This window comes from Rhodovulum sp. YNF3179, from assembly GCF_050586465.1.
Lineage (GTDB): Bacteria > Pseudomonadota > Alphaproteobacteria > Rhodobacterales > Rhodobacteraceae > CAJXYS01.
In genome coordinates, this window is the sequence record NZ_JBOCEG010000001.1 from 216822 (window position 1) to 271692 (window position 54871).

Consider the following 54871-nt stretch of genomic DNA (forward strand, 5'->3'; position numbering starts at 1 on the left):
TGTCTTGTATTGCCCGGCCAGCAGGTGGAAGGCCGGGATCAGCGCGGCACTGCGGCGCACCTCGTTGGTCTGGGGCGGCTGATCGAGCCAGGCGAGCAGGCGGGAGGCGTGCCGCGCCATGCTGTCCGCCAGGATCGCGCGCAAGCTCGCGTCGTCGACCGTGCGATCCCGGGGCGGGTAGACCGCCGCCAGGTCGGGCGCGGTCCCGTCGAGCACGAGCGCGTGCAGCGCGCCCGCCAGCCGGAGCGGAACCGAGTCGCCATGCGGTCCCGTATCGCCCGGCCAATCGAGGATCCGCGCGCCGAGCGCGGTGTCGCGGTCGAGCATCTCGCAGAGCAGGCCGAGCAGTCGCGCCATGAAGGGCGAGCCGAGCCGGGCACAGGCCGCGGCCTGGCTGCGGAACGCCCGCCGCGGGGTCACCGGAAACGGTCGACGAGCTTCTGCAGGGGCGAGCGGGCGTCGCTTTCCGGTTCCGGCGCGGGCGCCGGGTCCGGCCTGGACGCCGGGGCGGCGGGTCCGGCCTTGCCGCCGCCGTCGCCCGAGCTGCGGGCCGGCGCGGTTTGCAGCGCCACCGCGTTCATGAAGCGCCCGCCATCGCCCGCGGCCAGCGCCGCGGCGCCGTCGCTGATGCCGCGGAGCAGATCGTCCAGCCAGTCCCTGTCGGCCTTTGCAAAATCGTTCAGGACATAGGCCGAAACGGCATCCTTGTGCCCCGGATGCCCGATACCGAGCCGCACGCGGGCGTAATCCGCGCCGATATGCTGATGGATCGAGCGCAGGCCATTATGGCCGGCATGTCCACCGCCCTGCTTGACGCGTGCCTTGCCCGGCGCAAGGTCCAGCTCGTCGTGAAAGACGACGACGTCCCCGGGGGCGAGCTTGAAGAAACGCAGTGCCTCGCCCACCGACTGGCCGGAGCGGTTCATGAAGGTCTCGGGCTTCAGCAGCACGACCTTCTCGCCGCCGAGCCGCCCCTCGGTCACCTGGCCCTGGAACTTCGAGCGCCACGGCGCGAAGCCGTGATCCTCGGCGATCCGGTCCACGGCCATGAAGCCGATATTATGCCGGTTGCCCGCGTATTTCGGCCCCGGATTGCCGAGCCCCACGAAGAGTCGCACGCTAATGTCCTCGGTCGTCGTCGCGTTCTGATGGGCAGAGGATATTGGCGCGGTACCGGGGATGCAACGTGCCCGGGGCGCGGTCTGCCGTCCGGCGGTCGCCGTCCCGGACGGCGTCGCGACGAAAAAGGGCGCGGGGCTTTCGCGCCCGCGCCCTCGATCCGGTTCGGAAAGGCGGGACTCAGTCCTCGCTCTCTTCCTCGGCCTCCGGCTTCTCTTCGCCGATCACCTCGGTTTCCGGCGTCTCCTCTTCGCCCTCTTCGGCCTCGTCGGACTTCAGGCCCGACGGCGCGGAGATGTTGGCGATGACGAAGTCGCGGTCGGTGATCATCGGACGGGTGCCCTGCGGCAGGTCGATCATCGAGATCGTGACCGTGTCACCGATGTCGAGACCGTTGAGGTCCGCGACCAGCTTTTCCGGGATGTCGCCGGCGGTCACTTTCAGCTCGACTTCCTGGCGCACCACGGTCAGCACGCCGCCACGCTTGAGGCCGGGGCACTCTTCCTCGCCCACGAATTCGACCGGGATGAAGAGGTTGATGCGCGAGGTGCGGCGCAGCCGCATCAGGTCGACATGGGTCGGCAGGTCCTTGACCACGTCGCGCTGCACGTTGCGGGCGATCACGCGGACGTCTTCTTCGCCGTCGACCTTCAGGTTGAAGAGGGTCGAAAGGAAGCGTCCGGCCTTCAGCCGCTTGAACAGCTCGTTGTATTTGATGTTGATCGGCAGCGGATCTGCGCCACCACCATAAACGACACCCGGTACGAGACCCTCACGGCGGGCTTGACGAGCGGCCCCCTTGCCTGTCCCCGTCCGTACCGTGGCGTTCAGATCTGGGATCTGTCCAGCCATCTTGGCACTCCTGATAAATTTTCGAACAACGGACATCCTCCAAGGGTGCATGCCCGCATGAAGCGCAGCGTATAGGGCAGATTCGACGGCTTGGAAAGGGGAAAACGCGCGCCGTCGGGCAGCACCGCGCCGGTGCCGGCGATCGGGTGGGGCCGCGTGCCCGGGGCGGTCGGGCGTCAGGCCCAGCGGCCGGTGAAGTCGTGCGGGATCAGAAGGTTGTCGCGTCCCATGTCGGCGATCTGCCGTTCACCGCAAAGCGCCATCGAGGTGTCCAGTTCCTTGTGGATCACCTCGAGCGCCCGGGTGACGCCGGCCTCGCCCATCGCGCCGAGCCCATAGACGAAGGCGCGTCCGATGTAGGTGCCGCGCGCGCCCATGGCGACGGCCTTCAGCACGTCCTGGCCCGAGCGGATGCCGCCGTCCATGTGAACCTCGACATCGTCGCCGACCGCGTCGAGGATCGGCTGCAGCATCCGGATCGACGAGAGCGCCCCGTCGAGCTGCCGGCCGCCGTGGTTCGAGACGATGATCGCCGCGGCGCCGGTCTTCGCGGCCATCTTCGCATCCTCGGGGTCGAGGACGCCTTTCAGGATCACCTTGCCGTCCCACATGTCCATGATCCGTTCGACCTTCTTCCAGTCGAGTTGCGGGTCGAACTGCTCGGCCGTCCAGGACATCAGCGACGAGGTGTCCGAGACACCCTTGGCATGGCCGACGATATTGCCGAACTTGCGGCGCTTCGTGCCCAGCATGCCGAGACCCCAGCGCCATTTCGTGGCCAGGTCCAGCATGGTCGGGATGGTCAGCTTCGGCGGGGCCGAGAGGCCGTTCTTGAGATCCTTGTGCCGCTGGCCGAGGATCTGCAGGTCGAGTGTCAGCACCAGCGTGTCGCATCCCGCGTCCCTGGCGCGGCGCAGGATGTCGCGCAGGAAATCCTCGTCCTTCATCACGTAGAGCTGGAACCAGAACGGGGTGTCCGTGTGCTCGGCCACGTCCTCGATCGAGCAGATCGACATGGTCGACAGCGTGAAGGGCACGCCGAATTTCTCGGCCGCGCGGGCGGCCTTGATCTCGCCGTCGGCGTGCTGCATGCCCGTCAGCCCGACCGGCGCCAGCGCCACCGGCATGGAGACCTCCCGCCCGGCCATCGTCGTCGCGGTCGAGCGCCCCGACATGTCGACCGCCACCTTCTGGCGCAGCCGGATCTCCGAGAAATCCGAGATGTTGTCGCGGAAGGTCTGCTCGGTCCAGCTGCCCGACTCGGTGTAGTCGTAGAACATCTTGGGCGCGCGCCGGGCATACAGGCGGTGCAGGTCGTCGATGCTGGTAATGACGGGCATGGGGCGATCCTTCGGCGGTATTGGTCAAATTGCATTACCAATCCGGCCCGGACCTGGCAATGTGCATTTCGGCGCGGTGCTTGCGACCGGGCCCGCGGTGCGGTCCACTGGAGGCGCCTTTCGGGAGGGTCGGCGCATGGAAATCCTGTTCTACGGCGTGACCGCCAGCCTGCTGGCCGGGCTTATGACCGGGGTCGGCGCCCTGCCCGTGCTTTTCGGGCGGTCGATGTCCCGGGGATGGAACGACACGCTGCTCGGGTTCGCGGCCGGGGTCATGCTCGCGGCCTCGTTCTTCTCGCTGATCCTGCCGGGGATCGAGGCGGGCGAAACCCAGCATGGCAGCATCCGGGTGGCCGCGCTGATCTCGGGCGGCGGGATCGTGCTGGGGGTGCTGGCGGTGGCGGCGCTCAACGAACTGGTCCCGCACGAGCATTTCCTGCTGGGCCGCGAGGGTGCCGAGGTCGAGGTGCTGGCGAAGATCTGGCTGTTCGTTTTCGCCATCACGATCCACAACTTTCCCGAGGGCCTGGCCGTCGGCGTGGGCTTTGGCGGCGGGAACGTCGCCAACGGCATTTCGCTGGCCACCGGGATCGGGCTGCAAAACGCGCCCGAGGGGCTTGCCGTGGCCGTCGCGCTGCGCGGCCAGGGCTACAGCCGGCGCCATGCCTTTACCGTGGCCACCCTGACCGGCCTGGTCGAGCCGCTGGGCGGGCTCGTGGGCGCGGGTGCCGTCACCCTGTCAGAGCCGCTGCTGCCCTGGGCGCTGGCCTTTGCCGCCGGCGCGATGATCTATGTCATCAGTCACGAGATCATCCCCGAAACCCACCGCCACGGCCACCAGAACAAGGCCACGGCCGGGCTGACCGTGGGGCTGGTCCTGATGCTGATGCTCGACGTGACGCTTGGCTGAGCCGGGTCAGGCGCGGTGCGCGCCGTCGGCAAGGCCGCGGACGAAATCCAGGATCTCGCCCACCGGGCGCTGCTCCTCGATCTGCTTGACGATGGCCGATCCGACCACCGCGCCGTCGGCCACGCCGGCGATCGCCTCGGCGGCCGCCGGGGTCTTGATGCCGAAGCCGACGATCAGCGGCAGGTCGGTCTGCGACTTGATCCGCGCGACCTCGGGGCCGACATCCGCCGCCTGCGCCTCGGCCGATCCGGTGATGCCCGTGATCGAGACGTAGTAGACGAAGCCGCTCGTGTTCTGCAGCACCTTGGGCAGGCGCCTGTCGTCGGTCGTCGGCGTCGCCAGACGGATGAAGTTGAGCCCCGCATTCTGCGCCGGGATGCAGAGTTCCGCGTCTTCCTCGGGGGGCAGGTCGACCACGATCAGCCCGTCGATCCCCGCGTCGCGCGCGTCGTCCAGGAACTGCGCGACGCCGTGATTGTAGATCGGGTTGTAATATCCCATCATCACGATCGGGGTCGTCGCGTCCTCCTTCCGGAAGCTTCGCGCCATCTCGAGGGTCTTCCTGAGCGTCTGCCCGGCCTCGAGCGCGCGCTGCCCGGCCAGCTGGATCGTCGGGCCGTCGGCCATCGGGTCGGTGAAAGGCATGCCCAGTTCGATGATGTCGACGCCCGCGCCCGGCAGGCCCCTCACCAGTTCCAGCGAGGTGTCATAGTCCGGGTCCCCGGCCATGATGTAGGCCACGAAGGCTTTCTTCCCTTCGGCCTTCAGCCGCGCGAACGTGTCGTCGATCCTGGTCATGTCCCGTCCCTCGTGCCCGATCTCCCCCGCGGTTTGCGACAGTGCGCGCGGAAAATCAATGGCCGCCTTGACGCGGGGCGCGCCCGCACCCTACATGCCCGCGGATCGAAAGCGAGGATGCGAGCATGGGCTTCAAGACCGGGATCGTCGGGCTGCCGAACGTGGGCAAGTCGACATTGTTCAATGCGCTGACCCGGACGGCGGCCGCGCAGGCGGAAAACTTTCCCTTCTGCACGATCGAGCCCAATGTCGGCGAGGTCGCCGTGCCCGACCCGCGGCTCGAGAAGCTGGCCGAAATCGCGCAGTCGCGCCAGGTCATCCCGACGCGGCTGACCTTCGTCGACATCGCCGGGCTGGTGAAGGGCGCCAGCAAGGGCGAGGGGCTCGGCAACCAGTTTCTCGCCAATATCCGCGAGGTCGATGCCATCGCCCATGTGCTGCGCTGCTTCGAGGAAGAGGACGTTACCCATGTCGAGGGCCGCGTCGACCCGATCGCCGATGCCGAGGTGATCGAGACCGAGCTGATGCTGGCCGACATGGACTCCATCGAGAAGCGGCTCCAGGGGCTCGTGCGCAAGCTCAAGGGCGGCGACAAGGAGGCCCAGCAGCAGGACCGGCTGCTGCGCGCCGCGCTGGCGGCGCTGGAAGAGGGCCGCCCGGCCCGCACCGTCGAGGTGGCGCAGGAAGACGCCAAGGCCTGGGCGATGCTGCAACTGCTGACGTCGAAACCGATCCTGTATGTCTGCAACGTCGAGGAAAGCGCGGCCGGGACCGGCAACGCCCATTCCGACCGCGTCGCGGAAAAGGCCGCGGCCGAAGGTGCGGCGCATGTGGTGATCTCCGCCAGGATCGAGGAGGAGATCAGCCAGCTCGACGCCGAGGACGCCGAGATGTTCATGGAGGAGCTCGGGCTGAAAGAGGCCGGGCTCGACCGGATGATCCGCGCCGGCTACGACCTGCTGGGGCTGCAGACCTATTTCACCGTCGGCCCCAAGGAGGCGCGCGCCTGGACCATCTCGCGGGGCACCCGCGCGCCGCAGGCCGCCGGCGTGATCCACGGGGATTTCGAACGCGGCTTCATCCGTGCCGAGACCATCGCCTATGACGATTTCGTCGCCTGTGGCGGCGAGCAGGGCGCCAAGGAAGCCGGCAAGATGCGCGTCGAGGGCAAGACCTATGTCGTTCAGGACGGCGACGTGATGCATTTCCTCTTCAACGCCTGACGCGGCGCGTCCGCGCAGGGGCGTTGGTGCGCCGGCCGCCATGGGTTAGGGTCGCCCCATGCGCACGCTGTTCGCCCCCCGCGCCGAAAACGCCTACAGCCGGGCCGAACGGCTCAGCGATGCCGGCATCCACGTCGCCGGGCTGGTCGCCGTGGCGGTCGGCGTGCCGGCGCTGGTGATGCTTGCCGTGGTGCTGCGCGGGGACCTGCCGGCGGTGCTGGGTGCCGCGGTTTACGGGGCGACCCTGTTCGCGATGATCCTCTGCTCGGCGCTCTATCACATGGTGCCCAGGCCCGGCTGGAAAGGCGTGCTGCGCCGGCTCGATCACTCGGCCATCTACTGGAAGATCGCCGGCACCTACACGCCCTTTACGGTGCTTTCCGGGCAGGGTGCCGGGCTGCTGGCGGCGCTGTGGGGGGCTGCGGCCTTCGGCACGGCGCTGCGGGTCTTTGCCGCCGGGCGGTACCGCTGGCTCGCGCTCTCGCTCTATCTGGCGATGGGCTGGGCCGGGCTGGTGGCGGGCTGGCCGATGCTCGGGACCCTCTCGGGGCCGGTGCTGGCGCTGATCGTGACGGGGGGCGTGCTCTACACCGTGGGGGTGGTCTTCTTTCTGCTGGAAAGCCTGCCGTTTCACAATACGATCTGGCACGGTTTCGTCCTCGCGGCCAGCCTGCTTTTCTTCGCGGCGGTGAACCTGCATCTTGTCGAGACCGCGACCTGATCCCGGCGGCCCTTGACGCCCCGGCGCGGCTGTGGTCCGCAGCCTTCCGAAGTCATCCGAGGAGCCGCGCATGCTGATACGACCCGTGGGAACCGGCGAACGCGTCCCCGGCCCGCTGCTGGCGCTGGTCGGCGCCATCGTGGTGATCGAACTGGCGCTCTCGGCCGCGGATCGGGGGCTTTTCGGCGGGATCGACTGGCGGCGCGCGGCGCTGGTCTACGGCGCCTTCTGGGAGCCGCTGCTCGATGGCCGGCTGCGTCCGGCCTTTGCCCTGCAACCCTACACGATGTTCCTGAGCCATGCCTTCCTTCATGGCGGACTGCTTCATGTCGCGATGAACGGGGTGATCCTGCTGTCGCTCGGCAAGTTCGTGGCCGAGCAGACCGGGGTCTGGCCGCTGATGCTGCTGCTCGCGGCGGCGGCGGTCGGCGGCGGCGTCGGCTTCGGGCTGCTGGCCGAGGCCGACGCGCCGATGATCGGGGCCTCGGGCGCGGTTTTCGGATTGCTCGGGCTCTGGCAATACTGGGAGGCGACGGCGCGCCGGCGCATGGGGCTGACGCTCGCGCCGGTGCTGCAGACCCTGGCCGGCCTCGTGGTGCTGAACGTGCTGATCGCGATCCTGGTGCAGGGGGCGCTGGCCTGGCAGGCGCACCTGGGCGGCTTCGTCGCGGGGGCGGCGCTGGGCCCGGTGATGACCGGCTTCGCCCGGCGCCACCGCGGCGGATGAGCGCGGCGCCGGGCCGGGCGCGCCCTTGCCGCCGGGCCCTGTCATCTTGAAGCCTGCTCCGCAGGCCCGTCGGCGACTTCGATAGGGGGAACCCGCATGATCGGACTGGAACTCGTCATCGGTCTCGCGCTGCTGCTCGGCGGCGGCGAAGCGCTGGTCCGGGGCAGCGTCGCGGCGGCAACGCGGCTCGGGGTGTCCAAGCTGGTGATCGGGCTGACGCTCGTCGGGTTCGGGACCTCGATGCCGGAACTGGTGGCGAGCCTGCGGGCGGCGCTGGCCGGGTCCCCGGGGGTCGCCATGGGCAATGTCGTCGGCAGCAACATCGCCAACGTCCTGCTGATCCTTGGCCTTGCCGCCGTGATCCTGCCGATCGCCGTCGACCGACGGGCGCTCCGCCGGGACGGGGCGGTGCTGCTGGCGGCCAGCGCGGCCATGACCGCCCTTGTGCTCGTCGGCACCATCGGGCGCGCGGCGGGCGGCGCCTTTCTCGGCGCGCTCGTGGTCTACACCGTGGCGACCTATCTTCTCGAACGCCGCCGCGCCAGCCCGGTGACCGATCTCTATGCCGCCGAAGCCGATGAATTCGCCGAGCGGCCGATCTCGATGGGGCTGGCGATCGTCCTCACGCTGGGCGGCATCGCGGGCGTGATCATCGGCGCGGACCTGTTGGTCGGGTCCGCCATCGCGATCGCGAGTGCGGCGGGGGTGTCCGAGGCGGTGATCGGGCTGACGCTGGTCGCGGTCGGCACCTCGCTGCCGGAACTCGTCACCTCGGTGCTCGCGGCGGTGCGCAGGCACGGGGACGTGGCCTTCGGCAACGTGATCGGCAGCAACATCTTCAACCTGCTTGGCATCGCGGGGACGACGGCCCTGGTCTCGCCGCTCACCGTCCCGGCCCAGATCGCGCGTTTCGACGTCTGGATCATGCTCGGCGCGGCGGTGGCGCTGACCGTGTTCGCGGTCACCGCGGCGCGCATCAGCCGGACCGAGGGGATGGTTCTTCTTGCGGGCTATGCGCTTTACCTGGCCGTGCAGATCGTCCCCGGTCTGCGCGCGCCGCTTGGGCTGGCCGCGCTCTGACGCTCAGCCAAGCTGGGCGTATACCAGCACCCAGGCCGAGAGGATGATGGCCGCGACGAGGAAGTAACCGCCGTTCCAGCGCAGCCCCACATGCCGGGCGCTCACCTTGCCGAAGGACCCGATCAGCAGCGTGGTCGCGGTGAAGGGCGAGGTGACGCCGCTCAGCGCCCAGCCGGCCGTGATCGCGACGATGATCGCCGTGGGGGCCACGCCAAGCGCCGCGGCCGACGGGATCAGCGGCGCGGCAAGCGTCACCGCGAGGATCGGGTTCATGCCCAGCTGGCCGGCCAGCGGGATGATCCAGACGAACGAGACCAGCAGCATCCAGGGGGGCACCGCCGAGAGATCGACGCCCGCGGCGGTCATCAACGGCTGCAAAAGCGGCGCGCCGACGGTGCCGATGTAACCGGCCATCATCAACAGCACGATCTCGCCGCGGAAGCCTGGAAGCTCGACGAAAACGTAATCGGCCAGGCGTTTCCGGAACCCGGGGCCGGCATGCGCGCCGCGGGTCTGCAGGACCAGCCACCCGGCCGCCATCAGCGGCACGATCAGGATGACGAGTCCCACCACCCGGATGCCCGTGGCCAGGTGCAGCGTCACGATGCTGCCCACGAGGATCGCCAGCAGGATCGCCAGCGGCGCCATGCGGTCCCAGCCGCCCTCGGGGCGGACAGCCGGGGGCCGGGGCCCCGAGAGCCTCGGTTTGAAGATCGAGTCGAGCGCCCATCCGGTCCCGGCCATCAGCACCGAGGTCACGAGACCGGGGATCAGCGCACCGCCCCAGCTTGCGCCGGGGATCAGCGCCGTCGAGATCGCGACCGCGAAGGACAGCGGCGACCAGGGCAGTGTCGATGTGAACGCCCTCTGGATCGCCAGCAGCATGCGCCGCGTGCGGTGACGGCGGATTTCCGGGTCGGCTTCCTCGGCGGCGCTCGCGGTGGCGAGGCTGCCGAGCAGCGCGATGGCCCCGTAATTCAGCACCAGCGCGAACATCTGCCCGCCGACCGTCAGCGCAAGGTAGCGCCGGCCCGGAGGCTGCTGGGCGAGGAAACGACCGGCCCGCCGGATCGCCGGCGCGGGTTCGGCCGCGCTGCGCAGGGTGGCAAGCGCGGTGAAGAACGCCCCGATGAAGGCGGCGGTATGGAGGCCGCGCAGCGCCACCGACTCCCAGCCGGGGTCGCGCACCGCAAGGGCCACCGTCATCGCCACCGCCACGGCCACGAAGGCGGACCGGCCGGGCCGGACCTGCACCGTGAGAAGGGCGGTGACGAGGATCACCAGCGCCGGCAACGCCGGGCGCGCGATCGCGGCCGCGCCCCATTCGACCAGCACCATGACGGCGGTGGTCAGGACGAGGAGCGCGCCGGTCGCCTTGTCGAGAGGGGTCGCGGGCGTCATGCCCGCGAAGGTATGGCCCCGAATGCGCGGAACATGCAAGGCGAAGCCGGCCGCGGCCGCGGCGGCGCTACGGATTGCCGATCTTGGTCCCCGTCGCGGCGCCGCGCGGCGCGCCTCTGTCTTGGCCATCCCGTCGGGGTGGCGAAAGGGTGGGCGCCGCAGCCTTTCGGATCAAACGAGCAGCAGGCGCGGCTCGGCCATCAGGGCCGCGTAGCGGCTGAGGAAGCGCGCCGCGTCCGCGCCGTTGATCACCCGGTGATCGTAGCTCAGGTCCAGCGGGACCATGGGCACCGGGCGGGGCGTGTCGCCGTCCCAGGCGGTGACGGTCTCGGTCCGCGTGATGCCCAGGATCGCGACCTCGGGCGGGTTCACTATGGGGGTGAAGGCGGTGCCGCCGATCCCGCCCAGGTTGGTGATCGTCATCGAGGCGCCGCCCATCTCGTCGGGGGCGATCTTGCGGGCCTGTGCGCGCCCGGCGAGATCGGTGATCTCGGCGGCGATGGTCCAGATGCCCTTGGCGTCCGCGTCTCGGATGACCGGCACCATCAGCCCGTGGGGCGTGTCCACGGCGATGCCGATATGCACGTAGTCCTTCAGGATCAGGGTCTCGCCATCGGCCGAGAGCGAGGCGTTGAACCTCGGAAAGTCCCGCAGGCAGCGCGCCAGGACCGCGACATGGAAGGCCAGCGCGGTCAGCTTCACGCCCCGCGCGCCGGCCTCGCCCCGGAGCGACTTGCGCAGCGCCTCGACGGCCGAGACGTCGGCGCGATCGTGATGCGTGACCGCGGGGATCAGCGCCTGCGCCGCGGCCAGGTTCTGCGCCGCGACCCGGGCGAAGCGGCTCATCGGTTCTTCGGTCACGGGGCCATAGGCGGCGTGGTCCACCTCCCAGTAGGAGCGGTCGCCGGCCGGGGCGGCCCCGGCGGCCGGGGCGGCCCCATCGAGATCCTCGCGCGCGATGGTCTCGCGGCCGAGTTTCCGCGCGAGGTCGTCGAGATCGACGCCCTGCTCGAGCGCGCGCTTGCGGACCGAGGGGCTGGCGATGACGTCGGACATGGGAGCCTCCTTACCAGCTGGCCGAGATGTACTGGGTTTCCATGAATTCCAGCATGCCCTCGTGCCCGCCCTCGCGGCCGAGCCCGGATTGCTTGGTGCCGCCGAAGGGCGCGGCCGGGTCGCTGACGAGCCCGCGGTTCAGGCCGACCATGCCGTAATCCAGCCGCTCGCAGACCTGGAGGCCGCGCTTCATGTCCTCGGTAAAGACATAGGCCACGAGCCCGTACTCGGTGTCGTTGGCGCGGCGGATGACGTCCTCCTGGTCGGTGAAGGACTGGATCGCCGCGACCGGGCCGAAGATCTCGTCATGGACGCATTCGGCGGTTTCTGGCACGCCAGAGAGCACCGTCGGCGGGTAGAAGAACCCGGTGCCGTCGGGCAGCTGCCCGCCGCATTCGATCTTCGCGCCCTTGGCGACCGCGTCCTCGACGAAATGAGCGACCTTGTCACGGGTCTCGGCGTTGACGAGCGGGCCCACATCGACCGACGGGTCGGTGCCGTCGCCCAGCTTGAGCTTGCCCATCTCCTCGGCCAGGCGGCGGGTGAAGGCCTCCGCGATATCCGCGTGGACGTAGATCCGGTTCGCCGCGGTGCAGGCCTCGCCGAGATTGCGCATCTTGGCGAGCATCGTGCCCTCCACCGCCGTCTCGATATCGGCGTCCTCGAACACCACGCAGGGCGCGTTGCCGCCCAGTTCCATCGCCGGCTTCAGCACCTGGTCGGCGGCGGAATGCAAGAGCTTGCGGCCCACCCCGGTCGAGCCGGTGAAGCTGACCACGCGCACGCGCGGGTCATGCAGCATGTGATCGACCAGCGCACCCGTGCGCTTCGAGGGCAGCACGTTGACCAGCCCGCTGGGCACGCCGGCCTCTTCCAGCAGCGGCATCAGCGCCAGCATGGTCAGCGGCGTTTCGGAGGCGGGCTTGATCACCACGCCGCAGCCCGCCGCCAGCGCCGGCGCGATCTTGCGGGTGCCCATCGCCGCCGGGTAGTTCCAGGGCGTCACCAGAACGGCCAGCCCGGCGGGCTTGTGCTGGACCATGATCCGCGCGCCGGAGGCCGGCGCATGGGTGATCAGCCCGTCGGCGCGGACGGCTTCCTCGGCGAACCAGCGGAAGAACTCGGCGGCATAGGCCGCCTCGCCCCTGGCATCCACGCCCGCCTTGCCGTTTTCCAGCGTGATAAGCTTGGCGAAATGGTCGAGCCTGGCGGTCATCAGCTCCCAGGCCTTGCGCAGCACCTCCGAGCGCTGGCGCGGGGTGCGCGCGGCCCAGTCGGCCATCGCGGCCTCGGCCGCGTCGAGCGCGGCGTCGGCATCGGCGATCTCGGCGGAGGCGACGGAGGCCAGAACCTCCTCGGTCGCGGGGTTCAGCACGTCGAACCGCGTCCCCTCGGCGCCGGGTTTCCACTGGCCGTTGATATAGAGATCGGTGAAGTCCATCGGGGAGTCCTTCATCTGTCAGAGCAGGTGGCGGAGCGGCTGCTCCATCCGGCCTGCGAATTCGGTGAGAAGCGTGATCGCCCGGCCGGGCGCAAGCTGCCCCGGCCCGCATTCGAGGGTGATCGAGAGCCCGTCGCCGGCGCGCGTGAGCGTCAGGACCGGGGCGGGTTCGGCCCCCATCGCGACGCTTGCGATGGCGCTCTGGCGCAGGTCGCGCAGCACCAGGTCCGGCGCCGGGGCGTCGGGGTCGTGCGCCGCCCGGCCAAGCGCGGGCCGGTCGGGATCGGCATAGCGCCGCTCGGTTCCGAACCGCGCCACCGCGACGGTCAGCGGGCCCTCTGCGCCGCTGCGGCGCAGGCTGGCGGCGCCGAGGCCTGCCAGAAGGGCCATGTCGTCGGCCAGGCCGGCGCCCTCGGCCGCCCAGGCGGCGAAATCCGCGAAGCCGTCCGCGGCGGTTTCCGCAACCAGCCGCTGCGCGGCCGCCGCGGTGCCGGGCGCCGCGGCCGCCTGCGCGGCAGGCATGCCGCGAAGCGTGTCGAGATCGCGGACATGATAGGGCTGCGGATGGCCTGCCTCGGCCAGCCGGGCGAGGTCGAGGCCCTCTTCCAGCGCCAGCCGACGCGCCTTGGGCGAGGCGAGGATGCGCCCGCCGGTCCCGGCCGGGGCCGCCGGGGCCGGGCGTGCCGGTGTCTCCGCGTCCGGTGCGGGGGCGGGCGCGGCGGCGGGGGATGCCGCGGCCGGGGCGGGGGCGCCAGCCGCGGCGTCCGCCCGGCTGCGCGCGACGGGGGCGTCGGGTTTCCCGGCCGCGATGATGGCCACGCTTTCGCCCACGGGCACCTCTTCGCCCGCCGCGGCCAGCGTCGCGGCGAGATAGCCGTCATGGCCGGCGGGCACCTCCATCGTGCTCTTGTCGGTCTCGACCTCGAAGAGCACGTCGTCGGCCGCGACCGCGTCGCCGGGTGCTTTCTGCCAGCTGACGATCAGCCCGCTGTCCTGGGCCATGCCGAGCGCCGGCATGATGACGGATTGCCCGTCAGGCAGGGCATCGCCCGCGCCATCTTCCGCGGTTTCCGCCGCCGGCGCACCGTCTGCCGCGGGCGGGCCGCTGTCCTCGGCCGTGTCGGAGATCCGCGCGATCACGCGGCCCACCGGCACGTCGTCGCCGGCCGCGGCCGCGACGTCCGTCAGGAAGCCGCCGCCCTGGGCCTCGACCTCCATCGTGGCCTTGTCGGTCTCGACCTCGAAGAGCGCGTCGCCCTCCGTGACCGGGTCGCCCGCCGATTTCAGCCAGCGCACGATCACGCCGCTGTCCTGCGCCATGCCGAGCGCCGGCATGATCACCTCATGCGGCATGGATCATCTCCCCGGCGCAGAGCTTGCGCGCGTTCTCGACCACGGCCTCGGGCGTCGGCACGGTCAGGTCCTCGAGCGCAGGCGAAAACGGCACCGGCACGTCCATCGCGCCCATCCGCAGGACCGGCGCGTCGAGGTGGTAGAAGGCCTTCTCCGTCAGGCGGCTCGCGATCTCGGCGGTGACGCCGTAGCTCTGGTGGCCCTCGTCGATGACGATGGCGCGCGAGGTCTTCTTCACGCTGTCCAGCAGTGTCGCCTCGTCCAGCGGCACGATGGTGCGCGGGTCGATCACCTCGGCCTCGATGCCCTCGGCGGCGAGCGTCTCGGCGGCCTTCTCGGCCACCTGCACCATCGAGGAGGTCGCGATCAGCGTGATGTCGCCGCCCTCGCGCTTGACGTTGGCCTCGCCGAAGGGGATCAGGAATTCCCCTTCGGGCACGGGGGCCTTGTCCTGGTACATCAGCTTGTCCTCGAAGATGACGACCGGGTTGTTATCGCGGATCGCCGTCTTCATCAGGCCCTTGGCCTCGTAGGCCGAGGAGGGCAGCGCCACCTTCAGCCCCGGGATATGCGCCACGAGCGCCTGCAGCGACTGCGAGTGCTGCGCGGCCGAGCGGCGCGTCGCGCCGAGATTCGTGCGCAGCACCATCGGCACCTTGAGCTTGCCGCCGGACATGTAGTGCTGCTTGGCCGCCTGGTTGCAGAGCTGATCCATCACCAGGTAGATGAAATCGCCGAACATCAGGTCGACGATCGGCCGCGCCCCGGTCATGGCGGCGCCGACGGCCAGCCCGACGAAGCCCGGCTCGGCGATGGGCGTGTCGATGACGCGGTCGGTGCCGAACTCGTCGACCAGGCCCGAGAGCACCTTGAAGGGGGTGCCGGCCTCGGCCACGTCCTCGCCGATCAGGAAGACCGTTTCGTCGCGACGCATTTCCTCGGCGATGGCTTCGTTCACGGCCTGGGACAGGGTAATCTCTCGCATCTTATCTCTCCTCAGTCCGCGTAAACATGCATGTCGACCTCGGACGCCTCGGGGTACTTGGCGGCCTCGGCATAGGCGACGGCATCGCTCGCGTCCTTCTTGATCTCGGCGTTCATCGCCTCGATCTCGTCCTCGCTGGCGATGCCCTGTTCGACCAGCCAGCCGCGGAAGCGGACGATCGGGTCGCGGTTTTCCTTCCAGTCCTTTTCCTCGTCCTTGGACCGGTAGTACTCGCGGTTGATGTCGCCGACGTGGTGGCCATGGTAGCGGTAGGTCATCAACTCGATGAAAAACGGGCCTTTGCCCTTGCGCGCGCGGTCGACCAGTTTCCGCGTCAACGCGTTCACGGCGAGCACGTCCTGCCCGTCGACCTGGTGCGCCTCGATGCCGAAGGCCTCGGCCCGCGCGGTGATCGAGCCGGCGGCGATTTCCTCGGTCTTGGTGTACTCGGAATAGCCGTTGTTCTCGCAGGCGTAGATGACCGGCAGCTTCCAGAGCGCGGCCATGTTCATGACCTCGTACCAGAGCCCCTGCGCGGTGGCGCCGTCGCCGAAGAAGCAGACCGTGACGTCGTCCGAGCCCTGCAGCTTGGCGCGCAGGGCCGAGCCGGTCGCGATCCCCATCGAGCCGCCGACGATGGCGTTGGCGCCCAGGTTGCCGTGGCTCTGGTCGGCGATGTGCATCGACCCGCCCTTGCCGCGGCAATAGCCCTCTTCCTTGCCGAGAAGCTCGCAGAACATCTCCTTGAACTCGGCGCCCTTGGCGACGCAGTGCCCGTGGCCGCGATGGGTCGAGGTGATGCGGTCGTCGTCGGTCAGCGCCTCGCAGATGCCCACCGCGACGGCTTCCTCGCCCGAATACATATGCGTAAGCCCCGGCATCTTGGCCGAGAGGTAAAGCTGGTTCGCGTTGTCCTCGAAGGTGCGGATGCGCACCATCTGGCGGTACATCCGCAGGTAATCCTCGGAATTGTGCTTGGCGTCGCTCATCGGGGTCTCCCTGGTCCCTGCTTGGTCCCTCCCCCGGACGGGGGAGGGCCGGCAGGGACGCTCTCAGTAACGGTTGGCGATCGGCAGTTCCTCGGCCGGGAAGAGCGAGATCACCTCGCAGCCGGTGTCGGTCACGACGACCTCTTCCTCGATCCGCGCGGCCGAGTAGCCGTCCGTGGCCGGGCAGTAGGTCTCCAGCGCGAAGACCATGCCGGTCTGGATCTCCATCGGGTGATCGAGGCTGACCGCGCGGCTGATGATCGGCCGCTCGTGCAGCGCGAGGCCGAGCCCGTGGCCGAACTGCAGGCCGAAGGCCGCGTCTTCCGACGGGAAGCCGAATTCCTCGGCCGTCGGCCAGGCCTGCGCCACGACATCGGTCGTCACGCCGGGGCGGATCAGGTCGATCGAGGCGTCGATCCATTCCCGCGCCTTTACGTAGGCGTCGGTCTGGGCGCTGGTCGCGCGGCCGATGTTGAAGGTCCGGTAGTAGCAGGTCCGGTAGCCCTGGTAGGACTGCAGGATGTCGAAGAAGGCCTGGTCGCCGGGGCGGAAATACCGGTCGGTGAAGTTATGCGGATGCGGGTTGCACCGCTCGCCCGAGATCGCGTTGATCGCCTCGACGTCGTCCGAGCCCATCTCGTAGAGCATCTTGTTGGAAAGCGCGACGATGTCGTTCTCGCGAACGCCCGGCTTCAGCTCCTCGTAGATCATGTGGTAGACGCCGTCGACCATGCTGGCCGCCTGGGTCAGAAGCTGGATCTCGTCCCAGTTCTTGATCTCGCGCGCCGCCAGCATGATCTGCTGGCCGTCGACCACGTGCAGGCCTTCCTCCTGCAGCGCGTGGAACATGGCGGTTTCCGCGTAGTCCACGCCCACCGGCATGTCGGCCATGCCGGCATCCTTGATCAGCTGGGCGATCTGCTTGGCATATTTCCGCATCAGGCCGAATTCCGGCGGGATCGTGCCGCGCATGCCGACGACGCCGGCGAGGCAGTGATCGGGTTCCAGCCAGTCGGAATACTTCTGGTGGTGCACCGCGGCCGAGCCGAAGTCCCAGACGTAGGGCGAGTCATCGCCCGTCAGCAGGCAGAAGCGGCACATCTTGTCCCGTTCCCACTCGCCGATCTTGGTGGCCGAGACGTAGCGGATGTTGTTCACGTCGAACAGCAGCAGCGTGCCCGCGTTCGACGCCTTGAGCGCCTCGCGGGTCCGGGCAAGCCGGTAGCGGCGCAGGCGGTCATGGTCGATGCGGCGCTCGAAATCGACCGAGGTGTGGCCCCAGGCCGGCAGCCGCCCTTCCCAGCGCCAGTTCGGCTCGAGGTCCTGCGGGGTGAGCATATTGGGCATGAGTGCGCGAGACATGGCAAAAACTCCGTTTGGTGCGCGGAAGGCGCACCGTTTCAAGGTGGGTAGGGGCGGGCGCGCGGCTTGGGCGCGCCCGGTGGCGTCACTGGATGCACCAGCCGCCGTCGATATGGATCATCTGGCCGGTCATGTAGTCGCTGTCGTTGCTGGCCAGGAACGACGCCGTGCCGGTGATGTCGTCGGGGTAGGAGACCCGCTTGATCTGGAGCGCGTCGCGGACGATGTCCTCGTAGGCCTGGCCGGCCTTCTGCTTGAAGCCGATATCCACGAGATCCTTGTCGAGCTGTTCCCAGAGCGGCGTGACCACTACGCCCGGCGCGTAGCCGTTGACGGTGATGTTGTGCTCGGCCAGCGCGACGGCGCCGCAATGGGTCAGGGCGAGGCAGCCGTATTTGGAGGTGCAGTAGACGGTCACGTCCACCAGCGGCTTGCGCGACGCGATGGAGCCGACATTGATGATCTTGTAGGGATGATCTTCCATCGGGCCCTGCGCGATCATCTGCTTGGCCGTCTCCTGCATGCCGAGCCACATCGCCTTGGTGTTGACGTTCATGATCATGTCCCAGTTGTCTTCATCGATATCCATGAAGAACCGGGGCTTGTTCAGGCCCGCGTTGAAGAGCCCGACATTGATCGAGCCGAAGGCGTCGACGGTGGCCGCGACGGCGGCGGCGTTGTCCTCGCGCTTGGTGACGTCCATCTTGACCGCAATCGCCTTGCCGTTGCCGGCCGCGTTGATGCGGTCGGCCACCTTCTGGGCCTCGTCGAGGTCCAGGTCCCCGATGCACACGTTGCCGCCCTGGGCGGCGAAGCTCTCGGCGTTGGCCGCGCCCATGCCGCGGGCGGCGCCGGTGATCAGGATGTTTTTTCCGTTCAGGCGATTGGGGTCCATGGTTTCCTCCCTAAGTGACCGGTTTTGTCATGGCTTCCTCGGCGCGGGCCTGGGCCCGCGCGAGGGCGTCCTCGGGCGCGACGACGCCGCGCAGCATGTCGTGCAGCTCGTGGCCGCAGATCCGGATGATCTCGGAAATCTGCGGGATCGGCGGGCGCGGCCAGAACTGCAGCTCGTCGCGCCAGGACATCTGGTCGACCATCTCGAAGATGGGCGAGAGCCGCCGCACCTCGGGATCGGCCCCGACCGAGTACCGCGGGGCGGTGCGGCTGCCGTTCTGGGCATAGAGTTTCTGTGCGGCCGGCGAGGTGAAGGCGATCAGCGCCTCGACCGCGTCCTCCAGGCGGTCTTCCGACAGGTTCGCCGGCAGGCAGAGCACGTAGCCGCCGACCGGCGCGATGGGCGCGCCTTCCGGGCCGTGCGGATGCGGAACGTATCCGGTGTTGCCATGCGCCGGGCAGCCGGTGTCCAGCTCGAAATAGGGGGCCAGCAGGGTATAGCCGTAGGCCATCGCCACCTTGCCGGCGGCATAGGGGCGAACCCGCTCGTACCAGGACATCGACAGGATGTCGGGCGGCGAGAACTCCATCAGCTGCATCAGGTATTCCGCCGCCGCGCGGCCGCGCGGGGTGTCGATGGTCGGGCGGATGTCCGGCCGCTCGAGATGGTCGGCGTCGAAGCCGCCCGCGATGCGGGGGATGTCGATGACCGGCTGGCCGAAATCGGCGCAGGTCATGATGAAGGTATGGCCGAGCGCCGTGCCCCGCGCGGCGTTCCAGGCGATGCCGTAGCGCCCCTTGCGCGGGGCGTGGAAGCGGCGCGCGGCCTCGATGACCGCGTCCGTGGTCGCGGGGGGCTCCAGGCCCTCGGCGGCGAACCAGTCGCGGCGGTAGAACATCAGCTCCGGCGTGGTCTGGCTCGGCACGCCGTAGGGCACGCCGTTCCAGTGCGCGGCGCGCCAGCCGGCGGTGTGGAAATCGCTGGGGTCCAGCCGCCCGGTATCCATGACCTCGGTCAGCGGGCGCACGACCCCGCGCTTCACGAACTCGCCGATCCAGGGCAGGTCGACGGCGATCAGGTCATAGCGGCTCTTGGCCCGGGTGGCGTTGCGCAGCGCTTCCTCGCGCAGCCGGTCGATCGAGAAGGCGCGCTGGTGGATCGAGGTGCCGACGATCTGCTCGAACTGGCGCTTCAGGTTTTCCATGACCATGAAGGTCGGGTCGCCATGGACGAGAATCCGGACCCCGCCCGACAGGCGCAGCGGCTGGGGCAGGGCGCGCGGTGGCGGGATCAGGGCCTGGCCAGGCTGGTAGGAATCGCCGAAATAGTATTCCGCCTGGCCACGGCCGCCGGAGGCGTCGCCGAAGGATTCGGTCGCGATCCGCTCGATCCGGTCGGCGATCTGCTGCCAGTCCTCCAGTAACTGCGCGCTGGGATGCAGCGAAAAGCTCTTGCCGGTCTTGGTGCGCGGCCGCTGCTCGACGAGGCCCGCTTTCTGGATGTCGCCCAGCTTGCGCATCGCCGTCGCGTAGGGCACGCCCGAGGCCGCCACCAGCGACGAGGCCGAGACGAGCCGCCCCTCCACATGGCTGCGCAGGAGGTGCAGGATCATGTTGAGATGCGGATTGGGCGTCGTCGGCTCCAGCGCGGTGTCGAGCTCGACGCAGAGCTCTTCGAGGAACCGGACGACACGATCCAGGTCAGCGCCGCCGCCCGAGGGCGCGGAGGCCTCGGACGACCCGCCGACCGGATATCCATTTCGGACAATTTGTGTCGTTTCCTGGTTCATGTAAGCTGTGTTCTCTCGGGCGGTTCCGCCCCTGTGCCCACGTGCCGTCATGGCGCGCCCCCCAAATTGTTCAGATTGATATCCAGCCAGTATCTCAAAAATGTCCGTTACGGATAGTAAAGTATCCATATCGGATAAGATACCCGGCCGCGCCGTCCGTGCGAAACATGCTGGATGGGAGTCGATTGCACCGGGCTGATTCCCGGGCTGGGAGGACAGCGGCAATCGGGTTAGAACGTCTCAAGGGAGGACCCCGCAATGAAACACTCGATCACGGCGACTCTTTTCGCCTCTACCGCGCTGCTCGGCACCGCTGCCGTCGCGCAGGAAATGACCATCGGCATCACCCAGAACAACGTCGGTGTCGACAGCTACCAGACGACCTATGAAAAGGCCTTCATCGCCGCGGCCGAGGCGAACCCCGACGTCGAGACCGTGGTGCTCGACGCCGGCGGCGACGTCGCCCGCCAGATCGCGCAGATGGAAGACCTGATCCAGCAGCAAGTCGACGCGATCATCATCTGGCCGACCAACGGCGAGGCCGTCATCCCGGCCGTCCGCAAGGCGCACCAGGCCGACATCCCGGTGATCGTCACCAACTCGAACATCGCCGAGCAGGGCTTCGACTTCGTCGCCTCCTTCTCGGGCCCCGACAACATCACCCAGGGCCGGCGCTCCGCCGAGATCATGTGCGACAAGTTCAAGGACATGGGCATCGAGGACGAGGCCAAGGTCGTGCACATCACCGGTCAGCCCGGCTACACCACCGCCATCGAGCGCGCCAAGGGCTTCAACGACCGCCTGCCCGAAGTCTGCCCGAACGTGGAGCAGATCGACCAGCAGCCGGGCGACTGGAACCGCGAGAAGTCGCAGCAGGTCATGGAAGCCTTCCTCGTCAAGTATGACGACATCGACGGCGTCTATTCTGGCGACGACAACATGGGCGTCGGCGCGCTGAACGCCGCCAAGGCCGCCGGCCGCGAGGGCATCATCTTCGTGGGCGCGACCAACTTCGCCGTCGGCTACGAGGCGATGGCCGCGGGCGATTACTGGGGCTCGATCTACCAGTCGCCGGTGGACGACGCCGAGGCCGCGCTGCAGACCGCGATCGACGTGCTCAACGGCGAAGAGGTTCCGTTCCTGAACTACTTCGACACGCCGAAGATCACCCAGGACAACATGGATCAGTTCGACAAGCCCGTCTTCTGATCTCCTCCCGGAATGCGCGGGGTGTGCACGGTCGCGTGCCCCGCGCGTTTTCCGGCCTCACAAGACCACGACACGAGGGAGAGACGAGATGGGTCGAGTCTCGGGCCGGTCCTGTATTGTCACGGGGGCCGCACAGGGCATCGGGCGTGCCATCGGCGAGGCCTTGCTCGACGCGGGCGCCGATGTCTGTTTCGCCGACATAAACGGCGAGAAGGTCGCCGGGGTCGCGGAAGCCAGCCGCCAGCGCGCCGAAGCGGGCGGCGGCCGTGTCACGAGCGCGGCGGTCGACGTCACCGACCGCGCCCAGGTGCGGGCGATGATCGCCCACGCGGTCGAGATGTTCGGCAAGCTCGACGTCAAGTTCAACAATGCCGGCGTCAACAAGCCGATGAACTTCCTCGACGTCACCGAGGACAACTGGAATTTCATCATGGGCGTGAACGGGCTGGGCTGCATGATCGGCATGCAGGAAGCCGCGCGGCAGATGATCGCGCAGGGCGGCGGCGGCAAGATCGTCAACACCGCCTCGATCGCAAGCCGGCAGGGGTTCGACAACGTCGCGCCCTACTGCGCGTCCAAATGGGCGGTGGTGTCGCTGACCCAGTCGGGCGCGCGGGATCTCGCGAAACATGATATCACGGTCACGGGCTTCGCCCCCGGGGTCGTCGCCACCGAGATGTGGGAAGAGGTCGACCGTGACCTGATGGCCATCGGCGCGTCGGAGCGCCCGGGCCAGGCGATGGAAGAGTTTTCGGCCGATATCCTGAAAGGGCGCGTCGCGACGCCCGAGGACATTACCGGTACCACGACGTTCCTGGCCTCGCGGGACAGCGACTACATGACCGGGCAAATCGTCATGATCGACGGCGGTATGACCCTGGTCTGACAATCGAGGCGGCAGCCGGAAGGGGAGGAATTCATGGCGGCGCTGACAACGAAAAACATAGGCGGCTTCCTGGCGCGCCAGGGGATCATCGTGGCCTTCGTTCTCTTTATGATCGGGTTCGCGCTGGCCAATGATCGCTTCATCACGATGGACAACATCTTCGGCGTGATCCGGTCCTCGGCGATCCTCGGCGTCATGGCGCTCGGGGTGACCTTCGTGGTGATCGGCGGCAATCTCGATCTTTCGGTCGGCTCGATGATGTCCTTCTCGACCATCGTGGTGCTGGACCTTCACGACAAGCTCGGCCCGGCGCTCGGCATTCCGGCGATGTACGGGATGACGCTGGCGCTGGGCGCCTTCATCGGCTTTTTGGTGGGCTACCTGAAGCTCAACTCGCTGATCGTGACGCTCGGCATGCTCTCGGCCATCCATGGGCTGACCCTGACCTATTCGGGCGGCAAGAACATGGACATCGCCGACAAGGAAGGCACCTGGTTCGGCATCTTCGGGCAGGGCAGCATCCTCGGCGTGCCGGTGCCGATCCTGATCTTCGCGCTGCTCGCCGTGGTGCTGAGCATGGTGCTGGCCAAGACGCCGTTCGGGCGCAAGGTCTACGCCGTGGGCGGCAACGGCATGGCGGCCACCTTCTCGGGCGTGCCGCGGGCGCGGGTGGTCTTCATGACCTACCTGATCTCGGCCTTCTGCGTCGCCACGGCGGGGCTGATACAGGCAAGCCGCTCGCTCGGCAGCCAGAACACGGTGGGCCAGGGCATGGAACTCGAGGTGCTGGCCGCGGTCATTCTCGGCGGCGCGTCGCTTCTGGGGGGGTCGGGCACGGTCTTCAAGACGGTGATCGGGGTGCTGATCCTCGGCTTCATCCAGAACGGCCTGCTTCTCGTCGGGCTGGAATTCTACGTCCAGTACGTCGTGACCTGGGTCATCATCATCCTGGCGGTCTGGCTGGATATCGCGGCCAAGCGCGGCCGGCTCCTGTCGCCGATCGCCTGAGGGAGGGGACCATGACCAAGGACACCCGCGCAAATCTCGTCAAGCAGGGGGCGATCTGGGCCTTCATCGTGGTGGAGCTGATCTTCTTCACCGTGGCCGGAAACTTCATGTCGGTCTCCGAGCAGTCCTTCATCGACTTCGACAACATGCTTCTTCTGCTGAAGCAGTCGGCGCCGATCGGGATCATCGCGCTCGGCATGACGATCATCATGATCAACGGCAATATCGACCTGAGCGTCGGCGCGACCTTCGCGCTCAGCGCCATCGTGCTGCTCGACTCGATGACCTGGCCGATCTTCGCCGGCCTCGGCGACTGGGTGATCCCGGTGTCGTGGACCCTGGCGCTGCTGACCGGCGTCGTGCTGGGGGCGATCAACGGCTTGATCGTCTGGAAGACCGGTGTCGATGCCTTCATCGTGACGCTGGGGGCGATGCTGGGCTATCGCGGACTCGTCTTCATGTATAACGGCGAGCAGCCCACGAGCCATCTGAACTGGACGCTGGTCGACTTCGCCGAGGCGCAATTCCTCGGGCTTCACACCGCGACCTGGTTCCTGCTGGGCACGGCGCTGGTGCTCTGGCTGGTGATGACCAAGACCGTCCATGGCCGCAACGCCTATGCCATCGGCAACAACCGCGAGGCGGCGGTGAATGCCGGCATCCGGGTCGGGCCGCATTTCCTGCTGAACTTCATGCTGATCGGGTTTCTGGCCGCGCTCTCGGCCGTTGTGTTTTACTCCGAGTCCGGCTCGGTGAACCCGAATGACGGGATGCTTTACGAACTCTGGGCGATCACGGCCGTCGTGCTGGGCGGCACCAAGCTGACGGGCGGCTACGGCTCGATCGTCTCGACGCTGGGTGGCGTCATCGCGATCCAGCTGCTGCGCAAGGGGCTCGGTCATATCGGGGCGGACACCGAGACGGTGAACCTCGTGATCGGCCTGATCCTGATCGCGGTGCTGTTCCTCGATCGCCAGCTCAATCGCAAGGGCAAGGAGGAGTTGAAGATATGACCGATGCGAAACCGGCCCTGCGGCTCGAGAACATCGTCAAGACCTTCCCCGGCGTGCGGGCGCTCGACGACGTGTCCTTCGCGGTCATGCCCGGCGAGGTCCATGCCCTGATGGGCGAGAACGGCGCCGGCAAGTCCACCCTGATGAAGGTGCTGGGCGGAATCCTCCAGCCCAACGAGGGGCGGATCTTCATCGAGGAAGAGTCGACGATCATGACGACCCCCCTCGATGCCAAGGCCAAGGGGGTCGTCTTCATCCACCAGGAACTCAGCCTCGCGGACGAGCTGAGCGTGGCCGAGAACATCTTTCTGGGTGAACTGCCGCGCAAGTCCTTCGGCCGCGTCGACTGGGGCAAGCTCTACGAGCAGACGGATGCCATTCTCAAGACGCTGAACGTGGGATTCAACGCCCGGACCCGCGTCGGCGACCTGTCGATCGCCAACCAGCAGATGGTGGAAATCGCGCGCGCGCTGACCGTCGATCCGCGCGCGGTGATCTTCGACGAGCCGACGGCCTCGCTGACGGATGCCGAGAAGGTCGTGCTCTTCGACGTGATCGCGGATCTCAAGTCCCGCGGGGTGGGGATCGTCTACATCTCGCACCGGATGGAGGAGATCTTCAAGATCACCGACCGTATCAGCGTGCTGCGCGACGGGCAGTATCGCGGCACGCTCGAGACGGCGAAGACCGATGAGGACGAGGTGACCCAGCTGATGATCGGGCGCAGCCTCGACCTGTCGCGCAACGAGGAGCATCGCGAGCATGGAGAGGTCGCGCTGGAGGTGCGCGGGCTTTCCTGCGGGGATCTCTACCGCGATGTCAGCTTCAAGGTGCACCGGGGCGAGGTCGTCGGCTTCTACGGGCTCGTGGGCGCCGGACGGACCGAGATCGCCGAGACGATCTTCGGCTTGCGCGATCCGTCCGAGGGGCAGATCCTGCTCGACGGGCAGGAACTGCGCATCCATTCGCCGGTCGACGCGATCCGTCACGGCATCAGCCTCGTGCCGGAGGACCGCAAGGGCCAGGGGCTCGTGCTGGGGATGAACTGCCGGGATAACATGACCCTGCCGCAGGTGGACGACCTGACCGCGGGGCCCTTCGTGTCGGACGGCGCGGAGATCGCGATCTTCGACCAGTACCGCGACAAGCTCGACATCCGCACGCCCGGCTGGCGGCAGACCGTGGGCAACCTTTCGGGCGGCAACCAGCAGAAGATCGTCATCGGCAAATGGCTCTCGATGCATCCGAACGTGCTGATCGTGGACGAGCCCACGCGCGGAATCGACGTCGGCTCCAAGTCCGAGATCCACAACCTGATCCGGGATCTGGCCGGGCAGGGCTACGCGGTCATCGTCATAAGCTCGGAAATGCCCGAGGTGCTGCATGTCTCCGACCGGATCGTGGCGATGTATCACGGCCGGATCATGCGCGAGTTCAGCGCCGAGGAGGTGACGGAGGACAGCCTGATCCAGGCGATCTCGGGGATCGAATCCGAAAAGGTGGCCTGATGCGGGTGGGCTTCGCCGGGCTGGGGCGCATGGGCGCCCACATGGCGCGGAACCTCGCGGCGGCGGGCCATGACGTAACCCTCTGGAACCGCTCGGCCGGCAAGGCCACGGCGCTCGCGGCGGAGCTTGGCTGCGCCGTCGCCGGGACGCCGGCCGAACTGGCCGCCGCGACCGAGGTGGTCGTCACGATGCTGGCCGACGACCCGTCGTCGGAAGCGGTGCATTTCGGCGCGGACGGCCTTTTCGCCGCGGGCACCGGGGCCGGGATCTTCGTCGAGATGGGCACGATGAGCCCGGATCATATCGCCGAGCTCGCCGCCCGTGCGCCCGCGGGCGTGCAGGTCATCGACGCGCCCGTCTCCGGGGCGACGCAGGCCGCGGCGGATGGCGCGTTGATGATCATGGCCGGTTGCCCCGAGGACGCGGCAAAACCGCTCCTGCCGCTCTTCGACGCGATGGGCAAGCGAACGATCTGTCTCGGCCGAACGGGCGCGGGCGCGGTGATGAAGCTCGCCGTCAATTCGCTCATCCACGGCATCAACCAGACCCTGGCCGAGGCGATGACCCTGGCCGAGGCCTCGGGGATCGCGCCGGAACGGGCGTTCGACGTGATCGAGGCCTCGGCGGCCTGCGCGCCGATGCTGAAATACCGCCGGCCCCTCTACCTGGACGAGGCGGCGCATGACGTGACTTTCACCGTCGCGCTGGCCCGGAAGGACATGGCGGTCACCGCCGCGCTGGCCGACCGGCTCGGCGTGGCCATGCCGCAAGGACGGGTGACTCTCGAAAAACTGTCGCAGGCCAGCGCCGCCGGTTTCGCGGACCGCGACATGGCGGCGATGCTCAACTTCATGCGGGAGGGGAACGAATGAAGGCAGCCCTGTTCGTCGGTGGCTGGGAAGGCCACGCACCAACCCATTTCGCGGATTGGTACGCGGCCCTGTTGAAGGAGAACGGCTTCGAGGTCGATGTCTATGACACGCTGGAGCCGCTGGAGCGTCCCGGCGATCTCGCGGATGTGGACCTGATCACGCCAATCTGGTCCTCGGCCCGGTCCGGTCACCGGGAAGAGTTCGGCAACATGACCAAGCCGCAGGAGGACGGTCTGCTGGCGCTCATCGGCAACGGCTGCGGCCTGGCCGGCTGGCACGGGCACATGGGCGACGCCTTCCGCGACCGCCCGACCTATCACTTCCTCATCGGCGGGCAGTTCGTGGCCCACCCGCCGGGCTGGCCGGACAATCTTCAGCCGCAGGAGGATTACATCGACTACGACGTGACCATCTGCAAGCCCGACCACCCGCTGGTGCAGGGTATCAAGAGCTTCCGCATCCGGTCCGAGCAATACTACATGCTGGTCGATCCCTCGAACGAGGTGTTGGCGACGACGACCTTCTCGGGCGATCATCTCTGGTGGATCGAGGGCACCGTCATCCCGGTGACCTGGACCCGGCGCTGGGACAGGGGGCGGGTCTTCTACTGCTCCATCGGGCATGAACTCGACGATCTCAAGGTGCCGCAGGTGACCGAGATGATCCGCCGCGGCGCGATCTGGGCGGCCGAGGGAAAGGCGATTGCCGCCGGAGGCGCCTCCGCGGCCTGACGCGTCAGCCGGCGTCGTCGAGAAAGCCGGATATCTCGGCCAGAATGCGGTCGGGGGCCTCCTCGTGCGCCAGGTGGCCCAGCCCGTCCATGTCCACCGTCCGCGCGTCCGGCAACCGTTCCGCGGCGCGGGCCGAGACGGCCGGCAGGACGGCGGTATCCGCGGCGCCGGTGACCAGTAGGCAGCGCGCCGGGATCTCGGGCAGCCGGGCGATCAGCCGGTCGATGTTCCACCGCGCCATCATCTGGAGCGTCGCCTCGACGTGGGCGCGGTCGGCGATCAGCCGGGCGTAACAGGCCAGCCCGACGGCGTCGATCTGTGACCCGGTGCCCTCGATCAGCCGCCGCGCGCGATCCGTCTCGCGGCTGCCCAGCGTGAAGAGCGTGGCGGTAAACGGGTTCAGTGCCAGCATCTTCGCCAGCACGGGAAACAGCCAGCCGGCGATCCCCTCGAAGCGGTCGAGCGCGGCGTTGATCCCGATGACGCGGGGCGGCGTCCCGTCGGGGCGCGACAGGTGCCGGGCAAGGTTGAGCGCGATGGCGCCGCCTGCCGAATGGCCGATCACCGCGCCGGGCGTCCAGCCCTGGTCGGCGCAGAGCGCGGCGATATCCTCGGTCATGGGATCAAGTCCCAGCCGCGCGGGATTGCTCGTGCGGGTGAAGCCCTGGCCCGGCAGGTCGAGCGCGATGACGTGACGGTGTCGCGCCAGGCGGGGCAGCAGGTCGCGCCAGCTGTGGCTGGAGCCGCCTGCGCCGTGCAGCAGGAGCACGGTCTCGCCGGACCCGTCCTCCTGCACGTGCCAGAGATGGGTGGCGTGGCGGACCCGGTGCGACAGCGCCGCATTGGGCCAGCCCGGCAGGTCGCGCGCCCAGTCCATCGGCTCAGCCGTCGAGCGCGGCGCTGACCGCGCGGCTGATGCGCTCGGCATCCGCGCGCGGTAGCGCGAGATAGCGCGCGCCCAGCCGGTCCGACAGCAGGCGCGGCTTGTCGTCCGGGCGCACCGACGTGTCGATCACGAGCCCCGGGATGCCCTGCAGCCGCAGCTGAAGCGCCACCGCCTCGGCATCCGCGCCGGCCTGTGCACGGCCCCCGGCGCCGTCGAGCGCGACATTGGCCCGCCCGTCCGTCAGCAGGGCCAGGGCGGGGTTCAGCCCGCGGCCGCGGGCCTGCCGGGCCAGCCGGGTGGCGGCGACCAGCCCCGCGGCCAGCGGCGTGCCACCGCCCCCGGGCATCGCGGCAAGCCGCCGCTTGGCCTGAACGAGCGAGCGCGTCGGGGGCAGCAGAAGCTGCGCCTCGGCGCCGCGAAACGCGATCAGCGCCACGTGGTCGCGGCGGGCATAGGCCTGGGCCAGCAGGTTCTCCACCGCGCCCTTGGATTCCGAGAGCCGCGCCATGGCAAGCGATCCCGAGGCATCCACCGTGAAGATCAGCAGCCGGTCCGACCGGTCCTCGTAGCGATGCAGCCGGATGTCGGAGGGGTGGACGACCACGCGTTGCCCGGGCCTGCGCTGCGCGCGGCGCAGCGGCTGCCAGGGGGCGGCGGCGCGCAGTGTCGCGACCACGTCGATGCGCGCGCGGCCATCCGCATGGCCCGGGCGGGCGGGCAGCGGGCGGCCGCGCCGGTTGCCCTTGCGCGGCGCCCCGGCCCCGGCGCCGCCGGCCGGCGCACGGAACCCGGCCCGTTCGGCCATCTGGTCGAGCAGGCCGCGCGGCAGAAGCGCGGCCACCGCATCCACCAGCATCTCGTCCGGGATGTCGCCCGGCGCGTCCGGGCCGTCCGTGTCCTCGGCGGTCTCGGGCGGTGCGGTCTCCTCGGGGGCGTCGTCCGGGTCCGCGGGCGGCGGGTCTTCCTGGGGCGTGCGCGTCGCGCGGGCCGGGTAGACCAGTTCCGCCGCTTCGCGGATATCCGCATCGGAAACCGCGCTCCGACCTGCCAGCGCGGCCGCCGCCCGCGCCGCCCTGAGGGCAAGCAGGGGCGCGCGCAGGCTGTCGATCCCGAACCGTGCGGCAAGCGCGGCAAGGGTGGGTAACGTCGCCTCCGGCATCTCGATCGCGGCCAGCCGGGCGCGCGCCGCGTCGAGGTCGGCGGGTGCGGGCAGCAGGATGCGCGCGGCGTTCCACCGCGTCGTGCCCAGGTCGACGTCGAAGGCCAGCCGGTCGCGCAGCGCGGCCGGCGCAGCCTCGTCCTCGTCGGTGCCCTCGTCCAGCAGCACCAGGCCGTGGCCGCGCTCCGCGTCGAGCAGCTGCGCCAGCCGCGCGGCCAGGGCCGGTGGTGTCCGCTCGGCCATCGGGAGCACCAGGCGCGCCGGCCGTTCCGCGATACCGCGCTCGGTCACCAGCCGCCCCTCGGCGAGCGTGGCGGCGATATCGGGGCCGCCGAAAAGCTGGGTGTCGCTGAGGTCGACATGGATCCGCCGCGCCGGGCCGGGCAGGCGGGCGAGCGCCTCTTCGAAGGCCTGTCTTACCGGGCCCGCGCGGGCGCGCAACGTGAGCCCCTTGAGACCCGTGGGATCGACGGCCAGCAGGGCAAGGGCGCGCAGCGCGCGGTCCCAGGCAGTGCCGGCCTCCGCGGTCATCCCAGAACCTCGGCCACGGTGCGGGCGACGCGCGTGCCAGACCCGGCCTCGTCCAGCGGGTCGCGGCGCAGGCGATGGCTAAGCGCCAGCGCCGCAACCTGCCGCAACGCGTCGCGCGTCACGGCGCCGGTCCCCTCGTAGGCCGCCAGGGCGCGCGCCGCGCGCAGCAGCGTCAGTTCGCCCCGCAGGCCATCGGCGCCGAGCGCGACGCAGAGTTCCGCGCAATCCCGCAGGATGTCGTCGGAGGCCTCGGTGTCGGCCAGCCGGTCGCGCGCGGCCAGGATGCGGTCGCGGATCTCGGCATCGCGCGGCGCCCAGTCGGCGAGGAAGGCCGCGGGGTCCGTGTCGAAGGCGTCGCGCCGGCGGATCACCTCGATCCGCTCGTCGATGTCGCTTGGCGAGGCGACGTCGACCGACAGCCCGAAGCGGTCCAGAAGCTGCGGGCGCAGCTCACCTTCCTCCGGGTTGCCGGAGCCGACCAGCACGAAACGGGCCGGGTGGCGGACCGACAGGCCCTCGCGCTCGACCACGTTTTCGCCTGACTGCGCCACGTCCAGCAGCAGGTCGACGATGTGATCCTCCAGGAGGTTTACCTCGTCGATGTAGAGATAGCCGCGATTGGCGCGCGCCAGAAGCCCCGGCTCGAACGCCTTTTCGCCCTGGGTAAGCGCCCGCTCGATATCGAGCGCGCCGGTCACGCGATCCTCGGTCACGCCGAGCGGGAGGTCGATCACCGGGGTCGGCCGCGACACGGTGGCTGTCGAGGGAACATGGGCCCAGGCCGGGCAGTCCTGCGGACGTTCGGAATTCACCGGGCAGCCTTCGACGACGGTGATCGGCGGCAGGAGCGCCGCCAGTGCCCGCACCGCCGTCGATTTGCCGGTGCCGCGGTCGCCGAAGACCAGGACGCCGCCCAGGCGCGGTTCGATCGCGGTCAGGATCATCGCCAGTTTCATCTGTTCCTGGCCGACGATCGCGGAAAAGGGAAAGCTGTGGGTCATGTCTGTCCTTCGAGCCGCCTCAGGGGCGAGGTGCCGTGCCAACTGCCCCGGTCGCCCAGGACACGGAAGCGCGCATAGAGTTCTTCGCTGAACCAGTCCCCGTCGCGCACGGCCCGCACGGCGCGCGCATGGGGTCCGTCGGCCCGCGCGAAGGCCGCCATGCTGGCGGCGTCGGGCCAGATCGAGAAGGTGACCTGGTGAAAGAGCGGCACTTCGCCGACGCCGATCTTGAAGGCCACGTTCGGATCGCTGCCGATCACCGTGCTGATGTCGGGCACGCGCTGCCAGAACCGGACCGCGGCGCGCGGCCGGATCGTCGCACGGGTGAGCGCGGCGAGCGGGCCGTCCTGCCCGGTGCTGCGGTCGGCCCCGAACGGCGTCTCGCCCGACCAGCGGCCGCGCACCGAGACCGGCGCGAGGAAGACCTGCCAGTTCTCGACGCTGCGCGCGGCATAGCGACGGAAGATCGACGCGGATTCCGTCCGGGCCCGCGCGGTCTCGAGATCGGGCCAGGTCGCGAGAATCGCGTAGACGCCGGTGTTCGGCACCGGCGTGAAACCCTCACCCGTCCCCGAGCCCAGCAGTTTCCAGAAGCCGATCCCCTCGATCCGGCGCATGGCCGGGCGCGCCAGTCCCATCATCGCGAACGCCCAGAGACGGGCTGCCCCCGGCGCGAAACGGAAGAAGCTGAGGCTCACGGTTTGAATGGCGCCGGTCCTTTTTTGCCGCCCGTCGCGGAATATTGACATGATCTGAAAACCGATGAAAGGGGCGCAGAGGGCAATTGTCAACTTAAGTAGACACATGTAGGGTGGTCCCATGTTGACGCGTGTCGATCCCGGTCTCGGAGCCGAGGCCAAGACGGGGCTTGCCCCCCATGCCGTGGTGATCGGCGCGGGTCTCGGCGGGCTGGCATCGGCCATGCGTCTCGGCGCGCGGGGCTACCGGGTGACGGTGCTCGACCGGCTCGAGGATCCCGGGGGGCGCGGCTCGAGCATCCGGGAAAACGGCCATCGTTTCGATCTCGGCCCCACCATCGTCACCGTGCCGCAGGTGTTCCGCGAACTCTGGCAGGCCTGCGGCCGCGATTTCGATGCGGATGTGGACCTTCGCGCGCTGGACCCGTTCTACGAGATCCGCTGGCCGGACGGCAGCCGCTTCACCGCCCGGCAGGACGAGGCGGCCATGAAGGCCGAGGTCGCGCGGCTCTCGCCGGGCGACCTGGCCGGCTACACGAAATTCCTGCAGGACAGCGAGCGCCGCTACTGGGTCGGTTTCGAGGACCTGGGCCGTCGGTCGATGCACAGGCTCGGCGATCTCATCAAGGTGCTGCCCACCTTCGCATGGCTGCGCGCGGATCGCTCGGTCTATGCCCATGCCGCCCGGCGCGTGAAGGACGAACGCCTCCGCATGGCGCTGTCGTTCCATCCGCTCTTCATCGGCGGCGACCCGTTCAACGTGACGTCGATGTACACGCTCGTCAGCCATCTCGAAAAGGCCTTCGGTGTGCACTACGCGATGGGCGGGGTCGACGCGATCGCGCGGGCGATGGTGCGGGTGGTCGAGGACCAGGGCGGTCTCGTGCGACAGGGGGCCGAGGTCGACGAGATCCTTCTGAAGGACAATCGCGCCCGCGGCGTGCGGCTCAGTTCGGGCGAGATCGTCACCGCCGATATCGTGGTGTCCAATGCCGATGCGGGGCACACCTATAGCCATCTCCTGCGCAATCGCGGCCGCAGGCGCTGGACCCGGCGCCGGCTTGACCGGATGCGCTGGTCCATGGGGCTCTTCGTCTGGTATTTCGGCACCGAGGGCACGCGCGACCTGTGGCCGGATGTCGGGCATCACACGATTCTCAACGGGCCGCGCTATCGCGGACTGGTGCGGGACATTTTCCTCAAGGGCCGGCTCGCCGAGGACATGAGCCTCTACGTCCACCGCCCAAGCGTGACCGATCCCTCGGTCGCGCCCGAGGGCGGCGATACCTTCTACGCGCTCAGCCCGGTGCCGCATCTCGGCCATCGCGACCCGGTCGACTGGGCGGCAATGGCCGAGCCCTACCGCGCCAAGGTGCAGGCGGTGCTGGAGGAGCAGCTGCTGCCCGGCCTGGGCGCGCGCCTCTCGGCCTCGCAGGTCTTCACGCCCGAAACGTTCCGCGACCGCTATCTCAGCCCGCACGGCACCGGGTTCTCCATCGAGCCGCGCATCCTGCAAAGCGCCTGGTTCCGCCCGCACAATGTCAGCGAGGAAGCCGAGGGGCTGTTCCTCGTCGGTGCCGGCACCCATCCCGGCGCCGGGCTGCCCGGCGTGATCTCCAGCGCCGAGGTGCTGGGCAAGATCGTGCCCGATCCGGCAGAGGTGCCCCGGTCATGATCGCGGCGCGGGACATGGACTACTGCGTGGCGGCGATCCGGCACGGATCCCGCTCTTTCCACGCGGCCTCCCGGCTGTTGCCGGCGCGGCTGCGCGATCCGGCGCTGGCGCTCTATGCCTTCTGCCGGCTGGCCGATGATGCCGTGGACCTGCACGGCGCGAAGATCGACGCCGTGCTGCGCCTGCAGGACCGGCTGGACCTGGCCTATGCCGGCCGGCCGCGGGACGATGCGCCGGACCGGGCCTTCGCCGCGCTGATCGAGGATTTCGACATGCCTCGCGCGCTGCCCGAGGCCCTGCTCGAGGGCCTCGCCTGGGATGCCGAGGGGCGGCGCTATGCCAGCCTGTCCGACCTGCGTTCCTATTCGGCGCGGGTGGCCTCGGCGGTCGGGGCGATGATGTGCGTCCTGATGCGGACACGGTCGCGGGACACGCTGGCCCGCGCCTGCGATCTCGGCGTGGCGATGCAATTGACGAATATCGCCCGCGACGTGGGCGAGGACGCGGCCGAGGGGCGGCTCTACCTGCCGACCGAGTGGCTGGAGGAGGCGGGCCTTTCGTCCCCGGCGTTCCTGCGCAACCCGGCGGCCAGCCCCGAGACGCCCCGCCTGCTGCTGCGCCTGCTGGCCGAGGCCGAGGGGCTTTACGCCCGCTCCGAGGCCGGGATCGCCGCCCTGCCGCTGTCGTGCCGCCCGGGGATATTCGCGGCGCGCTACATCTATGCCGGGATCGGCGGGCGCGTGCGCGCCAAGGGCGCCGCCGCGCTGACGGACCGTGCTCACACCTCCGGCGGGCAGAAACTCGGCTGGCTGATGCTGTCGGTGCTGCGCACCGGCGGGACGCTGGTGATGCCGCGATCGCCGCTGATCTATGCCCGGCCGCTGCCCGAGACCGCGTTTCTCGTCGATGCGGCCGCCGCCGCGCCGGCCGAGGATACCGGCTGGAGCGACACGCTCTGCGCGACCATGGCCCGGCTGAAGGCCCGCGATACCGAGAAACGAACGGCATTGATGCAATCGGCGGGCCGGGTTAGGGAAACCGCATGATCTGGATCTGCTTCGCCATTTTCCTCGGTGCCTGCTTCGCGGCCGGCTCCACCGGGGGGCTGTTCCCGCCCGGGGCCTGGTACCGCGACCTGCGAAAGCCGCGCTGGACGCCGCCGAACTGGCTGTTTCCCGTTGCGTGGTCGATGCTTTACCTGTGCATGGCGGCCGCCGGGGCGCGGGTGGCGGTCAGCGCCGACAATGCGCTCGCCATGGCGCTCTGGTCGCTGCAGATCGCGCTGAACGGGCTCTGGACGCCGGTATTCTTCGGACTGCGCCGGATGCGGCTTGGCCTGGGGGTGCTGTGCGCGCTGTGGCTGTCGGTCGCGGCGACCTGCGCGGCGCTCTGGCAGGTCGACTGGATCGCCGGGGTTCTGTTCCTGCCCTATCTCGCCTGGGTGTCGGTGGCGGCGGCGCTGAATTTCAGCGTCTTGCGGCTCAACCCCGATCAGGCCGAGGGCAGAACGGCCGGCCCGGCCTAGCCAAAGCGCCAGCCGGCCCGCCGGGGCACCCGCACCGCCAGCATCGGCTTCAGCAGCGGAGAGCGGAACCGCCGCAGATCGAGGGACTCGTGAACCCCCACCGTGTCCTCGCCGCCGATCCGCGTACGGACCGCCGAGCGGCAGTAGAAGGGGGCATCCAGCATTGCCTTGACCTGCTTCGGTGCATGGCCCGGGTCGGCGCGCGTGCTGCGCGCCACGCCCCAGAGGCTGCGGCGTATCCGGGCCTCGGGCGGCGGTGCGATCGCCTCGGCGCGGCCGGCGGCATCGAACCGAACCCCGACGCCCAGCCGGCTGCCGTCCAGCCGCGTCGCGTCATAGAAGCAGGTGCTGCCCGTGCCGGTCGGATAGCGCCCCCAGCTCCAGTAGGCGAAATCCTGTTCGAGCGCGCGCGTGCCGAAATTGGCGTCGAAATAGCCATGCCCGCGCCACTGCCAGCCGGCGGCCTCCAGGTCCACGACGATGTCGCAAGTCGGTGCGAAGGGGCGCCAGACATGGGTGCCGTCGGCGGTGAGCGGCATCTCAACGGCGCTCATGGCCCGGGGGATCACGCGGATCCTGCCGCGCACCCGCGAGATCAGCGGTGGCGACGAGATCTCGTTCACCTCGATCACCAGTTCCGACCCGGTCCAGCGCATCGCCGAGGGGCCGACCGTCAGGCTGTCGCGATCCTGGCGGAGCGCGGCCCGCCCCCGGTCGGTCATGGTGAAGCGTCCGCCGGGCCCGTAGGTGGCCACGTTGATGCAGACATGGTTGTCGGGGGATTTGCGGCCCGACCAGGCATACCAGGGCGAAAAGACGGAGCCTATGAACCCGATGACGCTGACGGCCCGGTCGCCGTCGTCGCTGATCCCGTCGACATACCACCAGGCATAGCCGTTTTCCGGCACGTCGAGGTCGAAGTTCGGTCGGTCATGATCGCCGCGGCCGCGTGCCGGCCGGAGAGGGTCGCCATCGGCACCCCCGCCCCCGGATGCGTGCCGCCCCCCGCCAGGTAGAGCCCGCGGATCGCGGTCCGGGCCGTCGGCCGGCGGAAGGCGGCCATCATGCCCTGTGGGCTCTGCCCGTAGAGAGACCCGGCCGAGGCGGGGAAGAGCCTCTCGAAGCCCGCCGGCGTCGTCAGGGCGCGCGCGGTCGGGGTCGGATCGAAGGTCAGCCCGAAACGGGCCAGCGTCTGGAACGTGCGTGTCCGGCATCGGTCCGGATCCTCCTCTTCGGAACTGTCTGTCAGCGGCGGGGCGTTGGCAATGATCTCGAAGCGCTCCAGCGCGGGCGCCGCCCCGGATACGCCGCGATCCTGCGCGCAGACATAGAGCGTCGGGTCCGCGGCAAGACGCCCGGCGGCGAGGGCGTCGAACTCGGGTTCGGGCGTCTCGCGGAAAAAGACGTTGTGGTGGGCCAGGTCGGCCCCCCTGGGCGTGGCGGCGAAGGCCCAGACCTCGGCGGAGAGGCTGCGCGGCACGCGGCGGGTGATCCCGGCGACACCCGTGCAGTCGGGGCCGAGCGCGCCGGTGGCCAGCGCCCGCGGATCGCCGTTGAAAAGCACCGTGTCGGCGGCGATGCGTGTGCCGTCCTCCAGCACGACGCCGGACGCGGCGCCCCCGGGCGCCTCGATCCGCGCGACCCCGGCGCCGAACTCGAACCGGGCCCCGCCCTGCCGTGCGAGGTCGGCAAGCGCCTCGGCCAGCCGGTGCATGCCGCCCTCGACCACCCAGACGCCGGCGGCCTCGGCTTGCCAGATCAGCGCCAGCAGTGCCGGCACGCGATCCGGCGCGCCGCCGACATAGGTGGCGTAGCGGCCGAAGAGCTGGGCGAGGCGCGGATCGTCGAAGCTTCGCGCGAGCAGCCCGGCGAGCGTCGAGAGGGGCGCCATGGCCGGCAGAAGCGCCGGATGCCGCGCGATATGGGCCGCGAGCCTGCCCGGCGCGGGGGCCGGGGCCTGCATCACCGGGGCCTCGAAGCCTGCGAAAAGCCGCCGGGCCCTTTCCGAGAAGGTGCGGAATTGCCGCGCGGCGGTGGCGCCGGCGAAATCCCGGATGGCTGCCGCGCTCTCGTCTTCGCGGTCGAAGAGGTCCAGCCGGCCGCCGTCGGGCCAGAAATGGCGCGCCAGAACATGCTGGCGCACAAGGGTCAGGTGATCGTCGAGCCGCGAGCCCGCGGCCTCGAAAAGATCGTCGAAGACGCCGCGCATGGTCAGGACGGTGGGGCCGGTATCGACCGGACCGGCCGGCGAGGGCAGGGTGCGCACCTTGCCGCCCGGCCGCGCGTGGCGTTCCAGCACCAGCACGTCTTGCCCGGCATGGGCCAGGCGCACGGCCGCGGCGAGCCCGGCCACACCGGCACCCACGATCAGGACCCGGTCGCCGGGCGTTGCTGCCCCGTGAACATCGCGCATGGGGGAATTATTGACTCGACGCACCGAACTGTCCAGAATGATTTACACATTAGATGACTGAAAAATCTGACAGGCGTTCGCCGGGGAGTCTGATATGCCACTACGCGACCGGATCGATGCCGCAGTGACCAGGGCCATTTCGGCGGCGCGGGTCGATCCCGCCCCCCGGCAGCTTGCCGACGCGCTGGGCTACGCGACGACCCCCGGTGGGGCGCGCATCCGGCCGACGATCCTGCTCTCGGTGGCGGGGGCCTGTGGCGACGACCGGCCGGCCGTGTCGGACGCGGCCGCGGCGGCGCTGGAGCTGATCCATTGCGCCAGCCTCGTCCATGATGATTTGCCCTGTTTCGACGATGCCGACATGCGGCGCGGCAAGCGCTCCGTCCACAGGGCGTATTCCGAACCGCTGGCGGTGCTGACCGGCGACAGCCTGATCGTCCTGGCCTTCGAGGTCCTGGCCCGGGCCGCCGTCACGGATCCCGCGCGCGGGGCGCAGCTGGTGCTGTCCCTGGCGCGGCGGACCGGGATGCCCAACGGCATTTGCGCCGGGCAGGGCTGGGAAAGCGAGCCGCAGGTCGATCTCGCCGCCTATCATCGTTCGAAGACGGGGGCGCTGTTCATCGCCGCGACCGAGATGGGCGCCATTTCCGCCGGCCACGATCCCGAGGCCTGGCACGATCTGGGAGCCCTGATCGGCGAGGCCTTCCAGGTGGCCGACGATCTGCGCGATGCGCTGATGGACCAGGACACGCTGGGCAAGCCCGCCGGCCAGGACGCGGCGCATAACCGGCCGAACGCCGTCCAGGCGCTCGGCGTCGAGGGCGCGACCAAGCGGTTGACCGATATTCTCGCGGGCGCCATCGCCTCGATTCCCTCCTGCCCGGGCGAAGCCGATCTTGCCCGGATGGTGCGGATGCAGGCCGCCCAGCTCGTTCCCAGCGTTCCCGCCGGCAGCCGGGCCTGACCCGCATGGCCGCGCGGGTGGACGGGGCGACGGGCGGCTTCTCGCCGGCGGCATGGATCGCGGGCCTCGTGGCGCGCCCCGGGTTCCAGCGGATCGCCGCGCGCCTGCCGCTCTCGCGCGGTATCGCCCGCCGCGAGGGCGCGGCGCTCTTCGATCTGTTGCAGGGTTTCGCGAAATCCCAGGTTCTCCTGGCGCTGGTGGAGCTTGACCTTTTGCGGCGCCTTCTGCGCGGCCCGGCCGCGCCGGCCGATCTTGCGCCGGGCAGCGGGCTCACGCCCGAGCGCATGGCGATCCTGCTGCAGGCCGGGGCGGCGATCGGCCTGTTGCGCCGGCGGCGCGACGGGCGTTTCCGGCTGTCGCGGCGTGGCGCGTTACTGCTCGGGGTGCCGGGGCTCGAGCTGATGATCCGGCACAACGCCGTGTTCTATCGCGACATGTCCGATCCGGTCGCGGTACTGGCCGGCAGCCGCGAGACCGAGCTCGCGCGGTTCTGGCCCTATGTTCTCGGCGCGACGGGCGACGTCCCGCCCGAGACGGCCGCGGCCTATTCCGAGCTGATGGCCCAGTCGCAGGCGCTGGTGGCCGAGGACACGCTGGACATGGTGCCGCTGCGCGGGGTCCGCCACCTGCTGGACGTCGGCGGCGGGGCGGGGGCCTTCGTCGCGGCCGTCGCGGCGCGCTATCCGCGGATGCAGCTCGGGCTTTTCGACCTTCCCGCGGTGCTGCCCGCGGCCGAGGCCAGGCTTGCCGCCGCGAATCTGTCAGCACGGGTGACCTGTCACGCCGGCTCCTTCCGCCGGGATCCGTTGCCGGCCGGCGCCGACGCGATTTCGCTGGTCCGGGTGCTCTACGACCATGACGACGCCACGGTGGCGGCGCTGCTGGGGGCCGTCTTCGCCGCGCTGCCGGCCGGCGGACGGCTCATCGTGGCGGAGCCGATGGCCGGCGGCGCCGTGCCCGAGCCTGCCGGGGACGTCTACTTTGCCTTCTACACCATGGCCATGGGCACGGGGCAGGCGCGGTCCGCCGCGCGGATTGCCGACATGTGCCGGGCCGCCGGATTCGCCGACGTGCAGATTCCGCGGGCACGCCGCCCCTACATCACGGGCGCGCTGACCTGCGTGAAGCCGGCATGACACCTCTCTCCCAGAAAGTGTAATGTAAACTTGACACATTGAGCTGTTGAGTTAGTGTTACAGAAGGACATTCGTCGTCACCGAGTCATGCCGACCAGCGAATGGGCCGCGAAAAGGGAGGCGCAGATGGAAACCCGCGCTGTCTTCCTGAACGATGTCGAGGATCTTCGCCTTGATACGCTGGCGCTGAAGGCGCCCGGGCGCGGTGACATCGTCGTGGACATCGCGCATTCCGGGATCTCGACCGGGACCGAAAAGCTCTTCTATTCCGGCCGCATGCCGCCTTTCCCGGGCATGGGCTATCCGCTGGTGCCGGGCTACGAGGCCGCCGGCGAGGTGGTCGAGGCCGGGCCCGACACCGGGTTCCGGCCGGGGGACCATGTTTTCGTGCCGGGGGCCGACTGTTTCGACGGCGCCCACGGCCTGTTCGGCGGCGCGGCGGAACGGCTGGTGACCGCGGCCGACCGCGTGACCCGCATCGACCCGGCGCTTGGCGCCGAGGGCGCTTTGCTGGCGCTGGCCGCCACGGCCCGCCACGCCATGGCCGGGCTCGAAAAGGCGGTGCCCGAACTGATCGTGGGGCACGGCGTTCTTGGCCGGCTGCTGGCGCGCCTGACCGTGGCGGCCGGTGCGCCCGCGCCCACCGTCTGGGACTCCGAGCCCGACCGCCGGACCGGTGCCGCCGGCTACCAGGTGATCGCGCCCGAGGACGATCCGCGGCGCGATTACCGCGCGATCTACGACGCCTCGGGCAGCCCCGAGATCCTCGACCAGCTGATCGGGCGGCTCGCCAAGGGCGGCGAGATCGTGCTCGCCGGCTTTTACCCCGAGGCTCTCAGCTTTGCCTTCCCGCCGGCTTTCATGAAGGAAGCCCGCTTCCGCGTCGCCGCCGAATGGACCCGCGACGACCTGGCCGCGACGGCCGCGCTGGTCGAGAACGGGGCGCTCTCGCTCGATGAGCTGATCACGCACCGCGCGCCCGCGGCGAACGCGCCAGAGGCCTACAGAACGGCCTTCTACGATCCGGCCTGTCTGAAAATGATACTCAACTGGAAGGACGCAGCGTGAAGGACGACGTACCGAACCTCAAAGATTTCGACCAGCGCCTGCGCGACGAGGCCCACGAGGATCTCGCCGATCTCGTGACCGACGAACCGACCAAGAAGACCCAGATCATCGCGATCTACGGCAAGGGCGGCATCGGCAAGAGCTTCACGCTGGCCAATCTCAGCCACATGATGGCCGAGCAGGGCAAGCGCGTGCTGCTGATCGGCTGCGATCCGAAATCCGATACCACCTCGCTGCTCTTCGGCGGCAAGGCCTGCCCGACGATCATCGAGACCTCGACCAAGAAGAACCTCGCCGGCGAGCAGGTCGAGATCGGCGATGTCTGCTTCAAGCGCGGCGGCGTCTTCGCGATGGAGCTCGGCGGGCCGGAGGTTGGCCGCGGCTGTGGCGGACGTGGGATCATCCACGGCTTCGAGCTGCTGGAAAAGCTTGGCTTCCACGACTGGGATTTCGACTACGTGCTGCTGGATTTCCTCGGCGACGTGGTCTGCGGCGGCTTCGGCCTGCCGATCGCCCGCGACATGGCGCAGAAGGTGATCCTGGTCGGGTCCAACGACCTGCAGTCGCTCTACGTCGCCAACAACGTCTGCTCGGCGGTGGAATATTTCCGCAAGCTCGGCGGCAATGTCGGTGTCGCCGGGCTGGTGATCAACAAGGATGACGGCTCGGGCGAGGCGCAGGCCTTCGCCGAGGCGGTGGACATCCCGGTCCTGGCCGCGATCCCGCAGGACGACGACCTGCGCAAGAAATCCGCGAACTACCAGATCGTCGGCACCGCCGAGAGCCAGTGGGGCGATCTCTTCGCCGGTCTGGCCGAGGCCGTGTCGGGCGCGCCGCCGGTGCGTCCCGCACCGCTCGACCAGGACGCCCTCCTGAATCTCTTCGACGGCTCGGACACGGGGGCCGGCGTCACGCTGGAACCGGCGACCGACGCGGATATGCGCGGCAAGAACGCCAAGCCCAAGGAAAGCCTGGAGGTGATCTATGACGAAACGTGATCCCGTAAGGGAAACCACGCTGCGCGAGGTCCAGGCCCTGCTGAAGCAGGCCCGGCCGGACCAGATCCGCCGCCTGCTGCACGACATCTACGCGAGCGGTTCCGCAGAGGAGGGGGCCGAGGCCAGATGAGCGACGAAGTCACATATGACGACGCCGCCGAGGCCGAGGTGATCCGGGGCGAATCCCGTTCCGACGCGCCCGCGCTGGAAGGCGATCCCGGGCTCGGCTGTCATTCCGGCTCCGAGATGGAGAAGGCCGCGCGCATGGCCGGGCAGTCCGATCTGCTCGACCAGTACGCGCGGGACTATCCCACGGGCCCCCACGACAAGCCGCAATCCATGTGCCCGGCCTTTGGCAGCCTGCGCGTGGGCCTGCGCATGAAGCGCGTGGCCACGGTGCTCAGCGGGTCGGCCTGCTGCGTCTACGGGCTGACCTTCGTGTCGCATTTCTACGGCGCGCGCCGGTCGGTCGGCTACGTGCCCTTCAACTCGGAGACGCTCGTCACCGGCAAGCTTTTCGAGGATATCCGCGACAGCGTGCACCAGCTGGCCGACCCGGATCGCTTCGACGCGATCGTGGTCACCAATCTGTGCGTGCCCACGGCCAGCGGCGTGCCGCTGCGGCTGTTGCCAGACGAGATCGACGGCGTGCGGATCGTGGGCATCGACGTGCCCGGTTTCGGCATTCCGACCCACGCCGAAGCCAAGGACGTGCTGGCCGGCGCGATGCTGAACTATGCCCGCCAGGAGGCCGAGGCGGGCCCCGTGCCGAAGCCCGAGAGCGGGGTGTCCGACCGGCCGACCGTCACGCTTCTGGGCGAGATGTTCCCGGCCGATCCCGTGGTGATCGGCCAGATGCTGGACCCGCTCGGCCTGGCCGCCGGCCCGGTCGTGCCCTGCCGCGAATGGCGCGAGCTCTACGCGGCGCTGGATTGCGGCGCGGTGGCGGCGATCCATCCCTTCTACACCGCGGCGGTCCGCGAGTTCGAAACGGCGGGGCGTCCGATCGTGGGCAGCGCGCCGGTCGGTCACGACGGCACCGCCGCCTGGCTCGCGGCCATCGGCGACGCCTTCGGCCTGCCCGCGGACAAGGTGGCCACGGCGCAGAACGCCTTCCTCCCGGCGATCAGGGGCGCGCTGGCCGCGGCCCCCATCAAGGGGACGATCACGCTCAGCGGGTACGAGGGCAGCGAGCTGCTCGTCGCGCGTCTGCTGATCGAGAGCGGGGCGGAGGTACCTTATGTCGGCACCGCCTGCCCGCGGACGCCCTGGTCCGAGGCCGATGCCGAATGGCTGCGGGCGAAGGGTGCGACGGTGAAGTTCCGTGCCTCCCTCGAAGAGGATTGCGCCGCGATGGAGGGCGTGAAGCCCGACCTGGCCATCGGCACCACCCCGGTCGTGCAGAAGGCCAAGGAGCTGGGCATCCCGGCGCTCTACTTCACCAACCTGATCTCGGCCCGCCCGCTGATGGGTCCCGCCGGGGCCGGCAGCCTCGCCGAGGTGATGAACGCCGCCATCGCGGGCAAGTCCCGCATGGACCACATGCGCGCCTTCTTCGAGGGCGTGGGCGAGGGCGACACCGCCGGCGTCTGGGAAGGCGATCCGAACCTGCGCCCGGAATACCGCGCGCAGAACCTCAAGAAACTCGAGAAACAGCAACGCGCCCGCAAGGCGCAGGAGATGATCTGATGCTGGTGCAGGACCACGACAGGGCCGGCGGATACTGGGGGGCGGTCTACGCCTTCTGCGCCGTGAAGGGCCTGCAGGTCGTGATCGACGGCCCCGTCGGCTGCGAGAACCTGCCGGTCACCTCCGTCCTGCACTACACCGACGCCTTGCCGCCGCATGAACTGCCGATCGTGGTTACCGGTCTGGGCGAGGAAGAACTGGGCCGGGACGGCACCGAAGGCGCCATGAAGCGCGCCTGGGGCACGCTCGACCCGGCGCTGCCGGCGGTCGTCGTGACCGGGTCCATCGCCGAGATGATCGGCGGCGGCGTCACGCCCGAGGGCACCAATATCCAGCGCTTCCTGCCGCGCACAATCGACGAGGACCAGTGGGAGGCCGCCGACCGCGCGATGACCTGGGTCTTCACCGAGTTCGGCATGACCAAGGGCCGGATGCCCAAGGAGAAGAAGCGCGCGGAAGGCGCCAGGCCGCGGGTCAATATCCTCGGCCCGATGTACGGCACCTTCAACATGCCCTCCGACCTGCACGAGATCCGCCGCCTGGTCGAAGGCATCGGCGCCGAGATCAACATGGTGATGCCGCTGGGCGCGCACCTGGCCGAGATGCGCGATCTGGTCAACGCCGACGTGAACATCTGCATGTATCGCGAGTTCGGCCGCGGCCTGGCCGAGGTGCTGGAAAAGCCTTACCTGCAGGCGCCAATCGGCGTCGAAAGCACGACCCTCTTCCTGCGCAAGCTGGGCGAGCTTCTGGATCTCGACCCGGAACCGTTCATCGCGCGCGAGAAGCATTCGACGATCAAGCCGGTCTGGGATCTCTGGCGGTCCGTCACGCAGGATTTCTTCGCCACCGCCAAGTTCGGCATCGTCGCGAACGAGACCTATGCCCGCGGCATCCGCAAGTTTCTCGAAGGCGACCTGGGCCTGCCCTGCGCCTTTGCGGTCGCGCGCTGCGCCGGGGCGAAGACCGACAACGAGGAGGTGCGCGCGCTCATCGCCCGCGAACGTCCGCTGATCCTGCTCGGCTCGATCAACGAGAAGATGTACCTGGCAGAGCTGCAGGCCGGCCACGGGCCGCGGCCCGCCTTCATTCCGGCCAGCTTCCCGGGCGCCGCGATCCGGCGCTCCACCGGCACGCCGATGATGGGCTACGCCGGCGCGACCTACCTGCTCCAGGAAGTCTGCAACGGCCTCTTCGATGCGCTGTTCCATATCCTGCCGCTCGGCAGCGAGATGGACGCCGCCGCCGCGACCCCGACACCGCTCCGGCGCGAATTGCCCTGGGACGAGGACGCACAGCGCGCGCTCGACCGCATCGTCGCCGACCACCCTGTTCTGACCCGCATTTCTGCCGCCAAGAGCCTGCGCGACGCCGCCGAGGAAGCGGCTTTGCGCAAGGGCGACACGCGGGTCGCCATCGAAACGGTCCGGGCGCTCTCGCCCGAATCCCGCACGGTTCACAAGGAGGACTGATCCATGACCGATGTCACATCAAGCCCGGCGCGCCCGCGCGCATCCTCGGGTCGCAGCATCGAGTTCCACGTCTATTTCGCAATGATCTTCCTGCTGGCGCTGCCCTTCGGCAGCTTCCGCTGGCTGCGCGACATCGTGCGGTTCCGGACGCTCAACCTGCGCGGCCCGCTGGCCCGTGCCTGGGCCGAAGCGGACCGGATCACGCCTTTCATCTTCTCGGCCTGAGCTTTTTGCCCGGTGATCCGAGATACCGACTGCCTGCCCGTGAGGGCGGACAGACTCCCGCGGGGCCATCCGGCCCCGGGGGACCCGGCCGCGGGGGTCGCGGCGTCAGCATAACGTTCCGGAGGAAAGTTCATGGCTGATAAATCCGACCTGTCCTTCACAGGTCTCACAGACGAGCAGGCCCAGGAACTGCATTCGGTGTACATGAGCGGCCTTTGGCTGTTCGCGCTGGTTGCAGTCGTCGCGCACATCGCGACGTTCATCTGGTTCCCGTGGTTCTGAGGAAGGGGTTGAGAAATGGCTAAATTCTACAAGATCTGGCTGATCTTCGACCCCCGCCGCGTTTTCGTGGCGCAGGGCGTGTTCCTGTTCCTGCTCGCGGCGATGATCCATCTCGTGCTGCTCAGCACCGACGGTTTCAACTGGTTTGAAATCGCCGCTGAGAAGTACGGGCGCTGATCCACGCCTGACGCAAGACTGCCGCGGGCGGGTCGGCTCGCCCGCGGCCATCGCAGAGAGATAGAACGGTCCGCCGGGGACCCGCCCCGACAGGCCGCGAAAAGCGGAGACGACGGAAATGGCGGTGCTTAGTTTCGAACGCAAATACCGGGTCCGCGGAGGGACGCTGATCGGCGGCGATCTGTTCGACTTCTGGGTCGGCCCGTTCTACGTGGGCTTCTTCGGGGTCACCACGGCCTTCTTCGCCGCCCTCGGGACGATCCTGATCCTGTGGGGCGCGGCCCACCAGGGAACCTTCAACCCCTGGCTCATCAACATCGCGCCGCCCGACCTGAAATACGGCCTCGGGCTGGCGCCGCTCATGGAAGGCGGGCTCTGGCAGATCATCACGATCTGCGCGCTGGGCGCGTTCATAAGCTGGGCGCTGCGCGAGGTGGAGATCTGCCGCAAGCTCGGCATCGGCTATCACGTGCCGATCGCCTTCAGCTTCGCGATCCTCGCCTACGCGACGCTCGTGGTCTTCCGCCCGCTCCTGATGGGGGCCTGGGGGCACGGCTTCCCCTACGGCATCTTCAGCCATCTCGACTGGGTGTCGAACACCGGCTACGCCTACCTGCACTTCCACTACAACCCGGCCCACATGCTGGCGGTGACCTTCTTCTTCACCACCACGCTGGCGCTGGCGCTGCATGGCGGCCTGATCCTGTCGGCGGCCAATCCCGAGAAGGGCGAAGAGGCCAAGACGCCGGATCACGAGGACACCTTCTTCCGTGACTTCATCGGCTACTCGGTCGGCACGCTGGGGATCCACCGGCTCGGCCTGCTGCTGGCGCTCAATGCCGGATTCTGGTCGGCGGTCTGCATCATCATCAGCGGACCCGTCTGGACCAAGGGCTGGCCCGAGTGGTGGAACTGGTGGCTCGAGCTGCCGATCTGGCCCAGCCAAGTGGGGATGTAAGACATGATCGAGTATCAGAACATATTCACCCAGGTTCAGGTTCAGGGTCCCCCGGAACTGGGCATGGACAACGAAAACAACATGGCCGCGGAACGGATGATCACCCCGTTCTTCAGCCGGCTCGTCGGCTGGATCGGCAACGCCCAGATCGGCCCGGTCTACCTGGGCTGGACCGGCCTGATCAGCCTGGCCACGGGGATCCTGTGGCTCAACATCATCGGGCTGAACATGCTGGCGCAGGTCGGCTGGTCGATCCCGGAATTCCTGCGCCAGGGCTTCTGGCTGGCGCTGGAACCGCCGGGGCCGGAACATGGCCTGTCGATGCCGCCCCTCGACGATGGCGGGTGGTACATCATAGCCTCCTTCTTCCTGCTGGTGAGCGTCTGCACCTGGTGGCTGCGGTCGTACCTGCTGGCCAAGCAGCAGAAGATGGGCAAGCACGTCGCCTGGGCATTCGCCTCGGCGATCTGGCTGTTCCTCGTGCTGGGGCTCTTCCGCCCGGTCCTGATGGGCAGCTGGTCCGAGGCGGTGCCCTACGGCATCTTCCCGCATCTCGACTGGACCACGGCTTTCTCGATCCGCTACGGGAACCTCTACTACAATCCCTTCCACTGCCTCTCGATCGTGTTCCTCTATGGCTCGGTCCTGCTCTTCGCGATGCATGGCGCGACCATCCTGGCCGTGACCCGCTTCGGCGGCGACCGCGAGCTGGAGCAGATCTACGACCGGGGCACGGCAAGCGAACGCGCGGCGCTGTTCTGGCGCTGGACCATGGGCTTCAACGCCACGATGGAAGGCATTCACCGCTGGGCCTGGTGGTTCGCGGTCCTGACCCCCATCACGGGCGGCATCGGGATCCTGCTCACCGGAACGGTCGTGGACAACTGGTTCATCTGGGCGCAGGAGCACAATTTCGCGCCGATGTATGACGGGTCCTACGGCTACGAGAGCTACGGGTCCTACGAGGCCTTCATAGGGCAGGAGGACTGAGCGATGTTTCCCAAATGGTTCGACAAGTGGAATCGTGAGAATCCCACCGACATCTATGGGCCTGCCGTCATCATCGGGGCGATCGGGGGCGCCGTCTTCGTCGCCACGATGCTGGTGGCCTGGGGCCAGCCCTATGCCACCGACAGCATGCAGACCGGGCCGCGCGGCACCGGCATGTCCGTGCCAGAGTTCAAGGTCGACCTGGCCGAGCCGGACCCGGATATCGCGCTGCTGCTCGAGGATCCGCCCTATCCGCCGATGGAAGGCGAGCCGCTGGCCGGCGAGGTCTACGAGAATGTCCAGGTTCTGGCCGACGTGCCCGAAGGCAACTTCCTGCGGGTGATGAACGCCATCACCCGCTGGGTCGCGCCCGAGGAAGGCTGTGCCTACTGCCACGGCGACGGGCCGCTCGAGACCTATGGCGAGGACAACCTCTATACCAAGGTCGTCGCGCGGCGGATGATCCAGATGACCCAGAACTTCAACGAGAACTGGGACGGGCATGTCAACGCCAACAAGCAGGTGGGCGTGACCTGCATGACCTGCCACCGCGGCGAGAACGTGCCGAGCGACATCTGGTTCAAGATGACGCCGGTGACCGAGGCGACCTCGGGCTGGTCGAGCAACCAGAACCGCGTGACGATGCAGAGCCAGTACACCTCTCTGCCCTCGGACGCGCTGGAGACCTACCTGCTCGATTATGGCCGGATCGGGGTCCACGATCTCGAGAGCCGGGTCGCCGGCATTCCCGGCCAGGACGACTATCCGGGCATCCAGCAGGCCGAGCGCACCTACGCGCTGATGAACTACGTCTCGAACTCGCTCGGGGTGAACTGCCTGTTCTGCCATAACAGCCGGGCGTTCTACGACGGCAGCCAGGTCACCCCGCAATGGGCGACCGAGAGCCTCGGGATCGGCATGGTGCAGGAGATGAACAACGAGTATCTCGTGCCGCTCCGCGATCTCTACCCGCCCGAACGCCTGGGCCCGGTCCATGCGGACGCGCCGAAGGCGGCCTGCAAGACCTGCCACAAGGGCTACCAGCAGCCGCTGCAGGGCACCAACGTCATCAAGGACTGGCCGGAACTGGCCACGACGGGGGCGCCGGACTACGGCAACTGAGCTTCCGGGCCGGCGCGGCTGCGCGCCGGCCCGTTTCACATCGCGCCGCTTGCGTTGCGTCCCGTCGCGCGGGCGACGCCAGAGCCACCGCCCAGGGGAGGGTGCGATGACCAGGGATCTGCCGAACACACCAACGCTCGACCGGGTTGCCGGACCCGCGGACCTGCGACAGATGCCGGACCGCGATCTGAAACGGCTGGCCGACGACCTGCGTGCCGAGACCATCTCGGCGGTGTCGGAGACCGGCGGCCATCTGGGCTCCAGTCTCGGGGTCGTAGAGCTGACGGTGGCGCTGCACGCGGTCTTCAACACGCCGATGGACAAGCTGATCTGGGACGTCGGCCACCAGTGCTATCCCCACAAGATCCTCACCGGCCGCCGCGACCGGATCCGGACGCTGCGCCAGAAGGACGGGCTCTCGGGGTTCACCAAGCGCGCAGAGAGCCCCTACGATCCCTTCGGCGCGGCCCATTCCTCGACCTCGATCTCGGCGGCGCTGGGCTTTGCCGTCGGGCGCGACATGGGCCAGGCCACCGGCGACGCCATCGCCGTGGTGGGCGACGGTGCGATCAGCGCCGGCATGGCCTACGAGGCGATGAACAATGCCGGGCACGAGGGCCGGCGGCTCTTCGTGATCCTGAACGACAACGAGATGAGCATCGCGCCCCCGGTGGGCGCGATGTCCTCTTACCTGAGCCGGCTCTATGCCGACGAGCCCTTCGCGCGCATGCGCGACTTTGCCGAGGGCGTGGAAGCCGCCATGCCCGAACCCGTGCGCCAGGGCGCGCGGCGGGCCCGCCAGCTGGTGACGGGGCTGACCGGGTCCGGCACGCTGTTCGAGGAGCTGGGATTCGACTATGTCGGCCCCATCGACGGGCATGACATGGACCAGCTTCTGCGGGTGCTGCGCGCGGCGCGGGCGCGGGCCACGGGGCCGGTCCTGATCCACTGTTGCACGGTCAAGGGCAAGGGCTACGTCCCGGCCGAGACCAGCGCCGACAAGTATCACGGCGTCGGCAAGTTCGACGTCGAGACCGGCACCCAGGCGAAGAAATCCGCCGCCGCGCCGTCCTACACCAGCGTCTTCGGTCGGGCTCTCACCGCCGAGGCCGAGCGCCATCCCGAGATCGTGGCGGTCACCGCGGCGATGCCCTCGGGCACCGGCGTCAACATCATGGCCGAACGCTTCCCGGCGCGGGTCTTCGACGTGGGGATCGCCGAACAGCATGCCGTGACATTCGCCGCCGGAATGGCCGCGAGCGGGCTGAAACCCTTCTGCGCGATCTACTCGACCTTTCTTCAGCGCGGATACGACCAGGTGGTCCATGACGTGGCCCTGCAGGGGCTGCCCGTGCGCTTCGCCATCGATCGGGCCGGGCTGGTGGGGGCCGACGGGCCGACCCATGCCGGTGTCTTCGACATCGGCTACCTCTCCGCCTTGCCGGGCTTCACGGTGATGGCCGCGGCCGACGAGGCCGACCTGACCCACATGGTCGCGACCGCCGCGGCCCATGACGCCGGGCCGATCGCCTTCCGCTACCCACGGGGCGCGGGAACGGGCGCCGCGCTGCCCGAGCGCGGCGAAGTGCTCGATATCGGCCGGGGCCGGATCCTTCGGGACGGCGAGGACGTGGCGATCCTTTCCTTCGGCGCGCATCTCGGCGCGTGCCGCGCCGCCGCCGACGCGCTCGCGACCGAGGGCATCAGCGTCACGCTGGCCGATGCGCGGTTTGCCAAGCCGCTCGACACCGACCTGGTGCTGCAGCTTGCGAGACGCCACCGGGTGCTGCTGACGGTGGAGCAGGGGGCCGAAGGCGGTTTCGGATCGATCGTGATGCACGCGCTTGCGCGTCACGGGGTCTTCGACCGGGGCCTCGCGATCCGCAACATCTGCCTTCCCGACCGCCTCATCAACCAGGCCAGCCCGGAAGAGATGTATGCCGAGGCCGGCATGACGGCCGCCGACATCGCCCAGGCCGCGCGCGGCGCCTTCGACGGGCGTGGAAAGGTCTACCCGCTCTCGGCGGCACGCTGAAGGCCGCCAAGGCAACGGGGCCGCGCCGGTTTCCCGGCACGGCCCCGCGAAACGGCTGGCCCGTCGATCAGCTTTCGGGAGCCGGGCTGACGGAGGCGAGATACGCCCAGACGTTGATGGCGTCTTCCTCGCTGCGCACCATGTAGGACATCTTGCCCCGGCCGGACTCTCCGGTCGTTTCCTGAAGGTAGCCGGTCGGGTCCTGCACGTAGGCCGCGAAGCTCTCCTCGTCCCAGGCGAGGCCCTGCTCGCCGGCGGTGACCATCAGGTCGGAATAGTTGAAGCCCTCGACCGAGCCTGCGGTCCGGCCCACGATACCATAGAGGTTCGGGCCGACGCGTCCGCCGCGCTGGATGTTGTTGCCGTCGTCATCGACGATCATGTGGCACGCCCTGCACTGGCGGAAAACCTGCTCTCCCTCGGCCGGATCGCCGGAGGCATGGTTGTCCGCGAACACCGGCGAGGCCAGCGTTGCAGCCGCGAAGGCCATTGGAATAACGCGCGTCATGGTGTTCTCCTCCTGCTAAAGACTGGGTGAAGAAACTAGCGCGCTGGTCGCCAAGTCAACGGGCCTGCCGTCTAGGCGACCGCGTGCGCGATGGCGCATTGCTTCCAGAGGGTCGAGAGCGCGGCCACCAGATGGTCGATATCCGCCTCGCTGTGGAGCGGCCCCGGCGTGAAGCGCAGCCGCTCGGTGCCCTTGGGGACCGTCGGGTAGTTGATCGGCTGGACGTAGATGCCCCAGTCCCGCATCAGGATATCCGACAGCATCCGGCACTTGACCGGATCCTTGATCGGAACGGGGATGATGTGGCTGGGGTTGTCCATGTGGGGAATTCCCTGCGCATCCAGCCGCGCGCGCATGTAGGCGACCCGCTCGCGCTGGAGACGGCGCTCGGTATCCGAGGTCTTGAGATGCGCGATCGAGGCCTGTGCGGCCGCCGCCACGGCCGGGGGCAGGGCGGTGGTGAAGATGAAGCCGCTGGCGAAGGAACGGATGAAGTCGCAAAGCGCCGCCGAGCCGGTCACGTAGCCGCCCATGCAGCCGAAGGCCTTGCCGAGCGTCCCCTCGATCAGCGTGATGCGATGGGCGAGCCCCAGTTCCTCGGACACGCCGCCGCCGCGCGGGCCGTAGAGCCCGACCGCGTGGACCTCGTCCAGATAGGTCATGGCCCCGTGCTTCTCGGCCACCTCGATGATCTCCTCCATGGGGCAGATGTCGCCATCCATCGAGTAGACGGATTCGAAGGCCACGATCTTTGGCGCGTTGACGGGCAGCGCCGAGAGCTTGCGGTCGAGATCCTCGGGGTCGTTGTGTTTCCATATGACCTTGTGGGCGCGCGAGCCGCGGATGCCCTCGATCATCGAGGCGTGGTTCAGCGCGTCGCTCAGGATCACGGCGTCGGGCAGCCGGCTGCCCAGCGTCGAGAGCGCGGCCCAGTTCGAGACGTAGCCCGAGGTGAAGAGCAGCGCGGCATCCTTGCCATGCAGGTCCGCAAGCTCGTGCTCGAGCGCGACATGGTGGCTGTTCGTGCCCGATATGTTGCGCGTGCCACCGGCACCGGTGCCGCATTCGTCGATCACGTCCTTCATCACCTGCCGCACCGCCGGGTGCTGGCCCATGCCGAGATAGTCGTTCGAGCACCAGACCGTCACCTCGTCGGGGCTGTCCTCGTCATGGCTGCGGGCCCGGGGAAAGGCGCCGCAGCGGCGCTCGAGTTCCGCGAAGACGCGGTAGTTTCCCTCTTGCCTCAGCGCATCGAGCTGCGCGGCGAACATGGCATCAAAATCCATGATGTCCCTCCGGTCGTGTTGTTGTTCTTCGTGTCTGCTTCGGCGCGGGCAGCATCCAGCGCCAGAGTTTCGCGTCCGGCAGCGGCAGGACCATCAGCCAGTGTTCCAGCAGTGCCAGCCCGGTGATCGCGGTCAGCAGGGCGTAGCCGGCGATCTCGCCCGGCGTGCCCGCCGCGTGCAGCCGCTCCAGCCAGCAGGCCACCGCGAAGCTGAGCGCGGTGATCGAAATGGGAAAGACCCAGTTCAGCCGCGAGATGCGGAAATGGCTCTCCAGATGGCCGAGCGCCTCGGGCAGGAATTCGGTGTTGATGCGCGGCACGCCGAAATAGAGGTTCAGCTTGGCCGAGATCCGCGCGAGGTAGAGCGTCGCGAAGGTCCAGAGCCCGAAGGCGTTCTCGGCCCCGGCGCCGTAGAGCCACATCAGGACCAGCACCGCGGTCAGAAGCATCTCGTGATAGGCGATGGTGCCCCAGGCCCGCAGGAACCGTTCCAGTTCGGGCACGCCGGGCGGGCAGCGCCGCAGCACCGGCCCCGTGATCGTGCCGGTCAGGAAGGACAGCTCGATCCAGCCCCAGATCGCCAGGGCCGACAGGAAACCCGCATAGGCCCCGCCGAGCCCCGTCGCGGGCAGCGAGGCGACATAGCCCCAGATGCCCAGCGCCAGCAGTGGAAGGGCCGCAAGGGTGCAGCCGAAGGGGGCGCGGGGCCCGGCGCGCTCGGCATGGCGGACCAGCATCAGGATCGCGCCGGTGGAGAACCACCAGACGAAGAGCGCGAAGAGCGCGGCGATCCAGGCTTCGCCCATCTCAGCCCCCCTGCGCCGGGGCGCGACCGCCCCGGACCGTGCCATATGTCGTCCCGGCCCGCATCAGTAGGCGGGCTCGAGCCGGGTGGTGGCCGGGACGGCGTGCTTTTTCGCCGGGATCATGTAGAGCCCGGCGAAGGCCGCCGCCGCGCGTGCCTGTGCCGACATCCGGCGCAGCATGGCCCCGAGACCGGACCCGGCCTTGGCGCGGGCCAGGTCGGCGTTGGCCTTCTGGAGCTTCTTCAGCCCCGCGGCCCAGCGCGGATTGTCGATATCCAGCGTGATCGGGAAGATCTGCTTGGAGAGTTCAGAGGTCTTGCGGAAGACCTCCTCGCCGTACCAGTCCGTATCGACGCCGAGCGCCTCGTGGAAGGCCGGGCGCTGGTGGTCGCGCACATACATCGTGGCGAAGACGGCCGTCAGGAAGAACTTGATCCACAGGACGTTGCGCCCCGCGGTCAGTTTCGGGTCGGTCTTCATCAGGAGGGCGAAGGCCTCGCCGTGACGGAACTCGTCGTTGCACCATTCCTCGAACCACTTGAAGATCGGGTGGAAGCGGTGCTCGGGGTGCTTCTCGAGGTGGCGGAAGATCGTGATATAGCGGGCATAGCCGATCTTCTCGCTGAGATAGGTGGCGTAGTAGATGAATTTCGGACGGAAGTAGGTGTATTTCTTCTTTTGCGTCAGGAAGCCGAGATTCACCGCCACGCCCGCCTCGCGCAGGGCGTCGTTGATGAAACCCGCATGCCGGGCCTCGTCGCGGGCCATGAGCTGGAAGAGCTGCACGATGTCGGAATTCTTCCCGCGGCGTTTCATCTCCTTGTAGAGAACGCAGCCCGAGAACTCCGCGGTGCAGGACGAGATCAGGAAGTCGATGAACTCTTTCTTCAGGTCGGGGTCCATGCCGTCCCAGTCGACGTGATCCCAGTCCTCGTTCTTCTTGAAGTGGCCCTTGTTCGGATCCGCCTCCATCTCGTCGATCAGCGCATCCCAGTCCTTGCGGACGGAAGAGACGTCGATCCCGTCGAGCTCGTCGAAATCAGTGGTGTAAAAGCGCGGGGTGAGCAGCGTGTTCTGCATCGCCACGTCGGTGGCGAACTTGCTGTCGAGCTTGGCCTGCTCTTCCTGGATCGCGAGCCCCTCTTCGACGGTCGTCGCGTCGGCGGTATGCTTGCTTTGCATGTTCATAGCGTGACCTCCTCGGAAAAGGAGAACTCGCAAAGCTCCATCACCTCGAAATCGCCGGTCAGGCGGGTCCAGAGCTGCTCGAGCTTGGAGGCGCGCACGATCGTGGCGTCGCGGTCCTCGCGGACGATTTCACCGAAGGGCGCCATGATCTCGGGCCCGTGAACCTTGACCTCGTCACCGGGGTAGACGGTCGTCCCGTTGTTGAAGCGCACATGCGCGTGCAGGCTTTCGAACTTGTGACTCACTTCCACGGTACATGGCGCGTGTTCGATATCCTTGGTCAGCCATCCCATTTTGGCTTCCTCCCTATTTTGCCAACAGCCTCGCGAAGGCGTTGGCGTTGTCTGCGCCGAATCCCATTAAATCGGCGCTCCAGCCCGTGCTCGGGTCGTGGATCGAAATGCGTCCGGTGTCGTAGGCGACGAGAGCCACCGGGCCATCGAGCGCGACGCGGTGCTTGGTCCGCTCGCGCTGGATGACGCGCCAGACGCCTGAAATGAATCCGCCCTCCTGGGGCGTGAGATCCGCGATCACCCGGCCATCGAGGTCGCGGATCGTGGCCGCACCGGCCATGTCGCCCGAGAGAAGAATCTCGCGGCTGAGCCTGACCTCGCCTTCGGGCGGCGTCGCGATCAGCGGCCGGTCGGTGAGCCGCGCGGCGGTCACCAGAACCAGCGTCGTCAGCACCAGCGCCAGCATCGCGCGCGCCATGGCGCGCGGGATCAGTTCCTTGTCGCGGGGCGGGGCGTGGGGATGTGTCTGGCTGTGGGACATGGCGATCACGTGTTCATTCGGCCGCGACGGAGGCGGCG

General features: G+C 68.8%; 56 protein-coding genes (2 of these 56 only partly in view). 29 read left to right on the forward strand and 27 right to left on the reverse strand.

Annotation, left to right across the window (positions count from 1 at the left end):
- The 4 genes from ACQ5SP_RS01145 to ACQ5SP_RS01160 form a co-directional block, all read right to left on the reverse strand.
- Positions 1-420: the beginning of a DUF2332 domain-containing protein gene (locus ACQ5SP_RS01145; RefSeq protein WP_430935565.1), read on the reverse strand. It extends 651 nt beyond the left edge of the window; 420 of the gene's 1071 nt are visible here — the first part of the coding sequence; its start codon is at positions 418-420; its stop codon lies beyond the left edge, outside the window.
- Complete coding sequence (gene pth / locus ACQ5SP_RS01150; RefSeq protein ID WP_430935567.1) at positions 417-1118, reverse strand: aminoacyl-tRNA hydrolase; 702 nt, start codon at positions 1116-1118, stop codon at positions 417-419. The genes ACQ5SP_RS01145 and pth overlap by 4 nt, the downstream gene beginning before the upstream one ends.
- Before the next feature lie 181 nt (positions 1119-1299).
- Complete coding sequence (locus ACQ5SP_RS01155; protein ID WP_430935569.1) at positions 1300-1971, reverse strand: 50S ribosomal protein L25/general stress protein Ctc; 672 nt, start codon at positions 1969-1971, stop codon at positions 1300-1302.
- 176 nt (positions 1972-2147) lie between these two features.
- Positions 2148-3311 carry an alpha-hydroxy acid oxidase gene (locus ACQ5SP_RS01160; RefSeq protein ID WP_430935571.1) on the reverse strand — a complete coding sequence of 388 codons (1164 nt, stop codon included), beginning with the start codon at positions 3309-3311 and terminating at the stop codon, positions 2148-2150.
- A 136-nt stretch (positions 3312-3447) separates the two neighbouring features.
- Between ACQ5SP_RS01160 and ACQ5SP_RS01165 the strand changes: the two genes are divergently transcribed.
- A complete protein-coding gene (locus tag ACQ5SP_RS01165) occupies positions 3448-4221 on the forward strand; it encodes a ZIP family metal transporter (protein WP_430935573.1) in 774 nt (257 codons plus the stop codon).
- A 6-nt stretch (positions 4222-4227) separates the two neighbouring features.
- On the opposite strand, the gene trpA is transcribed toward ACQ5SP_RS01165, so the two are convergent.
- Positions 4228-5019 carry a tryptophan synthase subunit alpha gene (trpA, locus tag ACQ5SP_RS01170; protein ID WP_430935575.1) on the reverse strand — a complete coding sequence of 264 codons (792 nt, stop codon included), beginning with the start codon at positions 5017-5019 and terminating at the stop codon, positions 4228-4230.
- A gap of 125 nt (positions 5020-5144) precedes the next feature.
- Between trpA and ychF the strand changes: the two genes are divergently transcribed.
- From ychF to ACQ5SP_RS01190, 4 genes are all read left to right on the forward strand, one after another.
- Positions 5145-6242 (forward strand): redox-regulated ATPase YchF, encoded by a 1098-nt coding sequence (ychF, locus tag ACQ5SP_RS01175; RefSeq protein ID WP_430935577.1) that lies wholly within the window; start codon positions 5145-5147, stop codon positions 6240-6242.
- 58 nt (positions 6243-6300) lie between these two features.
- Positions 6301-6963, forward strand: a complete 663-nt coding sequence (gene trhA, locus ACQ5SP_RS01180) for a PAQR family membrane homeostasis protein TrhA (RefSeq protein WP_430935579.1) — start codon at positions 6301-6303, stop codon at positions 6961-6963.
- Between the two features lie 70 nt (positions 6964-7033).
- The gene (locus ACQ5SP_RS01185) at positions 7034-7690 is read left to right on the forward strand and encodes a rhomboid family intramembrane serine protease (RefSeq protein WP_430935581.1); all 657 of its coding nucleotides are present in this window, start codon (positions 7034-7036) and stop codon (positions 7688-7690) included.
- Positions 7691-7786: 96 nt separating this feature from the next.
- A complete protein-coding gene (locus ACQ5SP_RS01190) occupies positions 7787-8770 on the forward strand; it encodes a calcium/sodium antiporter (protein ID WP_430935583.1) in 984 nt (327 codons plus the stop codon).
- Between the two features lie 3 nt (positions 8771-8773).
- On the opposite strand, the gene ACQ5SP_RS01195 is transcribed toward ACQ5SP_RS01190, so the two are convergent.
- The 9 genes from ACQ5SP_RS01195 to ACQ5SP_RS01235 all read right to left on the reverse strand — a co-directional run bounded on the left by ACQ5SP_RS01195 (position 8774) and on the right by ACQ5SP_RS01235 (position 20041).
- Positions 8774-10171, reverse strand: a complete 1398-nt coding sequence (locus ACQ5SP_RS01195) for a hypothetical protein (RefSeq protein ID WP_430935585.1) — start codon at positions 10169-10171, stop codon at positions 8774-8776.
- Between the two features lie 171 nt (positions 10172-10342).
- The gene (locus tag ACQ5SP_RS01200) at positions 10343-11227 is read right to left on the reverse strand and encodes a 2-oxo acid dehydrogenase subunit E2 (RefSeq protein WP_430935587.1); all 885 of its coding nucleotides are present in this window, start codon (positions 11225-11227) and stop codon (positions 10343-10345) included.
- 10 nt (positions 11228-11237) lie between these two features.
- Positions 11238-12668, reverse strand: a complete 1431-nt coding sequence (locus ACQ5SP_RS01205) for an NAD-dependent succinate-semialdehyde dehydrogenase (protein WP_430936253.1) — start codon at positions 12666-12668, stop codon at positions 11238-11240.
- Between the two features lie 18 nt (positions 12669-12686).
- Positions 12687-14021 carry a biotin/lipoyl-containing protein gene (locus ACQ5SP_RS01210; protein ID WP_430935589.1) on the reverse strand — a complete coding sequence of 445 codons (1335 nt, stop codon included), beginning with the start codon at positions 14019-14021 and terminating at the stop codon, positions 12687-12689.
- The gene (locus tag ACQ5SP_RS01215; protein WP_430935591.1) at positions 14011-15006 is read right to left on the reverse strand and encodes an alpha-ketoacid dehydrogenase subunit beta; all 996 of its coding nucleotides are present in this window, start codon (positions 15004-15006) and stop codon (positions 14011-14013) included. Before ACQ5SP_RS01215 ends, ACQ5SP_RS01210 begins: the two co-directional genes overlap by 11 nt.
- An 11-nt stretch (positions 15007-15017) precedes the next feature.
- The gene (locus ACQ5SP_RS01220; protein WP_430935593.1) at positions 15018-15995 is read right to left on the reverse strand and encodes a thiamine pyrophosphate-dependent dehydrogenase E1 component subunit alpha; all 978 of its coding nucleotides are present in this window, start codon (positions 15993-15995) and stop codon (positions 15018-15020) included.
- 63 nt (positions 15996-16058) lie between these two features.
- Complete coding sequence (locus ACQ5SP_RS01225; RefSeq protein WP_430935595.1) at positions 16059-17357, reverse strand: M24 family metallopeptidase; 1299 nt, start codon at positions 17355-17357, stop codon at positions 16059-16061.
- A gap of 85 nt (positions 17358-17442) precedes the next feature.
- Complete coding sequence (locus tag ACQ5SP_RS01230; RefSeq protein WP_430935597.1) at positions 17443-18252, reverse strand: SDR family NAD(P)-dependent oxidoreductase; 810 nt, start codon at positions 18250-18252, stop codon at positions 17443-17445.
- A 10-nt stretch (positions 18253-18262) separates the two neighbouring features.
- Positions 18263-20041: an ABC transporter substrate-binding protein gene (locus ACQ5SP_RS01235; protein WP_430935599.1), complete on the reverse strand. Its 1779-nt coding sequence runs from the start codon at positions 20039-20041 to the stop codon at positions 18263-18265.
- A 258-nt stretch (positions 20042-20299) separates the two neighbouring features.
- On the opposite strand from ACQ5SP_RS01235, the gene ACQ5SP_RS01240 reads away from it, so the two are divergent.
- The 7 genes from ACQ5SP_RS01240 to ACQ5SP_RS01270 all read left to right on the forward strand — a co-directional run bounded on the left by ACQ5SP_RS01240 (position 20300) and on the right by ACQ5SP_RS01270 (position 27268).
- Positions 20300-21250 carry a sugar ABC transporter substrate-binding protein gene (locus tag ACQ5SP_RS01240; protein ID WP_430935601.1) on the forward strand — a complete coding sequence of 317 codons (951 nt, stop codon included), beginning with the start codon at positions 20300-20302 and terminating at the stop codon, positions 21248-21250.
- Between the two features lie 88 nt (positions 21251-21338).
- Positions 21339-22136, forward strand: a complete 798-nt coding sequence (locus ACQ5SP_RS01245; RefSeq protein WP_430935603.1) for an SDR family oxidoreductase — start codon at positions 21339-21341, stop codon at positions 22134-22136.
- A gap of 33 nt (positions 22137-22169) precedes the next feature.
- On the forward strand, positions 22170-23144 hold the full coding sequence (locus ACQ5SP_RS01250) for an ABC transporter permease (RefSeq protein ID WP_430935605.1): 975 nt from the start codon (positions 22170-22172) through the stop codon (positions 23142-23144).
- A gap of 11 nt (positions 23145-23155) precedes the next feature.
- Positions 23156-24157, forward strand: coding sequence for an ABC transporter permease (locus tag ACQ5SP_RS01255; RefSeq protein WP_430935607.1), 1002 nt, complete (start codon positions 23156-23158; stop codon positions 24155-24157).
- Positions 24154-25665 carry a sugar ABC transporter ATP-binding protein gene (locus ACQ5SP_RS01260; protein ID WP_430935609.1) on the forward strand — a complete coding sequence of 504 codons (1512 nt, stop codon included), beginning with the start codon at positions 24154-24156 and terminating at the stop codon, positions 25663-25665. Before ACQ5SP_RS01255 ends, ACQ5SP_RS01260 begins: the two co-directional genes overlap by 4 nt.
- Positions 25665-26537: an NAD(P)-dependent oxidoreductase gene (locus ACQ5SP_RS01265; RefSeq protein WP_430935611.1), complete on the forward strand. Its 873-nt coding sequence runs from the start codon at positions 25665-25667 to the stop codon at positions 26535-26537. Before ACQ5SP_RS01260 ends, ACQ5SP_RS01265 begins: the two co-directional genes overlap by 1 nt.
- Complete coding sequence (locus ACQ5SP_RS01270; RefSeq protein ID WP_430935613.1) at positions 26534-27268, forward strand: ThuA domain-containing protein; 735 nt, start codon at positions 26534-26536, stop codon at positions 27266-27268. Before ACQ5SP_RS01265 ends, ACQ5SP_RS01270 begins: the two co-directional genes overlap by 4 nt.
- Positions 27269-27272: 4 nt before the next feature.
- Here ACQ5SP_RS01270 and bchO read toward each other — a convergent pair whose 3' ends face one another.
- From bchO to crtA, 4 genes are read right to left on the reverse strand one after another with little or no spacing between them, the layout of a single operon-like run.
- Positions 27273-28145 (reverse strand): alpha/beta fold hydrolase BchO, encoded by an 873-nt coding sequence (gene bchO, locus ACQ5SP_RS01275; RefSeq protein ID WP_430935615.1) that lies wholly within the window; start codon positions 28143-28145, stop codon positions 27273-27275.
- A gap of 4 nt (positions 28146-28149) precedes the next feature.
- Positions 28150-29844 carry a magnesium chelatase subunit D gene (locus tag ACQ5SP_RS01280; RefSeq protein WP_430935617.1) on the reverse strand — a complete coding sequence of 565 codons (1695 nt, stop codon included), beginning with the start codon at positions 29842-29844 and terminating at the stop codon, positions 28150-28152.
- A complete protein-coding gene (gene bchI / locus ACQ5SP_RS01285; protein WP_430935619.1) occupies positions 29841-30845 on the reverse strand; it encodes a magnesium chelatase ATPase subunit I in 1005 nt (334 codons plus the stop codon). Before bchI ends, ACQ5SP_RS01280 begins: the two co-directional genes overlap by 4 nt.
- Positions 30842-31594 (reverse strand): spheroidene monooxygenase, encoded by a 753-nt coding sequence (gene crtA / locus ACQ5SP_RS01290; protein WP_430935621.1) that lies wholly within the window; start codon positions 31592-31594, stop codon positions 30842-30844. Before crtA ends, bchI begins: the two co-directional genes overlap by 4 nt.
- Positions 31595-31664: 70 nt before the next feature.
- Here crtA and ACQ5SP_RS01295 point away from each other — a divergent pair, with 70 nt between their 5' ends.
- Genes ACQ5SP_RS01295 through tspO form a run of 3 tightly spaced genes read left to right on the forward strand, consistent with a single transcriptional unit; the run spans position 31665 to position 34743 of the window.
- Complete coding sequence (locus tag ACQ5SP_RS01295) at positions 31665-33218, forward strand: phytoene desaturase (protein WP_430935623.1); 1554 nt, start codon at positions 31665-31667, stop codon at positions 33216-33218.
- Positions 33215-34264 (forward strand): 15-cis-phytoene synthase, encoded by a 1050-nt coding sequence (gene crtB / locus ACQ5SP_RS01300; protein ID WP_430935625.1) that lies wholly within the window; start codon positions 33215-33217, stop codon positions 34262-34264. The genes ACQ5SP_RS01295 and crtB overlap by 4 nt, the downstream gene beginning before the upstream one ends.
- Positions 34261-34743 (forward strand): tryptophan-rich sensory protein TspO, encoded by a 483-nt coding sequence (tspO, locus tag ACQ5SP_RS01305; RefSeq protein WP_430935627.1) that lies wholly within the window; start codon positions 34261-34263, stop codon positions 34741-34743. Before crtB ends, tspO begins: the two co-directional genes overlap by 4 nt.
- Here tspO and crtC read toward each other — a convergent pair.
- Both crtC and crtD read right to left on the reverse strand, forming a co-directional pair.
- Complete coding sequence (crtC, locus tag ACQ5SP_RS01310) at positions 34740-35612, reverse strand: carotenoid 1,2-hydratase (RefSeq protein WP_430936255.1); 873 nt, start codon at positions 35610-35612, stop codon at positions 34740-34742. The genes tspO and crtC overlap by 4 nt on opposite strands.
- A complete protein-coding gene (gene crtD / locus ACQ5SP_RS01315) occupies positions 35567-37156 on the reverse strand; it encodes a 1-hydroxycarotenoid 3,4-desaturase CrtD (protein WP_430935629.1) in 1590 nt (529 codons plus the stop codon). The genes crtC and crtD overlap by 46 nt, the downstream gene beginning before the upstream one ends.
- Before the next feature lie 94 nt (positions 37157-37250).
- On the opposite strand from crtD, the gene ACQ5SP_RS01320 reads away from it, so the two are divergent.
- The 14 genes from ACQ5SP_RS01320 to dxs all read left to right on the forward strand — a co-directional run bounded on the left by ACQ5SP_RS01320 (position 37251) and on the right by dxs (position 50272).
- Positions 37251-38120 carry a polyprenyl synthetase family protein gene (locus ACQ5SP_RS01320; RefSeq protein ID WP_430935631.1) on the forward strand — a complete coding sequence of 290 codons (870 nt, stop codon included), beginning with the start codon at positions 37251-37253 and terminating at the stop codon, positions 38118-38120.
- Between the two features lie 5 nt (positions 38121-38125).
- Complete coding sequence (locus ACQ5SP_RS01325) at positions 38126-39256, forward strand: methyltransferase (protein WP_430935633.1); 1131 nt, start codon at positions 38126-38128, stop codon at positions 39254-39256.
- A gap of 126 nt (positions 39257-39382) precedes the next feature.
- Positions 39383-40324 carry a chlorophyll synthesis pathway protein BchC gene (bchC, locus tag ACQ5SP_RS01330; RefSeq protein WP_430935635.1) on the forward strand — a complete coding sequence of 314 codons (942 nt, stop codon included), beginning with the start codon at positions 39383-39385 and terminating at the stop codon, positions 40322-40324.
- Positions 40321-41322 (forward strand): chlorophyllide a reductase iron protein subunit X, encoded by a 1002-nt coding sequence (locus ACQ5SP_RS01335; protein WP_430935637.1) that lies wholly within the window; start codon positions 40321-40323, stop codon positions 41320-41322. The genes bchC and ACQ5SP_RS01335 overlap by 4 nt, the downstream gene beginning before the upstream one ends.
- The gene (locus ACQ5SP_RS01340; RefSeq protein WP_430935639.1) at positions 41309-41452 is read left to right on the forward strand and encodes a hypothetical protein; all 144 of its coding nucleotides are present in this window, start codon (positions 41309-41311) and stop codon (positions 41450-41452) included. The genes ACQ5SP_RS01335 and ACQ5SP_RS01340 overlap by 14 nt, the downstream gene beginning before the upstream one ends.
- Positions 41449-43011 carry a chlorophyllide a reductase subunit Y gene (bchY, locus tag ACQ5SP_RS01345; protein WP_430935641.1) on the forward strand — a complete coding sequence of 521 codons (1563 nt, stop codon included), beginning with the start codon at positions 41449-41451 and terminating at the stop codon, positions 43009-43011. The genes ACQ5SP_RS01340 and bchY overlap by 4 nt, the downstream gene beginning before the upstream one ends.
- Complete coding sequence (gene bchZ / locus ACQ5SP_RS01350; RefSeq protein ID WP_430935643.1) at positions 43011-44483, forward strand: chlorophyllide a reductase subunit Z; 1473 nt, start codon at positions 43011-43013, stop codon at positions 44481-44483. The genes bchY and bchZ overlap by 1 nt, the downstream gene beginning before the upstream one ends.
- 3 nt (positions 44484-44486) lie before the next feature.
- The gene (pufQ, locus tag ACQ5SP_RS01355; RefSeq protein WP_430935645.1) at positions 44487-44708 is read left to right on the forward strand and encodes a cytochrome PufQ; all 222 of its coding nucleotides are present in this window, start codon (positions 44487-44489) and stop codon (positions 44706-44708) included.
- A gap of 132 nt (positions 44709-44840) precedes the next feature.
- Positions 44841-44990 carry a light-harvesting antenna LH1, beta subunit gene (pufB, locus tag ACQ5SP_RS01360; protein ID WP_430935647.1) on the forward strand — a complete coding sequence of 50 codons (150 nt, stop codon included), beginning with the start codon at positions 44841-44843 and terminating at the stop codon, positions 44988-44990.
- Positions 44991-45005: 15 nt separating this feature from the next.
- A complete protein-coding gene (gene pufA / locus ACQ5SP_RS01365) occupies positions 45006-45167 on the forward strand; it encodes a light-harvesting antenna LH1, alpha subunit (RefSeq protein WP_084860649.1) in 162 nt (53 codons plus the stop codon).
- 118 nt (positions 45168-45285) lie between these two features.
- Positions 45286-46125: a photosynthetic reaction center subunit L gene (gene pufL, locus ACQ5SP_RS01370; RefSeq protein ID WP_430935650.1), complete on the forward strand. Its 840-nt coding sequence runs from the start codon at positions 45286-45288 to the stop codon at positions 46123-46125.
- Between the two features lie 3 nt (positions 46126-46128).
- On the forward strand, positions 46129-47115 hold the full coding sequence (gene pufM, locus ACQ5SP_RS01375) for a photosynthetic reaction center subunit M (RefSeq protein WP_430935652.1): 987 nt from the start codon (positions 46129-46131) through the stop codon (positions 47113-47115).
- 3 nt (positions 47116-47118) lie between these two features.
- Positions 47119-48237 (forward strand): photosynthetic reaction center cytochrome PufC, encoded by a 1119-nt coding sequence (gene pufC, locus ACQ5SP_RS01380; protein ID WP_430935654.1) that lies wholly within the window; start codon positions 47119-47121, stop codon positions 48235-48237.
- A gap of 106 nt (positions 48238-48343) precedes the next feature.
- Positions 48344-50272, forward strand: a complete 1929-nt coding sequence (dxs, locus tag ACQ5SP_RS01385; protein WP_430935656.1) for a 1-deoxy-D-xylulose-5-phosphate synthase — start codon at positions 48344-48346, stop codon at positions 50270-50272.
- Positions 50273-50339: 67 nt separating this feature from the next.
- Here dxs and ACQ5SP_RS01390 read toward each other — a convergent pair whose 3' ends face one another.
- The 7 genes from ACQ5SP_RS01390 to puhB all read right to left on the reverse strand — a co-directional run.
- Positions 50340-50780 (reverse strand): c-type cytochrome, encoded by a 441-nt coding sequence (locus ACQ5SP_RS01390; protein ID WP_430935658.1) that lies wholly within the window; start codon positions 50778-50780, stop codon positions 50340-50342.
- A gap of 71 nt (positions 50781-50851) precedes the next feature.
- Positions 50852-52066: a 5-aminolevulinate synthase gene (hemA, locus tag ACQ5SP_RS01395; RefSeq protein WP_430935660.1), complete on the reverse strand. Its 1215-nt coding sequence runs from the start codon at positions 52064-52066 to the stop codon at positions 50852-50854.
- Positions 52056-52871, reverse strand: a complete 816-nt coding sequence (gene puhE / locus ACQ5SP_RS01400) for a putative photosynthetic complex assembly protein PuhE (protein WP_430935662.1) — start codon at positions 52869-52871, stop codon at positions 52056-52058. The genes hemA and puhE overlap by 11 nt, the downstream gene beginning before the upstream one ends.
- Before the next feature lie 63 nt (positions 52872-52934).
- Positions 52935-54059: a magnesium-protoporphyrin IX monomethyl ester (oxidative) cyclase gene (gene acsF, locus ACQ5SP_RS01405; RefSeq protein WP_430935664.1), complete on the reverse strand. Its 1125-nt coding sequence runs from the start codon at positions 54057-54059 to the stop codon at positions 52935-52937.
- Entirely contained in the window at positions 54056-54352 is a 297-nt protein-coding gene (locus ACQ5SP_RS01410) for a hypothetical protein (protein WP_430935666.1), read from the reverse strand. Before ACQ5SP_RS01410 ends, acsF begins: the two co-directional genes overlap by 4 nt.
- A gap of 13 nt (positions 54353-54365) precedes the next feature.
- Positions 54366-54833, reverse strand: coding sequence for a photosynthetic complex assembly protein PuhC (puhC, locus tag ACQ5SP_RS01415; RefSeq protein WP_430936257.1), 468 nt, complete (start codon positions 54831-54833; stop codon positions 54366-54368).
- Between the two features lie 13 nt (positions 54834-54846).
- Positions 54847-54871, reverse strand: partial view of a photosynthetic complex putative assembly protein PuhB gene (puhB, locus tag ACQ5SP_RS01420; protein ID WP_430935668.1) — the end only. Its footprint extends 614 nt past the window's final position; only the last 25 of its 639 coding nucleotides appear in the window; its start codon lies beyond the right edge, outside the window; it ends in the stop codon at positions 54847-54849.

Excerpts from the sequence above, each read along its gene's own strand:
- tspO (WP_430935627.1), top strand. The coding sequence starts at position 34,261 with ATGATCTGGATCTGCTTCGCCATTTTCCTCGGTGCCTGCTTCGCGGCC.
- ACQ5SP_RS01325 (WP_430935633.1), top strand. The coding sequence starts at position 38,126 with ATGGCCGCGCGGGTGGACGGGGCGACGGGCGGCTTCTCGCCGGCGGCA.
- ACQ5SP_RS01390 (WP_430935658.1), bottom strand. The coding sequence starts at position 50,780 with ATGACGCGCGTTATTCCAATGGCCTTCGCGGCTGCAACGCTGGCCTCG.
- crtD (WP_430935629.1), bottom strand. The coding sequence starts at position 37,156 with ATGCGCGATGTTCACGGGGCAGCAACGCCCGGCGACCGGGTCCTGATC.
- pufL (WP_430935650.1), top strand. The coding sequence starts at position 45,286 with ATGGCGGTGCTTAGTTTCGAACGCAAATACCGGGTCCGCGGAGGGACG.
- ACQ5SP_RS01280 (WP_430935617.1), bottom strand. The coding sequence starts at position 29,844 with ATGACCGCGGAGGCCGGCACTGCCTGGGACCGCGCGCTGCGCGCCCTT.
- ACQ5SP_RS01215 (WP_430935591.1), bottom strand. The coding sequence starts at position 15,006 with ATGCGAGAGATTACCCTGTCCCAGGCCGTGAACGAAGCCATCGCCGAG.
- pufA (WP_084860649.1), top strand. The coding sequence starts at position 45,006 with ATGGCTAAATTCTACAAGATCTGGCTGATCTTCGACCCCCGCCGCGTT.
- bchZ (WP_430935643.1), top strand. The coding sequence starts at position 43,011 with ATGCTGGTGCAGGACCACGACAGGGCCGGCGGATACTGGGGGGCGGTC.
- ACQ5SP_RS01260 (WP_430935609.1), top strand. The coding sequence starts at position 24,154 with ATGACCGATGCGAAACCGGCCCTGCGGCTCGAGAACATCGTCAAGACC.
- ACQ5SP_RS01320 (WP_430935631.1), top strand. The coding sequence starts at position 37,251 with ATGCCACTACGCGACCGGATCGATGCCGCAGTGACCAGGGCCATTTCG.
- ACQ5SP_RS01225 (WP_430935595.1), bottom strand. The coding sequence starts at position 17,357 with ATGTCTCGCGCACTCATGCCCAATATGCTCACCCCGCAGGACCTCGAG.
- bchO (WP_430935615.1), bottom strand. The coding sequence starts at position 28,145 with ATGGACTGGGCGCGCGACCTGCCGGGCTGGCCCAATGCGGCGCTGTCG.
- pufQ (WP_430935645.1), top strand. The coding sequence starts at position 44,487 with ATGACCGATGTCACATCAAGCCCGGCGCGCCCGCGCGCATCCTCGGGT.
- ACQ5SP_RS01410 (WP_430935666.1), bottom strand. The coding sequence starts at position 54,352 with ATGGGATGGCTGACCAAGGATATCGAACACGCGCCATGTACCGTGGAA.
- ACQ5SP_RS01265 (WP_430935611.1), top strand. The coding sequence starts at position 25,665 with ATGCGGGTGGGCTTCGCCGGGCTGGGGCGCATGGGCGCCCACATGGCG.
- ACQ5SP_RS01340 (WP_430935639.1), top strand. The coding sequence starts at position 41,309 with ATGACGAAACGTGATCCCGTAAGGGAAACCACGCTGCGCGAGGTCCAG.
- crtA (WP_430935621.1), bottom strand. The coding sequence starts at position 31,594 with ATGTCAATATTCCGCGACGGGCGGCAAAAAAGGACCGGCGCCATTCAA.
- ACQ5SP_RS01230 (WP_430935597.1), bottom strand. The coding sequence starts at position 18,252 with ATGGACCCCAATCGCCTGAACGGAAAAAACATCCTGATCACCGGCGCC.
- ACQ5SP_RS01155 (WP_430935569.1), bottom strand. The coding sequence starts at position 1,971 with ATGGCTGGACAGATCCCAGATCTGAACGCCACGGTACGGACGGGGACA.
- ACQ5SP_RS01160 (WP_430935571.1), bottom strand. The coding sequence starts at position 3,311 with ATGCCCGTCATTACCAGCATCGACGACCTGCACCGCCTGTATGCCCGG.
- ACQ5SP_RS01205 (WP_430936253.1), bottom strand. The coding sequence starts at position 12,668 with ATGGACTTCACCGATCTCTATATCAACGGCCAGTGGAAACCCGGCGCC.
- ACQ5SP_RS01295 (WP_430935623.1), top strand. The coding sequence starts at position 31,665 with ATGTTGACGCGTGTCGATCCCGGTCTCGGAGCCGAGGCCAAGACGGGG.
- ACQ5SP_RS01195 (WP_430935585.1), bottom strand. The coding sequence starts at position 10,171 with ATGACGCCCGCGACCCCTCTCGACAAGGCGACCGGCGCGCTCCTCGTC.
- ACQ5SP_RS01185 (WP_430935581.1), top strand. The coding sequence starts at position 7,034 with ATGCTGATACGACCCGTGGGAACCGGCGAACGCGTCCCCGGCCCGCTG.
- ACQ5SP_RS01255 (WP_430935607.1), top strand. The coding sequence starts at position 23,156 with ATGACCAAGGACACCCGCGCAAATCTCGTCAAGCAGGGGGCGATCTGG.
- ACQ5SP_RS01270 (WP_430935613.1), top strand. The coding sequence starts at position 26,534 with ATGAAGGCAGCCCTGTTCGTCGGTGGCTGGGAAGGCCACGCACCAACC.
- ACQ5SP_RS01235 (WP_430935599.1), bottom strand. The coding sequence starts at position 20,041 with ATGAACCAGGAAACGACACAAATTGTCCGAAATGGATATCCGGTCGGC.
- ACQ5SP_RS01165 (WP_430935573.1), top strand. The coding sequence starts at position 3,448 with ATGGAAATCCTGTTCTACGGCGTGACCGCCAGCCTGCTGGCCGGGCTT.
- crtB (WP_430935625.1), top strand. The coding sequence starts at position 33,215 with ATGATCGCGGCGCGGGACATGGACTACTGCGTGGCGGCGATCCGGCAC.
- ACQ5SP_RS01210 (WP_430935589.1), bottom strand. The coding sequence starts at position 14,021 with ATGCCGCATGAGGTGATCATGCCGGCGCTCGGCATGGCGCAGGACAGC.
- ACQ5SP_RS01190 (WP_430935583.1), top strand. The coding sequence starts at position 7,787 with ATGATCGGACTGGAACTCGTCATCGGTCTCGCGCTGCTGCTCGGCGGC.
- trpA (WP_430935575.1), bottom strand. The coding sequence starts at position 5,019 with ATGACCAGGATCGACGACACGTTCGCGCGGCTGAAGGCCGAAGGGAAG.
- ACQ5SP_RS01220 (WP_430935593.1), bottom strand. The coding sequence starts at position 15,995 with ATGAGCGACGCCAAGCACAATTCCGAGGATTACCTGCGGATGTACCGC.
- hemA (WP_430935660.1), bottom strand. The coding sequence starts at position 52,066 with ATGGATTTTGATGCCATGTTCGCCGCGCAGCTCGATGCGCTGAGGCAA.
- pufC (WP_430935654.1), top strand. The coding sequence starts at position 47,119 with ATGTTTCCCAAATGGTTCGACAAGTGGAATCGTGAGAATCCCACCGAC.
- trhA (WP_430935579.1), top strand. The coding sequence starts at position 6,301 with ATGCGCACGCTGTTCGCCCCCCGCGCCGAAAACGCCTACAGCCGGGCC.
- ACQ5SP_RS01250 (WP_430935605.1), top strand. The coding sequence starts at position 22,170 with ATGGCGGCGCTGACAACGAAAAACATAGGCGGCTTCCTGGCGCGCCAG.
- bchC (WP_430935635.1), top strand. The coding sequence starts at position 39,383 with ATGGAAACCCGCGCTGTCTTCCTGAACGATGTCGAGGATCTTCGCCTT.
- ychF (WP_430935577.1), top strand. The coding sequence starts at position 5,145 with ATGGGCTTCAAGACCGGGATCGTCGGGCTGCCGAACGTGGGCAAGTCG.
- pufM (WP_430935652.1), top strand. The coding sequence starts at position 46,129 with ATGATCGAGTATCAGAACATATTCACCCAGGTTCAGGTTCAGGGTCCC.
- dxs (WP_430935656.1), top strand. The coding sequence starts at position 48,344 with ATGACCAGGGATCTGCCGAACACACCAACGCTCGACCGGGTTGCCGGA.
- ACQ5SP_RS01240 (WP_430935601.1), top strand. The coding sequence starts at position 20,300 with ATGAAACACTCGATCACGGCGACTCTTTTCGCCTCTACCGCGCTGCTC.
- bchY (WP_430935641.1), top strand. The coding sequence starts at position 41,449 with ATGAGCGACGAAGTCACATATGACGACGCCGCCGAGGCCGAGGTGATC.
- puhC (WP_430936257.1), bottom strand. The coding sequence starts at position 54,833 with ATGTCCCACAGCCAGACACATCCCCACGCCCCGCCCCGCGACAAGGAA.
- puhE (WP_430935662.1), bottom strand. The coding sequence starts at position 52,871 with ATGGGCGAAGCCTGGATCGCCGCGCTCTTCGCGCTCTTCGTCTGGTGG.
- acsF (WP_430935664.1), bottom strand. The coding sequence starts at position 54,059 with ATGAACATGCAAAGCAAGCATACCGCCGACGCGACGACCGTCGAAGAG.
- ACQ5SP_RS01200 (WP_430935587.1), bottom strand. The coding sequence starts at position 11,227 with ATGTCCGACGTCATCGCCAGCCCCTCGGTCCGCAAGCGCGCGCTCGAG.
- pufB (WP_430935647.1), top strand. The coding sequence starts at position 44,841 with ATGGCTGATAAATCCGACCTGTCCTTCACAGGTCTCACAGACGAGCAG.
- bchI (WP_430935619.1), bottom strand. The coding sequence starts at position 30,845 with ATGACCCACAGCTTTCCCTTTTCCGCGATCGTCGGCCAGGAACAGATG.
- ACQ5SP_RS01245 (WP_430935603.1), top strand. The coding sequence starts at position 21,339 with ATGGGTCGAGTCTCGGGCCGGTCCTGTATTGTCACGGGGGCCGCACAG.